37 protein-coding genes, 1 tRNA gene and 2 pseudogenes (2 of these 40 cut by a window edge) are annotated in these 57,671 nt (G+C 41.4%); 26 read left to right on the top strand and 14 right to left on the bottom strand.

Annotated elements, in window-relative coordinates; genetic code table 11:
* The 5 genes and pseudogenes from sixA to H6G86_RS06055 all read right to left on the bottom strand — a co-directional run.
* Nucleotides 1–487, bottom strand: the 5' portion of a protein-coding gene (gene sixA / locus H6G86_RS06035) for a phosphohistidine phosphatase SixA (RefSeq protein ID WP_190933565.1). Its footprint begins 8 nt before the window's first position; 487 of the gene's 495 nt are visible here — the first part of the coding sequence; the start codon lies at nt 485–487; its stop codon lies off the left edge, out of view.
* 112 nt (nt 488–599) lie between these two features.
* Nucleotides 600–1,802: an HNH endonuclease gene (locus H6G86_RS06040; protein ID WP_190933566.1), complete on the bottom strand. Its 1,203-nt coding sequence runs from the start codon at nt 1,800–1,802 to the stop codon at nt 600–602.
* Nucleotides 1,803–1,921: 119 nt separating this feature from the next.
* A pseudogene (locus H6G86_RS06045) lies at nt 1,922–2,380 on the bottom strand (DUF29 family protein).
* Nucleotides 2,381–2,555: 175 nt separating this feature from the next.
* Nucleotides 2,556–3,842 carry a DHH family phosphoesterase gene (locus H6G86_RS06050; RefSeq protein WP_190933567.1) on the bottom strand — a complete coding sequence of 429 codons (1,287 nt, stop codon included), beginning with the start codon at nt 3,840–3,842 and terminating at the stop codon, nt 2,556–2,558.
* Between the two features lie 665 nt (nt 3,843–4,507).
* On the bottom strand, nt 4,508–5,005 hold the full coding sequence (locus H6G86_RS06055; protein WP_114083489.1) for an HNH endonuclease: 498 nt from the start codon (nt 5,003–5,005) through the stop codon (nt 4,508–4,510).
* 393 nt (nt 5,006–5,398) lie between these two features.
* Here H6G86_RS06055 and alr point away from each other — a divergent pair, with 393 nt between their 5' ends.
* The gene (alr, locus tag H6G86_RS06060; RefSeq protein ID WP_163928300.1) at nt 5,399–6,586 is read left to right on the top strand and encodes an alanine racemase; all 1,188 of its coding nucleotides are present in this window, start codon (nt 5,399–5,401) and stop codon (nt 6,584–6,586) included.
* A 108-nt stretch (nt 6,587–6,694) separates the two neighbouring features.
* Nucleotides 6,695–6,776, top strand: a tRNA-Leu gene (locus tag H6G86_RS06065).
* 86 nt (nt 6,777–6,862) lie between these two features.
* Here H6G86_RS06065 and H6G86_RS39440 read toward each other — a convergent pair.
* Nucleotides 6,863–6,988, bottom strand: a complete 126-nt coding sequence (locus H6G86_RS39440) for a hypothetical protein (protein WP_277883547.1) — start codon at nt 6,986–6,988, stop codon at nt 6,863–6,865.
* A gap of 698 nt (nt 6,989–7,686) precedes the next feature.
* Here H6G86_RS39440 and H6G86_RS06070 point away from each other — a divergent pair.
* The 10 genes and pseudogenes from H6G86_RS06070 to H6G86_RS38550 all read left to right on the top strand — a co-directional run bounded on the left by H6G86_RS06070 (nt 7,687) and on the right by H6G86_RS38550 (nt 20,979).
* Nucleotides 7,687–8,754 carry a response regulator gene (locus H6G86_RS06070; protein WP_190933568.1) on the top strand — a complete coding sequence of 356 codons (1,068 nt, stop codon included), beginning with the start codon at nt 7,687–7,689 and terminating at the stop codon, nt 8,752–8,754.
* Between the two features lie 68 nt (nt 8,755–8,822).
* Complete coding sequence (locus tag H6G86_RS06075) at nt 8,823–9,200, top strand: response regulator transcription factor (protein WP_012411883.1); 378 nt, start codon at nt 8,823–8,825, stop codon at nt 9,198–9,200.
* Between the two features lie 4 nt (nt 9,201–9,204).
* A complete protein-coding gene (locus tag H6G86_RS06080) occupies nt 9,205–9,702 on the top strand; it encodes a chemotaxis protein CheW (protein ID WP_190933569.1) in 498 nt (165 codons plus the stop codon).
* Between the two features lie 60 nt (nt 9,703–9,762).
* Nucleotides 9,763–12,585 carry a methyl-accepting chemotaxis protein gene (locus tag H6G86_RS06085; RefSeq protein ID WP_190933570.1) on the top strand — a complete coding sequence of 941 codons (2,823 nt, stop codon included), beginning with the start codon at nt 9,763–9,765 and terminating at the stop codon, nt 12,583–12,585.
* A gap of 161 nt (nt 12,586–12,746) precedes the next feature.
* Nucleotides 12,747–15,791, top strand: coding sequence for a hybrid sensor histidine kinase/response regulator (locus H6G86_RS06090; protein ID WP_190933571.1), 3,045 nt, complete (start codon nt 12,747–12,749; stop codon nt 15,789–15,791).
* A 407-nt stretch (nt 15,792–16,198) separates the two neighbouring features.
* On the top strand, nt 16,199–16,639 hold the full coding sequence (locus H6G86_RS06095; protein ID WP_190933572.1) for a hypothetical protein: 441 nt from the start codon (nt 16,199–16,201) through the stop codon (nt 16,637–16,639).
* A gap of 69 nt (nt 16,640–16,708) precedes the next feature.
* Nucleotides 16,709–19,777 carry a HEAT repeat domain-containing protein gene (locus tag H6G86_RS06100; protein WP_190933573.1) on the top strand — a complete coding sequence of 1,023 codons (3,069 nt, stop codon included), beginning with the start codon at nt 16,709–16,711 and terminating at the stop codon, nt 19,775–19,777.
* Nucleotides 19,778–19,891: 114 nt separating this feature from the next.
* Nucleotides 19,892–20,167 (top strand): hypothetical protein, encoded by a 276-nt coding sequence (locus H6G86_RS06105; protein WP_190933574.1) that lies wholly within the window; start codon nt 19,892–19,894, stop codon nt 20,165–20,167.
* Nucleotides 20,168–20,390: 223 nt separating this feature from the next.
* Nucleotides 20,391–20,630, top strand: a complete 240-nt coding sequence (locus tag H6G86_RS06110; protein ID WP_190933575.1) for a type II toxin-antitoxin system RelN family antitoxin — start codon at nt 20,391–20,393, stop codon at nt 20,628–20,630.
* A pseudogene (locus H6G86_RS38550) lies at nt 20,620–20,979 on the top strand (type II toxin-antitoxin system RelE/ParE family toxin). The gene H6G86_RS06110 and the pseudogene H6G86_RS38550 overlap by 11 nt, the downstream one beginning before the upstream one ends.
* 362 nt (nt 20,980–21,341) lie before the next feature.
* Here H6G86_RS38550 and H6G86_RS06115 read toward each other — a convergent pair.
* The gene (locus H6G86_RS06115; protein ID WP_190933576.1) at nt 21,342–21,626 is read right to left on the bottom strand and encodes a DUF427 domain-containing protein; all 285 of its coding nucleotides are present in this window, start codon (nt 21,624–21,626) and stop codon (nt 21,342–21,344) included.
* A gap of 579 nt (nt 21,627–22,205) precedes the next feature.
* On the opposite strand from H6G86_RS06115, the gene H6G86_RS06120 reads away from it, so the two are divergent.
* Entirely contained in the window at nt 22,206–22,490 is a 285-nt protein-coding gene (locus H6G86_RS06120; RefSeq protein ID WP_190933577.1) for a hypothetical protein, read from the top strand.
* A 229-nt stretch (nt 22,491–22,719) separates the two neighbouring features.
* Nucleotides 22,720–23,091, top strand: a complete 372-nt coding sequence (locus H6G86_RS06125) for a hypothetical protein (protein ID WP_190933578.1) — start codon at nt 22,720–22,722, stop codon at nt 23,089–23,091.
* Nucleotides 23,092–23,390: 299 nt separating this feature from the next.
* Here H6G86_RS06125 and H6G86_RS06130 read toward each other — a convergent pair whose 3' ends face one another.
* Complete coding sequence (locus H6G86_RS06130; protein ID WP_190933579.1) at nt 23,391–25,586, bottom strand: lytic transglycosylase domain-containing protein; 2,196 nt, start codon at nt 25,584–25,586, stop codon at nt 23,391–23,393.
* A gap of 511 nt (nt 25,587–26,097) precedes the next feature.
* Here H6G86_RS06130 and H6G86_RS06135 point away from each other — a divergent pair.
* Nucleotides 26,098–31,527 (top strand): LamG-like jellyroll fold domain-containing protein, encoded by a 5,430-nt coding sequence (locus H6G86_RS06135; RefSeq protein WP_190933580.1) that lies wholly within the window; start codon nt 26,098–26,100, stop codon nt 31,525–31,527.
* A gap of 130 nt (nt 31,528–31,657) precedes the next feature.
* Entirely contained in the window at nt 31,658–32,278 is a 621-nt protein-coding gene (locus H6G86_RS06140) for a Uma2 family endonuclease (protein WP_190933581.1), read from the top strand.
* 3 nt (nt 32,279–32,281) lie between these two features.
* Here the strand turns inward: H6G86_RS06140 and H6G86_RS06145 are convergent, their stop codons facing one another.
* The 3 genes from H6G86_RS06145 to H6G86_RS06155 all read right to left on the bottom strand — a co-directional run bounded on the left by H6G86_RS06145 (nt 32,282) and on the right by H6G86_RS06155 (nt 35,018).
* Complete coding sequence (locus H6G86_RS06145; protein WP_190933582.1) at nt 32,282–33,541, bottom strand: FAD-dependent hydroxylase; 1,260 nt, start codon at nt 33,539–33,541, stop codon at nt 32,282–32,284.
* Between the two features lie 190 nt (nt 33,542–33,731).
* Nucleotides 33,732–33,929, bottom strand: coding sequence for a hypothetical protein (locus H6G86_RS06150; RefSeq protein ID WP_190933583.1), 198 nt, complete (start codon nt 33,927–33,929; stop codon nt 33,732–33,734).
* Between the two features lie 330 nt (nt 33,930–34,259).
* Complete coding sequence (locus H6G86_RS06155) at nt 34,260–35,018, bottom strand: YebC/PmpR family DNA-binding transcriptional regulator (RefSeq protein WP_163934134.1); 759 nt, start codon at nt 35,016–35,018, stop codon at nt 34,260–34,262.
* A gap of 148 nt (nt 35,019–35,166) precedes the next feature.
* On the opposite strand from H6G86_RS06155, the gene H6G86_RS06160 reads away from it, so the two are divergent.
* Nucleotides 35,167–36,513, top strand: a complete 1,347-nt coding sequence (locus H6G86_RS06160; RefSeq protein ID WP_242064708.1) for an ABC transporter substrate-binding protein — start codon at nt 35,167–35,169, stop codon at nt 36,511–36,513.
* 281 nt (nt 36,514–36,794) lie between these two features.
* Here the strand turns inward: H6G86_RS06160 and H6G86_RS06165 are convergent, their stop codons facing one another.
* The 3 genes from H6G86_RS06165 to H6G86_RS06175 form a co-directional block, all read right to left on the bottom strand.
* Nucleotides 36,795–38,366 (bottom strand): metallophosphoesterase family protein, encoded by a 1,572-nt coding sequence (locus H6G86_RS06165; protein WP_190933584.1) that lies wholly within the window; start codon nt 38,364–38,366, stop codon nt 36,795–36,797.
* Nucleotides 38,367–38,609: 243 nt separating this feature from the next.
* Nucleotides 38,610–39,314, bottom strand: coding sequence for a DevA family ABC transporter ATP-binding protein (locus H6G86_RS06170; RefSeq protein ID WP_190933671.1), 705 nt, complete (start codon nt 39,312–39,314; stop codon nt 38,610–38,612).
* A 311-nt stretch (nt 39,315–39,625) separates the two neighbouring features.
* On the bottom strand, nt 39,626–40,954 hold the full coding sequence (locus tag H6G86_RS06175) for a calcium-binding protein (protein WP_190933585.1): 1,329 nt from the start codon (nt 40,952–40,954) through the stop codon (nt 39,626–39,628).
* Between the two features lie 1,024 nt (nt 40,955–41,978).
* On the opposite strand from H6G86_RS06175, the gene H6G86_RS06180 reads away from it, so the two are divergent.
* From H6G86_RS06180 to H6G86_RS06220, 9 genes are all read left to right on the top strand, one after another.
* Nucleotides 41,979–43,754 carry an AprA-related methyltransferase gene (locus H6G86_RS06180; RefSeq protein WP_190933586.1) on the top strand — a complete coding sequence of 592 codons (1,776 nt, stop codon included), beginning with the start codon at nt 41,979–41,981 and terminating at the stop codon, nt 43,752–43,754.
* Nucleotides 43,755–43,831: 77 nt separating this feature from the next.
* Entirely contained in the window at nt 43,832–48,535 is a 4,704-nt protein-coding gene (locus H6G86_RS06185; protein WP_190933587.1) for a type I polyketide synthase, read from the top strand.
* A 21-nt stretch (nt 48,536–48,556) separates the two neighbouring features.
* Nucleotides 48,557–48,808 (top strand): hypothetical protein, encoded by a 252-nt coding sequence (locus H6G86_RS06190; RefSeq protein ID WP_190933588.1) that lies wholly within the window; start codon nt 48,557–48,559, stop codon nt 48,806–48,808.
* 177 nt (nt 48,809–48,985) lie between these two features.
* Nucleotides 48,986–49,753 (top strand): thioesterase II family protein, encoded by a 768-nt coding sequence (locus tag H6G86_RS06195; RefSeq protein WP_190933589.1) that lies wholly within the window; start codon nt 48,986–48,988, stop codon nt 49,751–49,753.
* A 15-nt stretch (nt 49,754–49,768) separates the two neighbouring features.
* Complete coding sequence (locus tag H6G86_RS06200) at nt 49,769–49,999, top strand: acyl carrier protein (RefSeq protein WP_073644287.1); 231 nt, start codon at nt 49,769–49,771, stop codon at nt 49,997–49,999.
* Nucleotides 50,000–50,049: 50 nt separating this feature from the next.
* Nucleotides 50,050–50,985 carry a thiamine pyrophosphate-dependent dehydrogenase E1 component subunit alpha gene (locus tag H6G86_RS06205; RefSeq protein WP_190933590.1) on the top strand — a complete coding sequence of 312 codons (936 nt, stop codon included), beginning with the start codon at nt 50,050–50,052 and terminating at the stop codon, nt 50,983–50,985.
* Nucleotides 50,970–52,001, top strand: coding sequence for an alpha-ketoacid dehydrogenase subunit beta (locus H6G86_RS06210; protein WP_190933591.1), 1,032 nt, complete (start codon nt 50,970–50,972; stop codon nt 51,999–52,001). The genes H6G86_RS06205 and H6G86_RS06210 overlap by 16 nt, the downstream gene beginning before the upstream one ends.
* Nucleotides 51,994–53,097, top strand: coding sequence for a 2-oxo acid dehydrogenase subunit E2 (locus tag H6G86_RS06215; protein WP_190933592.1), 1,104 nt, complete (start codon nt 51,994–51,996; stop codon nt 53,095–53,097). The genes H6G86_RS06210 and H6G86_RS06215 overlap by 8 nt, the downstream gene beginning before the upstream one ends.
* A 73-nt stretch (nt 53,098–53,170) precedes the next feature.
* Nucleotides 53,171–57,671 carry the 5' portion of a type I polyketide synthase gene (locus H6G86_RS06220; RefSeq protein WP_190933593.1) on the top strand. 1,142 nt of this gene lie beyond the right edge of the window, so 4,501 of the gene's 5,643 nt are visible here — the first part of the coding sequence; its start codon is at nt 53,171–53,173; its stop codon lies off the right edge, out of view.

The raw sequence follows: 57,671 nt of genomic DNA on the forward strand, positions 1-57,671 counted from the left end.
GGTATTTGGGTGGTGTCAACCAAAACATCTGACTCCGACCCACAGGAGAACCTGTTTCTGGTAGTTTTATCCCAATCATACCTGCTTTTTTCAATACTAAGTTTTCTTTGACTTCTCCCCACAGGAGAATTTCTGCCCAACTGGTCAAATCAGGTTCGTGTCCAACCAGCGCCAGTTGGGTATTTTGGGAATAATTTCTCGGTTTTAACCAGTCTTTTAGCCAATTAGAAATTTGACCATCGTGGGCGAGGTGGCTAGATTCCTCTAACTGGGAGCTTAATTTTTCTTCTATAAGGATTTCAGCCGTTTGGCGGGCCCGCGCTAAGGGGCTGGTGAGAATCAAATCAAAGCTTAAACCCAATTTAACAAGTTTCTGGGCAACTTTCTCAGTTTTTTGCCTTCCTTCTTTGGTAAGGCTGCGTTCCTCATCCTTAATGCCTAATCCCTTGTCTTCGGCGATGCCATGACGAATTAAGTATAGTTCCATACTTTGAATTTTTTTAGCGTAGCCCTTGCTTAGTTAGGATTTACGTCTAGTGTGACTTAACCTATCCTAGTCTTAATTATTATTACGTATTCGTTGATCTGATTTTAAATTATTAAACAGTAGGACACCATTTACACTGATCAAACCTCTGTTTCAAATACTCCTGGTTGGGATGGCAAATTTTATCTTCTGGAACGCGTAACTTTATCCCCTCAATTGTTCGATATTCAGTGGCTTTGAGAATAGGGGAAATATGCACTATCATTGTTTTTGGATTAATGACAATGAGGTTTAGGTCAAATAAGGTATGTAAATCAGCACGTAACAACAAACCATTTGATGGGTGATTATTTTCGGTTTCAATATAAGGAATAATGTGGGCAGCTTCAAGTGCAGCATCAGCATCAAAATTTGTGATAGCACACTTACTAGAATAAGCATCTAGCAAAGACTTACGAAACTGTTGTTGCCCCTGTCTCCTAACTATTGATACAGTTATTTTTTGACGAGCCTCGGCATCACTTTTAAAATTGAAAAACTTTTGTTTGTCAAGTTCTTCTCTAGCAAGTAATAGTTCATTAGTATCTAGCGATGGCTTCGGCTCCACCGACGGTATTTTAGGCTCCCTGTTCAAAATTGATTCACAAGTCTTTATCCTCTGAATTGCTTTGACATATTTGGAATCAACTTCTAAGGCTAATTTATAATTATCGATTGCAGCTTGACACTCCTTATTTTGCTTAAATGCCTCTCCCTTATCAAAGAAGATGTCAACAAGTCTAACTCCTCGTCTTTGCCTTTGTTGTATTAAGGAATGCTTCTCCCATTCTGAATTTAAAAAGTCAGATGCTTTGCTATTGAATCTACGTCCGCTTGCTCCAAAATGAAAATTTATTCCCTGAAATTGAGGTAATCTTCTTAAATCCTTTTGTTCCAGAGGAAAATCAAAGTCAACAACTGAATCTATTTGGATATTAACGGCAAAACATCTCCCATCGTAGGATATATATGCTGCACTTAAATCTGAATATTGTTTTCTATCTAAAAGCTTTAATTGCTCATCTTCTGGTGCTGCAATAACATGACCAGCAGCAATAAAGCCACTAGGTTCATTGCCAATATTTCCGCTTCTCTGAAAGTAAGCTCTATCTCCAACCTGTATAAATCTAGAATTCCAGCAACTCCAAGATGTTTCGTAGTATTGTCCTGACGAAATTTCTGATTTTATCAAGCCAGGAAGTTCACTATTTTTAATGATTCCTTTCCCACTGTAATATTCTGCTTCACCGTTGCAAAGAAAAATTATAGTTTCCATCAAATATAAAAATGACTAATCATGATTGTCATGATGTTAGCCATTTAGGATACTAAAGATAAGCCGTATATTTACCCAATTGAGAGTATGGCGTAGCAGTTCTTATAGGGTAAATAACCTTACGATTTTTGGTCAGCGTTAGGATAAAAGTCTAAGTCTAAAATCTCATTAACAGAAAACGGACAGGCGATCGCAAATTTATCTTCTGATAAACTTGTTTCCACCATTGCCTCTCGCCGCGCTCTTTGATAGGTAATATTTATCCACTCGGTATCAAGCTGGGACTTTCTTGCAGCAATTCGTCTATATTCAGTCGCTCACGGGTAATGCACTTGCCAACTGTGATTACGACGTTCTGGCTGATACTTCCATGTCAACAAATGCGATAAGACTAACCGCAACGCACTTTGCAACGCCCGTTGTTGACTCTTACCCAAGTCCACCACTTCCTCAATTAAGTGTTCTAAATCCAGCGTGTCCCAGTGGTTCAATCGCAAAAGCTCTGCTGTCTGCTCTACCCAAGCATAAAAATCTTGCTCATACAGAGTTTGTAAGATTTGGAGTTTTATAGACTTCATGGCGCTCCTTCTTCACAAATAAATAAGTAGGCGCAAGTTAACTTTGATTTAGTTCAGCCTTCGTCATAAAACCCAAATTCCCGACTTTTACCAAAAATCGGGAAGGGATGCTATCTGAACAAACACTTTGACTGCTGCATTAGTTAGGAGTTCTCTCCATCTCCTTTATCTTTCTCTATTCTGATTGAATTGGGTTATCTCTAGGATTAACCAACCTCAGCAATTTTTGCTTAATTTGAGCGTCAAATACTTCCCACTTCATTTTCGCATAAGCGGAATTTTCGTTGCTGCCAGATAAGAAGCCCATCGGAATTTCAAAGCCGCCTGCGCTTGTCCTTCCACCGCCAAAAAACCGCCCGGCGCTATCTTGTCCAAAGGCTTCTTTGATGAATTCATCAGGGTCAAGGGTCAGTTTGCTAGTTCTCAGGGAACCGATAACTATTTCCAGTTCATCGTCTTCATCATGAACAATGCCGTAAACTACCGCAGTGTGAACGTTTTCTTCGGTAACGAGAAAATCAGCCGCTTGGGGGATGGCATCGCGGTCATCGTAGCGTAAGTAACCAACACCAGCAATGGAAAAGTTATTTTGAACGATGCGATTTTTTAGCGATCGCTCGATCACATCCATTACCCGCTTGGAACGGTTCGCCTGTAAAATGGCGTTTAGCAATTGGGCATCATAAAATCGGCTTAAATACGCAGCTGCCATAAAGTCTTCTTCTTGCGCTTGCATTAACCGATTTGTATCCGATCGCAAGCCGTGCATCAAGGCAGTTGCACATTTAACGTGTTGATTTATGCTGCTATCTAATGCTAGTAATCCCGTTTGGAGATACTGCGTAAAAATTGTTGCTGTCGCTCTTACATAAGGGCGGATATCTTCAAACTCTGATTGCAGATCGCCTTGGATACTATGATGGTCAACGAGTACCACTAAGGGAATCTTAGCCTGCTGCACTGCTGATAGTAGCTGTGAAGTAGTTCCCTGGTTATCAATTAATACAAAACCTTGATAAGATGACAAATCTTTAGTTTTCAAGGTTTGCGGTGTCCAGCGTTGGATAGGTAAGTTAGTCAGCCTTACCAAGGCAATATTTTCTTGATGGCTCAATGCGCCAGCATAAATGATTTCGCATTTGATATCATATTGCTGGGCGATTAACTGATAAGCCCATGCACAAGAAAGGGCATCAGGGTCAGGAAAATCTTGCAAAATTACCAGTTGGCGATCGTGTCGATGTGCCAAAAGGGTTTTTTGCAATTCTTCGGACTTTTGTTGTGCCAGAGAATTACCACGGTGACTAAGAAATATAGCTCCGTCACCTACCGATGGCGGTAATGATGGACTTTTAAATGAAACTTCCACTGGCGCTTTCTCGATTTCAGGTTCCTCTGGGTTTGGCTCTGCTGTGGTCAATGACAAACTCTCAAACTGAGTAACGGGAGAATTCAAGTACATAGGGAACTTTTTTAAAGTGTGAGGCTCCTTTAATTCAGAAATACTAAGATCAGCAATTCACTGAATTTAGCCACATTATTTTGATCTTCGCAAAAATATCAAGACATTGCACTATACATCTAAGTATATTTTTTGTCAGTAACATCGCTTGATATCAATTAAATTCCACTAGAGGGTATATGAGTGCTGAAAACAAGCAATTTTTGTATATTGGGCTGTATCTGGCAGCATAAATCTGTTTGAGGAGCTTTTTTCTCTTCCTTAAATTGAATCAGCAGGATTTTTATCTGAATTTTTTATCTGACTTAGGGTATACTTTCTATCTTATACTTTAGGGTTAGTCCTTGATCTTTCAAATATTCTTATGCTCAATAATCTCATTATTATGACTATTGAGCAATTAACAATTACTTTTAATTAACAACGCCTGTTTGTATCCCCTTTGGAAAGTCTCAGAATTCAGAGAGGATGCCTAAGAAAAGTTTAACCATATACACAAGTGTATAGGCTTGAGCATTGACCATTGCGTCGGTCTACGAGACGCGATCGCCTTTTTTCCAGCCATATAGCCGCCAACTTTTCAACACTCCATTAATAAAGCTGTTAGATTGAACCTAAAGCAATAAGGTGTTTCTTTTTTATCCTCTACTCCTCTGCGTTTTTGCTCAAAGACCTATAACATACTTTTGCCACTCTGTATGCAGTCCACTCTTAAGATGTTTGCTGACCTCGAAATAGAGGCTGCTATAAGGTTGGCGGGGAGGATGGCGTAAAGGCATGTGAGCTTCATGGGGAGTCCGACTGCCTTTTTTCACATTGCAACGGACACAAGCTGTCACAATGTTCTCCCAGGCATCGCCCCCGCCGCGCGATCGCGGTATTACATGGTCTAGAGTCAACTCATCTCCTGTGTAACCACAGTATTGACAGGCATGACCATCACGGTGCAATATATTTCGGCGAGTTAGAGGAATTTCTTTATAAGGAACACGCACGTAATGACGTAACCGGATTACGGTCGGCAACGGAAAATCCGAGTACAAAAATTTACCGTTGTGTTCTACGCGTTCTGCTTTGCCCTTGATTAACAGAACCACAGCACGCCGCCAACTCGTTATATTGAGAGGTTCGTAAGATGCGTTTAAGACTAAAACCTTCCCCATTTATCTGCGCTCAGGGTATTAGCTTTACATAAATGTTAACACAAATACACCCTGCTAGGGAGATGAGAATAAATTATACTTTCGGCATAATTCGGCAATTAATTTATGACTTAAGAGTTATGAGTGAAGAGTTAGGAGTTTGGAAGTAAAACTTCTAACATCACACCAATAATTTTACGTAGGTTAATGCAAATAACACAGCAAAAAGCCGAGCTATAAGATTTACCTCTAACTCCCTGCTCATAAATCTTAACTTTTAGTTTACTACTGCAACATCTTGTATCACTTCCAAAATGAAGGTTAAACTTCCTATTTAATCTGATCTCGCTTTTAGGAGCGTGTATAGATAGATAACTTGAAAGTTTAGCCGTGGTGGGATAGGAGTCAGTACAAATGTTAAGTCGCAAACAAATCCCTGGTGTAGTTCCTAATCAGCAGTGCGACACCTACGCGTGGTTTTCGCAACGAGCTTGGGTAGAAATTGATTTGGGGGCGTTGTCGTACAACGTACAGCAATTGGTGCAGTTTTTATCGCCGCGTACCCAGTTGATGGCAGTAGTAAAAGCTGATGCTTATGGACATGGTGCGGTGACAGTTGCCCAAACTGTAATTCAATCGGGAGCTAGTTGGCTGGGAGTCGCTACAGTTCCAGAAGCTATTCAATTGCGAGAAGGCGGGATTGAAGCGCCCATTTTGATTTTAGGAGCAACTCATACACCAGAGCAGATTCATGCGATCGCACAATGGAAACTTCAGCCCACACTCTGTAGCCCTAAACAAGCTTTGGTCTTTTCCAATATCCTGGAATCCATGAATCATGGTTCCCCAGTGCCCGTACACATTAAATTAGACACGGGTATGTCTAGGTTAGGAACTAATTGGCAGCAAGCCGGTGAATTTGTGCAATTAGTGCAGCGCCTACCACATCTATCGATTGCCAGTATTTATTCTCATTTGGCAACAGCAGACGATCCTGATACAACGGCAATGGAAGAACAGCATAGACGATTTGAGGAAGCGATCGCTCAAATCAAAGCAATGGGAATTGAACCACCTTGCTTGCACTTGGCAAACTCAGCCGCCGCACTTACAAATCCGGCATTGCATTACGACATTGTGCGAGTAGGTTTAGCTGTTTACGGACTCTACCCAGCACCGCATTTACAAAATGCGATCGACCTCAAGCCCGTTTTGCAACTTAAAGCACGAGTCACCCAAGTTAAAACAATTGCCGCAGGAACTGCTGTTAGCTACGGGCATAAATTTATTGCCCCGCGTGAACTTCGCCTTGCTGTTGTGGGAATTGGCTATGCTGACGGTGTTCCTCGCAGTCTTTCTAACAAAATGCAGGTGTTAATTCGCGGTCAGAGAGTGTCGCAAATCGGCACAATTACGATGGATCAGTTGATGTTGGATGTAAGTGCCATACCCAATATCCAAGAAGGCGAAGTAGTCACTTTGCTAGGGGAACAGGGAAAAGAACAAATTTCCGCAGACGATTGGGCAGAACAACTAAACACTATTTCTTGGGAAATTCTCTGCGGATTCAAGCATCGTCTGCCTCGTGTTGCGGTTATGTAATTGGGTATGGGGTATGGGGCATGGAAGAGACTTGTTCAATAATTTCCCCTTGTCCCCCTTATTCCCTATTCACAAAAATAATTTCTTATGGTAAGATAGTAAACTGATGCGGATATGGCGGAATTGGCAGACGCGCTAGATTTAGGTTCTAGTTCCGAAAGGAGTGAAGGTTCAAGTCCTTTTATCCGCATTTTTAATAAATTGAATTGCCTTATCTAGGCTGGTAGTTATACTGCGCAGTGACTAATTTTTTTGTCGGTGACTTATTGTTGTCATTCAGACAAACACCTTAATCACGCGATAAATGAAATATAAATCATCATTTTTAATTGGTATCTGCCTAGCTTTGCTTTTCAACTTAGTATTTTCTAATATTTCCTCAGCACAAATTACAGATCCCATTCCTGATTTTCTTGTGAAAAAAAATTATTGATAGCGCAGGCAATATCATCGAAAGTTCTTACGATGACGCAGTTATAGAATGGAAAACTATTAATCCTGCTGCTAATACTTTTTCTGGAACTTTCCGGTAAATTCTGCTGATAAGGCTTTTGCAGCATCCACCGAGGTATGAACACTGAAATAAGACATACTATTATCTCTGTTCATGAAACTAAAACATATAAAAAATCAATTTATTATTATCAATAAACCAGTATTATTACTGTGGTCAAGTTGAAGTAACTCGATACAAAGTGGCTTCATCTAGCGTTTAGCTCCTTCAAAAATAGAGCTTACTTCAGTGTAAATACATAAATTCAAATATATCACTATCTACAAAATCAGTATTATTCCTGTGGTCAGATGGGGGTTACTCAATGGAAAGTGGCTTCATCTAGTCTTGACATTTTTATGTCTTATTCTCGCAAGATGTTTATTAATCTCAGTAACAGTAAGTAAATTAATAACGATTTATGAATTTACTAAGATTTACTCATCTGAAAATAACGCTACTGTCGTTGAGTTGTACCACAAACCTAGATATAAACTGATGTACTTTAAAATACAAAAGTTTGATGCTTTTTAGCTGATTTCAATTGTGGAATAACTCTATACGAATTTAGCCAACACGTATCGAATTTAGCTGAAGTAAAAGCAAAATGAGCACAACTCCTATAGGTAGCTACAGGTTGTTCCAGAAACTACATCCACTATCTCTGTTGGCACAATTAACCAGCCGCCGTGCTACAGGGTGCTTAAGCATATTTACTGGAATAGTTTCTTGGTCAATTTATCTAGAGGACGGTAAACTTACTTATGCCTCCTATTCAGATAAACTGTTTGAGCGGCTTGACAGTCACTTGCGACGCTTAAGCCAGCAGATTCCTGCTCTCAACAGCGCCACTCGCGTACAAATGCGGCTGATGTTTGAGACGAAGAATGAACATCAATCAATACCCAATGCGGATTACCAAGCTATTTGTTGGTTAGTCAATCAGGATTATATTACTGCTGTGCAAGCAGCAAGCCTGATAGACGAATTGGCAAAAGAAGTACTGGAATCATTTCTGTGTTTAAAAGAAGGTAGCTATGAATTCAGCCCGGAAAGCTCTTTGGATGAACTACCAAAGTTCTGTCGCCTGGATTTGCGATTACTTGTTGAACACTGTCAAAGACAGTTAAGAAATCGGCAAAATATCCAGTCATCAATTCCGGCTGGTGCGGGTTCCCAAGTTTTGTCTAAAATACAACCGTCTCAAGTTCAGCCACAACTACAAATAAAACTTGGGCAAAAGTTGCCGATACCAATCACTTTTGATATTCCTGAAAATAATAAAACTAATCAACTACCTGCTGCCAAAAAACTATATACAATTGCCTGCATTGATGATAGCCAAACAGTTTTAAATTCTATTAAACACTTTTTGGATGAAAATACATTTTCTGTTGTCATGATCAACGATCCGGTGAAGGCTTTAATGCAAATTTTGCGGAGTAAGCCCGATCTGATTTTACTAGATGTTGAGATGCCGAGCTTAGACGGTTATGAGCTATGTTCTTTATTACGAAAACATTCAGCTTTTAAACACACACCTATCATTATGGTGACTGGTAGAACAGGATTTATCGACAGGGCAAAAGCGAAAATGGTTAGGTCTTCAGGATATTTGACTAAGCCTTTTACACAATCAGAATTGCTAAAAATGGTTTTTAAACATCTTGGTTAATTTTACTAGTAACCAATAACTATAAGCAAATTTAATCGCCTTAAGTTATTTTTTAGGAGATTTATATAGTGAGTCTGACTTTACTTGGCACAATTCTGATTGTAGAAGATTCTCCCAGTGAATTGGAATTAATGAGCCATTATCTTAAAGAGAGTGGTTACAACGTAATTAAAGCAAGTGGTGCAAAAGAGGGTTTAGAAAAAGCTGTGTTAGAAAAACCAGATGCGATCGTTACTGATGTAGTAATGCCAGAGATGAGCGGATTTGAATTGTGTCGCTCTCTGAGAAGAAATCCGATTACTGCAAAAGTGCCGATTGTGATTTGTAGTTCTAAAAACCAAGAAATTGACCGTTTATGGGCAATGAGACAAGGTGCAGATGCCTACATAACTAAACCTTACACCCGCGAACATCTCCTACGTACTATTAAATCAGTGGTAATTTGAATCAATGACTAGTACAAACATTACACTTCCTTTAAAACCAAATCAAAATAATTTAGCAGACAGTTATCTAAAGTTTCAGCTAAATCAGCAGACTGCTGCTGTTTTATCAATGAAGCATACGCAAGAAGCAATTCTTGTACCTATTGAATCTGTAACCTCAATGCCTAATATGCCCACCTGCATATTAGGGTTAATGAATTGGCGGAGTCGGATAATTTGGGTAGTTGATTTACCAAGAATGCTCAATTTAGAATCTCTAGATTATCGACTGCGGCAATACAGTACGATCGTTATCCAAGTAGAATCATTGGTGCTAGGTTTAGTTGTGCAAGAAATAAAAGGTACAACTAAGTTCATTGCTGATGAAATTCATTCTCCTATAGGACAAGTGGCATCCAGTTTAGTTCCTTATTTATGTGGCTGCGTTGTCCAACAAGAAGAAATCTTGCTGGTATTAGATGCACAGGCAATTGGGCAGTCTTCTATTCTCCGTGGTGATTAAAATGTACTACTAAAAAGGATTTTTAGTGTTTTTATTCACATAGTTAGGAAAAGTATTTTTATGTTTAATAAAACCAACACAAATCAAGGTAGCAGCGCTCAAAATAGAGCGTCGCTGATTTCATCCCAAAAAATAACTAGTGGTGTCATAAAGCTACCAACTAAGAATACTAGCAAAACTGCTAATAATTCTTCGCTAAATCAGGCTTTTGCCTTTTTTACAAAACTCGGATTGGCTAAGAAGGCGACTATTTTAGCGATCGCAATCGGTACAATACCAGTATTAGGCATTGGTGCGATCGCTTTTACGTTTGCGAACAAGTCTATTACTAAGCAAATTACCCAGTCTCAACAAGCTGAAGCAACTGGTTTAAGTGATAAAATTAACCGCTTCATGTTGGGACGATACGGGGATATTCAGGTAATATCAAGTTTGCCTTTTTTGACAAGTCCCCAAGGTAGTACCAGCAATTCACAGAAACAAGCAGTTTTAGATCGAATTGTCGAAGCTTACAAAGCTTATGACAGCGTGGCTGTTTTTGATCGTCAAGGTAATTTAATTGTCCAATCCACAGGCGAACCTCTGGATAATCAAAAAGACCTTACCTACTTTCAAGACGCTTTACAAAAAGATACTCCTGTCATCAGTAAACCGGAAGCAGTAAAAAATACTGGTGTAGTGAGTATTTATATAGCTGCACCTGTGAAAGAGAAAAGGACAGGCCAAACCATTGGCGTAGTAAGAGCGCGGCTGCCTGTAACATCCTTAGAAGAAGTCATCAAAAACTACGTAGCCAATGGACAACAATACCAGTTGCTTGATGCTTCAGGAAGAGTTTTCTTGAGTCCCCAAAAGGGATTATTGGGGAAAGAGGCAAAGGGAGAGTATGCTAATTTACCTAAACTGCTGACAGCAAAGAAGGTAGATAGTTTTATAGATGTTCCTAAAACTGACAAAAAACAAAAATTAGTCAGCTACGTACCAGCTATCAAGCTAGATGGCTTACCTGATTTAAACTGGCAAGTGCTTTTGTCCACAGACACTGCAACTGTATTTGAGCCGCAAAGACAATTGTTGTGGACTATAGCTGTTGGTACAGCACTGACAGCATTGATTGTAGGTGCGATCGCATCTTGGTTAGCTAAACTTACTACACTGCCAATTCTCACTGCAACTGCGGCATTAGCAAAGCTTGGTCAAGGTAAATTCAATACCCGTGTGGAAATTGAAAGAGAAGACGAATTAGGGGTATTGAGTGCAAATATCAACCTGATGGCCGAACAATTGCAGGTCTTAGTTAAAGAACAGGAAGTAGACGTTGAAGGGGCAAAATTACTAGCAGATATTACTCTACGAATTCGGAAAAGTCTGAAAACTGAAGATATTTATCACGCAGCAGTGAAAGAAGTTCAGCAAGTTCTAAAAACAGACCGGGTAATAATTTATAGTCTGAATCCAGATAATCGGGATGGCGTTGTTGTTGCCGAATCGGTAACTGGTAATTGGCCGGAAATGCTTGGAGTGAAAATCGACGATCCTTATTTTCGGGAACGTTATATAGAAACCGAGCGTGATGGACAGGTGCAAGCAGTTGCAGATATTCATCAAGACCAAAGTCTGAAAAATGCCAACAGTTACATTCGACTATTAGAAAAATTTGCCGTCAAAGGTAATTTGGTTGTACCAATTCTTGCTCAAGAAAAACTTTTAGGCTTATTAATTGCTCATCATTGTGAAACTGTCCGTGTTTGGCAACAGCCGGAAATTGACTTATTTCAACAGATAGCAACTCAAGTCGGCTATGCCTTAGAACAAGCCAAGTTATTAGAGGAGATAGAACAAGTTAGGAATATTGGAGTCACCGATTCTGACGATGAACGGCATCAAAAAGAAACACTGCAACAACAACTTTTAGAACTACTCAATGACGTAGAAGGTGCAGCCAGAGGCGACTTGACAGTACGTGCAGACGTGACGGCTGGAGAAATCGGCACTGTTGCCGACTTTTTCAACTCAATTGTCGAAAGTCTCCGCGATATTGTTACCCAAGTTCAAAAAGCTGCCACCCACGTTAATACTGCCATTGGTTCTAACGAAGGAGCAATGCGCCATTTAGCAGAAGAAGCACTTACGCAAGCTGCCGAAATCAACCGCACCTTAGATGCTGTTGACCAAATGACCCAATCCATGAAAGCTGTAGCCGAAAGCGCCGAAAAAGCTGCTTTCGTTGCCAATCATGCCGCTAACACTGCTACCAAGAGTGGACACGCGATGGATTTGACAGTACAAAATATCCTGTCTTTAAGGGAAACTGTGGGTGAAACTGCTAAGAAAGTGAAACGTTTGGGAGAATCTTCGCAACAAATTTCCCGTGTAGTTTCCTTGATTAACCAAATCGCCATTCAAACTAACTTATTAGCCATTAACGCCGGCATTGAAGCAGCGCGTGCAGGTGAAGAAGGTCAAGGCTTTGCCGTAGTTGCTGAAGAAGTTGGCGAATTAGCAGTCAGGAGTGCCGCAGCAACCCAAGAAATTGAACAAATTGTTGAAAATATCCAACGAGAAACCAGTGAAGTGGTTCAGGCGATGGAAATAGGCACTACCCAAGTGGTGGAAGGGACTCTAATTGTGGAGGAGGCTAAACAAAGCCTGAGTGAAATTTTGGATGTATCGCGTCAAATTGACTCCTTAGTACAGTCGATTTCCACTGCAACTGCATCTCAAGTTGAAACATCACAAAGTGTTAGCCAATTGATGAAAGATATTGCTGCTATATCACAACGCACCAGTGATTCTTCTCGTCAAGTTTCCGAATCTCTACAACAAACGGTGGAGATTTCTCAACAGTTACAAGAGACTGTTGAGGCTTTCAAAGTTAGTTAAGTTTGTCATTTGTCCGTTGTCTGTTGTCATTTGTCCGTTGTCCGTTGTCATTTGTCCGTTGTCATTTTACTAATGATCAATGACCAATGACCAATGACCAATGACCAATGACCAATGACTAATGACCAATGACTAATGACCAATAACTAAGGACAAAAACCATGTTACAAGACAAAGAATTAGAAATCCAGATGCAGTTTCTGGAAGAAGCAACTGATTACTTAAATACCTTAGAAGGAGTATTGCTAGAAATTGATACTACTAACCGGATTGATTTAGAGAAAATTAATGCTGCACTCCGAGCCGCTCATTCCATTAAAGGTGGCGCGGGGATGATGGGATTTAAATCGCTAAGTCATTTATCCCATCGTTTGGAAGATTCCTTTAAAGTTTTAAAAACGAAAAAAAATTCTCTAGAAATTGACACCCAGTTGCAAAGTTTATTGCTATCTGGAGTTGATTGGCTGCGTCAGATTGTCGAATTGCTTGCAGAAGGAAATGTTGTTGAAGATGCGTGGTTAGCAACCTTTTGTTACCCAGTTTTTGATGAGTTGCACGATCGCTTGGGCGACCCCACCCCAGAGGATGCCTCATCTATGCTATCCCCAGAGGATGGGCAAGACGTTATCCCCTTGCTATTTGCCACAGAAGTAGAAGAGTGTTTGCAGCGTTTAGAATCTATCTTGGCAGATAGCGAACAGCCTGGTTTGCATGAAGAAGTTGTGATTATGGCAGCTGAATTGGGCGGTTTGGGTGAAATGCTCCAGTTGGCATCTTTTACCAAGCTTTGTGAGTCAGTAACGCAGCAATTGGAAACGGTTAGCAGTTCGCGCATTCCCGAAATTGCCCAATTAGCATTGCAAGCATGGCGGCGATCGCAAGCTTTGGTGCTGATAAATCAACTAGATAACTTACCTACAGAACTTGATTTTGCTAGTTATACGCAATCACCGCTACTATTACCAGCAGCAGAAGTAATACTACAGCTTCCCCCCGCACACATAGATATTGTCGAGCCAGAAGCAGTGCCAACACCTGTTTGGCAGCCAGAAAACACTAGAGAAAATTGGACTAATGATGAAGCGTTGGCGCAGCCTAGCGCAGGTATCGCTGCTAATTTTACATTTGTAGATGCAGAATTTGCAGATGATGTTAACTCTATCAATGTTACAGAACAAAATCCCATATTTGCTAGAGAAAATAATCCTGCCGATGCTAAATCTAGCGAAGGAAAAGGAGAGTCAAATGGCGTTGTTAAAGATCGGGAAATTCATGAAAACAGCGTTCGAGTTCCCAGTAAACAACTAGAGCAAATTAATGATTTATTTGGTGAACTGATTGTTCAGCGAAATGGCTTAAACTCGCAACTAGAAAGATTACGCAAACTCGTTCGTAATCTGAATCAGCGAGTACAAGTTCTCGACCGAGAAAACCAGGATTTGCGTATAGCTTATGACAAAATTTCTACTCAAGCTGCTGGGCTACGGGTACAAGCTGAAGATGGCTACCAAGTACAAGGCACAGACAGAGAATTTGATGCTTTAGAAATGGATCGCTATAACGATTTAAACCTGCGATCGCAGGAAGTTATGGAAACCATTGTTCAGGTACAGGAAGTTACAACTGATGTGCAACTCAGTGTAGATGATACAGACCAAATCGCTCGTAAAATTAACAAAACATCCAAACAGTTACAGACAAAGTTAAATCACATCCGAATGCGGCCACTGTCCGATTTGACCGAACGTTTTCCTAGAGCCTTGCGCGATTTAAATGTAGAGTATGGGAAAAATGTTCAGTTAAAAATTGAAGGTGGCAATACTTTAATTGAACGCAGCATTTTAGAAACATTAAACGAACCTTTAATGCATCTCTTAAGGAATGCTTTCGATCATGGCATCGAAGACTCTGGCACTCGTCGCCTTTTAGGTAAACCAGAACAAGGATTGATTGAAATTACAGCTAGTCACCGCAGTAATCGCACCCTGATTACCATCCGAGATGATGGTTGGGGCATTTCTCTAGAGAAAATTCGCACCCGCGCTTTAGCTATGGGATTGGATGCTTCTCTACTCGCTAATGCTAGTGATGAAGAACTCTTATCACTGATTTTTGAACCAGGTTTTACCACCTCCGAGCAAGTTACGGCATTATCTGGTCGAGGTGTCGGCATGGATGTAGTTCGTAACAATCTTAAACTGATTCGAGGAGATGTGAAAGTTGATACCGAACCAGGAGTTGGTACTACCTTTACTCTATCAGTACCATTTACACTTTCCGTTGCGCGAGTTCTGCTGGTAGAAATCAACAAAATGCTGTTGGCATTTCCTACAGATGTCATTTCAGAAATATTCTTACTCCAACACGAGAGAGTTTTTCAAATGGCAGGTAGCGAAGTTCTAAATTGGCAAGGAACCATGCTGCCACTGATTCGCCTGACTCCCTATTTAGAGTTTAATTGTCTGCGCTACGATACTTCAGAATTAGAGACTCCGGCAGCAATTAATGCTAACAGTGTATTAGTAGTCAAAGGGAATAATCAGCCAGTAGCAATCCAAATAGACCGTTGCTGGGGTGAACAAGAAGTTGCTATTCGCCAAGTTGAGGGAAATATACCTTTACCGGAAGGCTTCAGCAACTGCACAATTCTCGGTGATGGTCGAGTAGTGCCACTCGTTAATGTCAATGAATTGCTCTATTGGATTGCTACAAATCGCCGGACTCCTAAAGGTATTCAATTACCATCAGCAAGGTTAAAAACACCGTTCTTGATATTTGATGAAAACAAAATATCAGCAGCATCTGTTAAGCAGAAAGGCACAATTTTAATCGTAGATGACTCAATTAACGTTCGCCGCTTTTTAGCCCTGACCCTTGAAAAGGGAGGGTATCAAGTAGAGCAAGCTAAAGACGGTCAAGATGCTTTAGAAAAACTCCATAGTGGATTGAGAGTTGAGGCAGTAATTTGTGATATTGAAATGCCTCGTCTTGATGGTTATGGCTTTTTGGGTAAGGTAAATTCAGACGTTGATACAAAAAATATTCCAGTTGCAATGTTGACTTCTCGTAGTAGCAATAAACATCGGCAACTAGCTATGCAATTGGGGGCGCGGGCTTACTTTTCTAAACCTTATAACGAGCAAGAATTATTGCAAACGCTGGAGGAAATAATTCGTAATGTTGGAGAAAAGGCAGCTTCTAATTGATAATTCATAACTTGAAACAAGAATGCGACAAAAAGACCATTTGTAGAGACGCGATTCATCGCGTCTTTACCCAAGGATGTATTGCAATGATTAATTAAATTAGTATCCTAGCGATTAGAAATGGTGGCTGCACAGACAAAACCCGCACTTCTCTACGAGACGCTGCGCGTAGCTTGCTTCCACGAAGTGGTACGACAAGCTCAGTGACCACCTGCGCGGGTTAAAAGACTGAATTTATATCACAATACGCTTGGGGTTTTGAGATGCGATAAATCGCCGTCTCTACAATTGTTTTGGTTTTATCTGAACTGTATTTATTGATATCACTAATAATCGCCTAGCTTTTTCGTGATACTATTTGTGTCAATTGAAATAATCTCTACATCAACTCAGTTTGTAGTGAATTTATGGTTACTGTAACACTGACGGCTGTTGCTACTGCGATCGCAACTACGCTTTGGACTAAAGCACAGGAAAAAATCGGCGAAAACCTTGGTGATGCTACATGGACGCTAGGTAGCAAGTTAATCGGATTACTCCGCCGGAAGAATAAATCGCCATTATTCACCACTGCTGTTGAGGGAAATGAACAGCAGCCTTTAGATTATGGTCAAGCAGTGCTGGAACTAAAAGCAGCAGCAGATGCAGACCCAGAAATTGCTCAAGCAGTTGTTGAAGTGGAAGCAGCAGCAAAAGCAGAACCAAAACTCACTCAAAAAATTCAAGAAATCGAAAATACCCTCAAGTCTCAACAGCCAACCATTCAAAATCTGACGCAGCTAGCAGAAAAAATTGGGGTTGTAAATCAAGGACAGATAAATAACCAAACTAATAACTTCACCTTTTGACTACAGCCGTCTCAAGGGGAAGATGGGACAAAGTTAACTCCCGATTACTGGCGTGAAATCTGCCGTGAAATGCTGGTAGGACGGCAAAAGCTGACTACAAATCCTCTGACATTAACTGAAGGGGTCGCTCTGCAAGTTGATGATGTTTACGTACCACTGGGATTAATTGAGCGTAAAAAACAATCTAAACGTCAGGGTGATGTTTCTCCAGAACAGGGGTCAGAACTGTACAAAGAGACAGAAATTACCAAAACATTTGAGCATGGTGCTTTTCTTGAAGAAGTTCTCAAACAGAAGAACACTCCTAAAAGTAAAGGTAAGCGAATTGCAATTATTGGCGAACCAGGAGCAGGAAAGACAACACTGTTACAACAGATTGCTGATTGGGTATTTCGTAAGATTGACCAGTCGATTGTCATTTGGGTATCCTTAGCAGATTTGCGAGGTCAGGAATTAAAAGCTTATCTGTTTGAAACTTGGTTGACTCAGGTGGCTGAGAAAATAGGTAAAGCTGAAACCACTAAGCAACTAAAGGATAATTTTGTTGCTCAGTTTAATCAAAATAATGTGTGGCTGCTGCTAGATGGGTTAGATGAAATGTCTGCATCTTCAGGTAATCCTCTAACAGAAATTGCCCGACAATTCCGTGAAGGAGGATTAATTTCTCAAGCGCGAATTGTACTGACCTGTCGAGTTAATCTCTGGGATGGCAGCATTAATGCACTTGATGATTTTGATACCTATTGCAGTTTAGGTTTTTTTGATCCAGAAGAAGTAGAGAAATTTATTCACAAATGGTTCACTGCTATTCCCAAAACGGGGAAGCAGTTATGTACTGCCTTGAAAGAATCAGGTAAAGAACGGATTCAAGATTTAGTCAAAAATCCTCTGCGGTTGACACTGCTGTGCTTCAATTGGCAATCAGGAGATGGCAAATTACCAGATACTCAAGCCGGACTTTATCAGCAATTTGTTGATGACTTTTACAAGTGGAAGAAAGACGAATTTGCTACAAACTCTCATCAGCGTCAGAAACTCAACGTGAAATTGGGGAAATTAGCTAAAGCAGCAATACACAGAGAAGCAACCCGGTTTCGCTTGCAGCAAGATTTTGTTAATCAATTTTTAGGGGATGTTGATGATGAAAAATCACTGCTGAAATTGGCACTAAATCGTGGCTGGCTGAACAGTATAGGGATAGATGAACTGAGAAAACCTGTTTACGCTTTCTTTCATGCCTCATTTCAAGAATACTTTGCTGCTAAAGCAATTGATGATTGGCATTTCTTTCTCAACCACGTTCCAAAAAATCCCAGTCAAGGAACTTATCGCATCTTTGAACCGCAATGGAAGCAAACAATATTACTGTGGTTAGGGCGAGAAGAAGAAAATCTCAAACAGCAAAAGCAAGAGTTTATTGATGCTTTAGTCAATTTTAAAGATGAATGTTGGAACATAGACGATTTCTATAAAGGATTTTATGAATATCGCGCCTATTTTTTAGCAGCCGCAGGAATTGCAGAGTTTAGAGATGATTCTAGAGCCGATGAAATAATAGTGCAAATTATCAAGTGGTGCTTTGGTCATTTCTACACCAAAAAACAAGAGTGGATACAATTTCCCTATCCAATTGAAAAGGAAGCTAAGTCAGCACTGCAACAGACAGACCGTAAAAAAGCAATTGCAGCCTTAGTGCGACTACTACAGTCAGATGATGTGCCTGTCCACATCCGTTGGCAAGTAGAAAAAAGTTTAGTGGAAATAGGCACAGGCAACGAAATGGCGATTATTGCCTTGGTGCAACTCCTGCAATCAAATGATGTGGATAAGGACAACCATAGTAATGCAGCTTATAGCTTAGGGGAAATAGGCACAGGCAATCAAATGGCAATCGCTGCCTTGGTAAAATTCCTGCAATCCGAAGATGTACTTGACGAAACTCGCAGTAAGGCAGCAAAAAGCTTAGGTAAAATCGCCACAGGCAATGAAATGGCGATCATAGCCTTGGTACAACTGCTGCAATCGGAAGATGTGCATGACTACACCCGTAGAGCGGCAGCAGAAAGCTTAGGGAAAATCGGCACAGACCATGAAATGGGAATCAGAGCCTTGGTACAACTGCTGCAATCACCTGATGTCGATCACTACACCTGTAAGCAGGCAGCAAAAAGTTTAGGGACTATTGACCCTGGTAATCAAATTGCGATCATAGCCTTGGTAAAACTGCTGCAATCAAAAGATGTGTCTAACTCCATTGGTATACAAGCGGCAGAAAGCTTAGGGATTATCGACCCTGGCAATCAAACTGCGATCGCAGCCTTAGTACAACTGCTGCAATCAAAAGATTTGCATGAGGACACCCGTATTTATGCAGCAAAGAGCTTAGGTAAAATCGACCTTGGCAATGAAATGGCGATTGCAGCCTTAGTACAACTGCTTCAATCAAATCAAGATTTTAGATATAAATATGTGGATTACGACATACGTAGGCGGGCAGCATATAGTTTAAAGACTATCGACCCTGGCAATGAAATGGCAATCACAGCTTTAGTACAACTGCTTGAATCAAATAATATGAATTATGACATAGTTAGACAGGTAGCAGAATGCTTAGGGATTATCAACCCTGGCAATAAAATTGCGATTGCAGCCTTGGTACAACTGCTGCAATTAAAAGATGTGTCTGACTCTATACGTAAGGAGGCAGCATCAAACTTAGGGGAAATGGGCATAAACGATAAACTGGCGATCGCAGCTCTAGTAAAACTGCTGCAATCAAATAATGTAGATCATGACACACATAGGCAGGCTGCAAAAAGCTTAGGGATTATAGACCCTGGTAATACAATTGCGATTAAAGCTTTGGTACAACTGTTGCAATCAAATATTAAGGATTACATCACCCGTATGTTTGTAGCATCTAGCTTGAGCGAAATTCTACATAATAATCAGGATCGCTTTGAGGTAGTCAATGTTTTAATTGCTTATCAGCAATTTGATGGTAATTCCTACAGTGTTTTGTGGAAATGCGCCCAGAATATGCCTTACCCTGATTTTCATCAAGCTTGGCATCAGCATAATGTTGCTACTCGTGCGATGCGAAGCTTAAAAAAAATTCTCTTCACAAGAATAATTTGAGTACTTTTGCGGCAGCGACGTTACAAATAAAGTTCCCGCGATCGCAACAGCTTGTCAATTTGTTACCAAAACAGAAGCGGACGTTAAGAATAAAGTTGTTTTAGTCACCAGAACTTGTGCGATCGTTCACAACACAAGTTGTTTGGTTCAGAATGCTTATCCGTTATTACAGAAAACTTGTCCGTTCGTTCACAACACAAGTTGTTTGGTTCAGAATGCTTATCCGTTATTACAGAAAACTTGTCCGTTCGTTCACAACACAAGTTGTTTCGTCCAGAATGCTTATCCGTTGTTACAGAAAACTTGTCTTTTCGTCCAGAACACAAGTTGTTTCGTCCAGAATGCTTGTGTTTTTGTGACAAAACTTATGTCTTCGTTCACAACGCTTAAACAAAACTTATCAATTAAGTTGTTTTGTTAAGAACGCTTATCTATTTATCGCAAACGCTTATGCAATCGTTAACAACGCTTAAGCAAAGCTTATCAATGAAGTTGTTTTGTTACCAGGGCTTATCTATTTGTGGCAAATGCTTATGCGATCGTTACCACAGCTTAAGCAAAACTTATATATGCAAGTCCTATACTATTAACAGCACAACTCAGATTCACGACAATGAAAGCAATTGAAGTCAAGGGAACCGTGAACGAATGGGGTCAAATTTCTTTAGACAAGCCGTTGACTATAGCAAAACACAGCCGCGTCCGAGTCATTGTCTTAATCACGGAAGAGAATGAAGAGAATGATGAACTTATTGAGTCTGCCGGTGAAAGTTTTCGTCAAGGTTGGTACGATGCCATGACTGAAAATACTGTACCTGTATCTCAACTGTGGGAAGGTATTGATGCAGAGTGAACTACCTTTGATTCAAGTCGAAGCCACTGCTAAATTTAAACGTAATCTGCGTATCTTAGCCAAAAAGTAACGAAATATTAGTAATGATATTCAACCAATAATAGAACAACTGCAATCAGGAGAATTACCAGGAGACAAAATACCCGGAGTTGGATATACAATTTTTAAGCTACGGGTCAAAAATAGTGATGTTCAAAAAGGTAAAAGTGGTGGGTATTGAGTAATTTATTATTTAAAAACAGATACAAATATTATTTTAGTAACCATATACTCAAAATCTGAACAAGAAGACATCTCAGCAGAAGAAATTCAACAAATATTAACTGACTTTAAGCAGCAACATCAATAAGAATAGACTTGCTTCCTAAAATCCAAGGACAGAAAATGCTAAGATTCCAATCAAATATGGCATTTGCACAGCTATGACAACCACGCTGCACAAATCTATCTCCTTAGCAGAGTTCCTTAAACTGCCACAGATTTTTGCATGGCTAAAACCAACAAAAATTAGTCCTTGAAAAAGAATTCAGAACGGGCTAAACGCTCCGCTACCGCTAACAGAATTCAGGAGCTTAACCGGAGACGCTCCGCCTCCGATCGGGTTTAAGACTGTGGAGGTTAACACAAGTCAACCTCCACAAAATTTTGTTTGATGATTGCTGTAAATACTAAATCAATTTTTTGAAACTAAAATACTCCCAGCAACCTTTATTAAGCTTCTACTTTTACACCCTTCCAGAAGGCCACATAACCTTCAATATTCTTAGCCTTCTCTTTGGTGCTGGGATAGTACCAAGCAGCATCTTTGTTGATTTGTCCATCAACCTCAATACTGTAGTAGCTAGCGACACCTTTCCAAGGACAAGTACTGTGGGTATTACTGTCTGTGAAGTACTCCTTGTTAATGGAGTCAGCAGGGAAGTAATGGTTGTTTTCCACAACTACGGTATTATCGCTTTCGGCTAAAACTGTGCCATTCCAAATTGCTTTCGGCATAAGTGAGTTTGCAAATAAACTATACACTTAACATTTTGACACGTTCGGCTTATTTTATCCTCCTGAACGCCTAACTTACACCAGAGTCGATCCAACCTCAAATCAATAATCAATAAGGTTTAGAGAAAATTTTGCAATGCCAGTATTAATTAGCATCACTTTTGTTTATCAAATTAAAAATTAAAACTATTTGCTTCTATCGGAAAGATTTCTTAGCATATTGGTATGGAAACTTTAAGTAGCTAAAAAAAGTTGGATTTCAGTTTATAGCCAAAAGTAAAAAATCTCTAGAAGGGAAAATCCTTATTACATATATATGAGCGATCGCACCTTTGAGAACGGCTAGCAAACAAGATATTTAATTTGGCGCACTTTTACATTTTCTAATTTTTTACTTACTAAATCTTTTACAAATTTTCAACTCCTGAGAGTGGGGTTAATTTGACTCGGCTATTTGGTGTAATTAACAAATCAAGCTATCAAATAACCTGAGTGAAAAATGTTGAGATTTATAAAAAAGCCGACTTTGCAACTCAATAATACTGACTGGTGTACTTCGTTTTAATTAAGGATAACTGTATGAAAATTCCAAACTTGATAAATTCTGCACATCTTGTTGCTTGGATTAATTCTATGCCTAAAATCACTAGTGTTCATACAGCCAATAATAAAAAAAGTGGTGCATCAATGAGCATAGCCGTCAACCCTGACGTTTTATCTACCTATTCCAAGAATGTAAATTCTCTCAAATCATTTGATAGTGCTTTTATTGCATATCAAATGATGGGACTGAGTAATTTTGATGAAAGAAGATTTTATAAGATAGGAACTGAATATCAAGAGCTTAAGATTGCTAAAAAATAGGATTTTGTTAATAGGATGTTTTAAAAGTGGTTGGCTGTGATTTTAATAGAATGATTACCCCCCTTAATCCCCCCTTATAAAGGGTGGAAACCGGAAAATAATCTAGTTCCCTCCCCTTTATAAGGGGAGGGTTAGGGTGGGGTAAAAATATTTGATACATCAATCATGAATTTTAAAACATCCTCTAATAGATGAAACTAATAAATCTAATTCAATTGAGGAAAAAATTATGAAGCTGACAAACTTGATAAATTCTGCAATTGTCGTTGCCTGTATTGCTTTTGTACCTGAAATTGTTGACGCTCAAACAGTCAATAATAGTGGCAGACAAATCAACACAGATTCACAAAACGCCAGCTATCTTCAACCTTTCAATGTTGCCTTTCTAGCTTATCAAGGTGCTTTCAGAGAACAGGGTATTCCCAGTGCGGGTACTTTGCTATCTGAATTCCAAATAGGAAACCTGACAGCGCAAGATGTGGTTCAGGCTGCTATCAAGGCTAATAAGTTACCAACGCAAGTTTTGAGCGATCGAGGTTATATTAATGCGGTCGAGTCGCAGTTGACATCAATGATCAATGGTAATGATATAGGTAGCTAAAGATGAGCAGGGGAGCAGGGGCAATACTTGTCGGTTAAGGGGAAAAGGGGAAGGGGAAAAGGGAAAGAAAAAACCTTTAACCTTTACTCTTTAATCTTTTCCCCAAATCCAATTCCGAGTTAAAAATGCACAAAGCGAGCAGTATTGGGAGCAGGGGGACAAGGGGGAATTATTGAACAAGCTTTTCTCTCCGTTGTCTCCCCTCTCTTTCTCGTCTATCTTGTCTCTTCTTCATGGCCCCCTGCCTCTTGTGAAATCAAACTCACCTGTCCCTAGTTGCTCATCCGATTGGGCATGAATCACTGCGCTGGCAATTTTGGGTGTGTAGTTGAGTACTTTCCTACGATTCCAGAAATCTCAGGGTTGTAAAGTCTCAAATAATTCCAGTAGTTGCCAAATACTTGACGCACATAATTTTTGGTTTCATCAAAGGGAATTTGTTCAACAAACTCATCTGGGTCTTGTGTAGTTAGAGTTTGCAGCCATTTGGAGACATTACCAGGCCCGGCATTGTAACTGGCGATCGCTAACAGCGAGTTATTGTTATATTGCTGATGGGTATGATCCAAATACCATGTACCCAGCATGATGTTATCGTTGGGATTTTCGAGGTTTATTGTTTTGAAATCCACTTTGATTTGTGGGGCAATCCATTTAGCTGTACTCGGCAACAACTGCATTAAGCCAGTAGCATCAGCGACGGATTTGATTTTTGGCTCAAATCTTGACTCTTGACGCATCAAAGCAGTTACTAGCAGGGGATTGAGTTTACGCTCAATAGACCATTTTTCAGTCTCTCGGAGATAGGGAAATGGATAACGCGCTTGCCAGTAGGCGATCTGTTTACTTAGTGTTTGATATTGGGCAAGTTCTGCTGGTGTTTCCCGGTCTTCCAACTTAGAGATTTTGTCAATTCCAATGAGATTTTCTCCCCTTGCCTGCCGCATCAACCCTTCAGTAAATTGCTCTGCTACCGTTGGCTGAATTTTATTCTGAAATTCCGTTTCCCATTGCAACCAGGCATCGCGGTCTTGACCCAGCAGATACAATTCTTTGAAAGTCTCAGAACCAGCCGGTGGTAATGAACGCTGGGGTGCGACTACTTCGGGGTTCATGACGCGCACATTGTCGAAGTTGCCGACATTAAGCCCCCGCATATTCGCTGCTCGCCAAGCATAGTAAGAGTAGGGAAACTGACTAATTACATAGTCATAAGCAGTTTGAGATTCCTGCTGTTTTCCTAGCGAAGCTGCCCATTTACCTACCCAAAAGCCTGCTCTCGGAGCCAAAATACTGTTGGGATTGTTGGTGACAATTGGCTCTGCCCATTGCCAAGCACCGACGTAATCTTTGGCTTTGGCTTTATCTTGGGCGATTTTCCAGCGATATTCTGCGGCTTCATCAGAATTGCCATATTTGGCTATGAGTAATTGCCACGCCGCGCTAGCTGACTTTTGATCCTTGAGGGTTTCGAGAGTTTTGGCTTTTTGTACTAATGCAGTACCAGCTTGTTTAGGAAATTTACTAATTACCTGGTCAAGATAGGGTAAGCCGTCTTTACCTGTTTTTGCTGTTTCTGCTAACCGTAGTAGTGCAGTCCCAGCTTCATCGGTATTGGGAAATTGCTGTACCAATTGTTTATAAGTGGCGATCGCTATTTCTTTGTCTTTGCCTCCCACCTGTAACCCTCGTGCAGTCCGGTAGAGGTTGCGCGATGTTTTGGGTGCTTTGGCATAAGCATTCGCCGCTTTCAGAAATTGACTATTTTCCCAGTAGCTTGTACCAATGACTTCCCAATCTTCGGGTTTGAGGGTCGTCTGTTTGACTAACTGATCTAAAACTCCCACTATGCCTGGTTGATCGTAAGCATAAGTAGCCAAAATTAATTGTAATTTTGGCTGATTGGGGTTTTCTTGCAGGCGTTTACGAATAATTTCCCAAGTTAGAGGATTGGAAGGAAATTGAGCGATCGCTATTTCTTGTTGCTTCGGTTGGGCAATCAGATATAGTGCTTTCACCGAAGCCGCTTCTTTGGGATACTGTTTCAGCACACTTTGCCTAAGATCCGAGGCTTTGCCATCTTCGCCCAGCATATCCTCTGCCTGGGCTTGTTTCAGCAAAATGTAGGGTGCGAGGATGGGATAGTCTTTATCTAATCCTTGGAGTAAAGCCAGGGCTTTTTGGGCTTGGGTTCTTTCAATGTAATCACTCGCCAAAAGATAACGAGCGCGATTTCGGTCTGGCGATCGCGACTGCCCTGCGATTTCTGCTAGTTTTGCCGCCCGTTCTGGCAGAGATTGTGATATCAGCGGCAAGACGGCTGATTGGGCAATGCTCGCATCAGATGTTTGCTCTGCCTGATTCTTACCCAGTTTGAGCCATTGCCCAACGGTTTTACCAATCTCAGGTGCTGATACCATTGCCCCAGCTAAAAAGGCAAACAGTGCCGCACCCGCAATTATGGAAATTTGCTTTTTCTGTAGTTTCTTCAGCATGAATACCCGCTGAAAAGTTCCGATGAATTTCCTGAAACTTTAACACTCCTAACCATTAGTATTACCAATTTTTAATTTTAGATTTTTAATTTTATGTACAAAAATACTAATTTTCAATCCTATGGTTGATAGTACTGGGTATTTAGCATAGGTTAAATAATATTACATCTATCTTTAGTATGATAACTTTGGCTCAAAGCATTTCATTGTATGACAAGTCTTGCACAATGCAGGGTCTGCTTCATTTAACTCTCTAGCAGACCCCCAGCTGCTATTAGCAATTAGTGGTGGCGGCTAAGATCCCCCCGTCGGCGGCAACCACCTTTTTAAGGGCGTAAAAGAGGGTTAAAACGTTAACCGAACCGTATTGGGCGATGGGTAGTTTACGAACTTAACTTGATACTTAACTAGATCCTTAACTTTCCTCAATTTACCGTTATCGCGCTGCCTGAGCAACTCCTATAGATTGAAAGTGTTCTAAACAACACAGGAAATCGAAGGACAAAACATCATGAGTTCAACAATCACCGAAATCATCTCAATTGTAAAAGACTCGATCGCAAAAACTGGACAATTTACCCTGAAGGATTCCACAATCGATGCGCTTCCCCTCGGCAAATTGATGAATCTTTTAGAGATTCCACAACTGGACTTCAACCTTATTGTTAGTGATTCTGAGAATACGATTACGATCGCAGGACAATCCTCGCTTCTGGGTGCTGGGAAGATTGCGATCGAAGCCACCTTTGGAGAAGTCGATGGTACGGTATCTTTTAGTGTAAGTGCTAAAGATGTTGGGTCGTGTCACATTCCCGGAATCAGTTCCTTGGTATTAGAGCAGGGACAATTTGCATTACATGTTACCGGAAAAGCTGATGACGTGACTGGGACATTTAGCGGCAGTATTCACGTGGGTGATACGACCATTTCGAATGCAGTATTTGAAGTTACTAAAAAAGATGCTGATATTGTGTTGCATTGGATGATTGCGGAACTAGACCTACCTGCAATCTCAGATGTATTTCTGAATCATGTTTCCTTACCGGCTGAACTGCCTACTTTTCACTTTAAAGATATTGCGATCGCCATCTCACCTCAAACAGGTGCATTTTCCTTTGAAATTATCGCCAAGGATCTTTGGGAATTTCCAGCCAATGGAGGCGATCTGAGCATTAGTGAAGTCAGCCTGACAATTGAGCGAGATCGGCGAGATAGCCCGACTCATTGTGCGATCGCAATTCAAAGTAACGTTGAAAGAGAGATTGTCAACGGCTTGAAAATTAAAGACTTTCAACTCACTTTTGACTTGAAAGGAGAGGATTGGTCAGTTGACGGCAAAGTAAACGCCGATGTGTTTGATGATTCTGTCACCCTGGAGGCTAGCTATAACCAATCTCAGGCAGGCAAAACCCTGAAGCTGGCAGCTGAGGTTGATATGCATCCGGTGAATTTAGGAGAAATCAGCTTGAGTCTTTCTGGTTTGGAACTGGAGTTTACCAAACCTGCGGCTCAAGAAGGCGAGATAGTTTCCCTCGAATGGAGCGTTGCGGCGGCAGGAAGACTGTCGATTCCGGGTGCGATCGAGAGTGATGGCAAACTGACGATTTTTAGAGAAGAGAAAGTCAGGGGACTGCAATTTGAAGCGATTCAGGCAGCCGTATCAATTCCGCTTCCGTCTACACAAGGCTTGATAGAACTGAACTTTGAGCGTCTGTCAATTTCTGGCAGTTCCAGTGATTGGACATTTGCTGCTGCTGTTGATCTGGCATTTCATGGCTTGAATGCCACCGTTCAAGCACATTTGCCGAAAGACCCGATCGCTATGACCTTTACGGCAAATAAACAGGGGGTCATCCTGAGCATTGCTAGTAAGAGTGACATTGAGTCGATTTACTTCACTGTCCCACCAATCGAACTAGAGAGCGATCGCATCGAGTTAGGCACTGCCAAAATTGGGTTTTCTAGCCTCAGTATCCAATTAGGTAAAATTGTCGATCTGGAAGCAGAGTTGAATATCGGTCTACCCTCACAACTGAATAATCTATTTGGTCGCAAGAAAGACGAGAACGGACACATAGAAAAGGATGCCGATGGCAACCCACTTCCAGCAGTGGAATTCTTCCGCACCCTCGATTTACATGACGAAGCTGATACAACGGTGCAAGTGAAGCTCGTGATTAGTAGAGCAGGAATTACGCTTCTTCCTGAAACGTCATTTATTAAGGCCATCGAGTCGCAGACTGACGCGAATGGAAAATCTTTTTGGCATTGTGACTTCGGTGAATACGGTGAGATTAACGTTGATGTGCCCAACTTTAGCTACACCGGATCAAGCTTTGCTGCCAGTGGTGGATTTGAAGTAGTCAAACCCCTAGCTCTACCACTAACCCCAATTCAGCATTTATTAGCAGCTTGTAAACTTCCTGGTGCTGCCGCCATGCTGCCAGATCGTTTGCCTCTCGATCAAGAAATCAATGCTGAGAACTTTGTGGACAAGCTCACCGAACGTCTAGAAGCCTTACTTGCCAAGCTCGGTAGCGGCAAACTGTCTAATGCAGCCAAAGAAGTTCTAGAGACTATCTCCCAAAGCTTCCACAAGCTGCCCACAAGCTTCATGGAATACCTCAACTTTCAAATGCCGCAAAGCTTCCAGTTTGAAGTTGCCGCCTCGCCTGCTGGAGCCTTACAGTTTAGTGCTAGCGTCAAAAAAGACGATCCACCGATTAAACTGCTGTTTCCTAGCTTGATGCTAGGGATGCCTGTTCTCAATGGTGTGACACTTCGCAGCATTTCCTTTGGTGAAACCGCAGGTGGACAGTTGTTCTTGCTGGAAATGGACGCTGATATTGATCAGTTTGATTTAGCCACCTTAGTTGCTGCGATCGCATTGCCTGAAAATCGCGATCCGCTACCTAGTACTCAAGCAATACAACGTCGCTTGCGGTTAAACAATACGGTGATGGTGCTGCCGCTTGAATTTCCGGTGCCGATTCCCATGTTCTACGACAATATTGGTATCGAGTATCTGGGCTTAGAAGGTTTAACGCTCCAAGCACACGCCCAATTTCCTAAGCCGAAAGTTGAACTCCAAAAAATTAGTAACTTGCTGTCTGATATCAAGGAGTTCTTCACTAACTCTGACCACCCAATTCCAAATCAGCTTCCTGTAGAATTCAAATTCTCGCTCAATCAAAACTATCTCCAACTCCCCAAATATCTTGGCGGTCAAGCGTTAGGTACTCAAGGAGATGGGCCCACCCTAGATGACAAAGATATAGTGCATCTACTCCAGGGGATAAGAACCTTGTCGGTGAATGAGTTGATTCAGGCATTACCACTGAAACAGCGAGTGGGCAGTACCCAGGTTTCCTTTGGGCCACTGTCTAGCAGTCTAGGCTGGTTGGTGACAACCCCTGATGAATTTAGTCAAATTATTACCCAACCGACATCGAAAGCGATCGCTTATTCTGCTTTGGGATTGACCACGGATTTGCAAGCAACCCAAATTTTATCGGTGCTGCCTTCCACCTCAACCGCCAATGAGCAGGGTATTGTCGCCTTCCTGCGAGGTAACTTTAATGTCGGGAACGCCAAACTAGACACTGTTTTTGGCCTAGCTGCTTCTTCTAAGGGATTCAAGACCGGATTCGAGATCAAAGGTGCGATCGCAAAAGTTGTCACCCTAAATTTAGCAGGAGCGATCGCCATCGCATCTCCAAAAATCGCGCCTCCCACATCCTATGCGCTGGCATTTAACGGGCAGAGCGATTACGTTAAACTCAATAATCCTGCCGCCTTGAATTTTACCGGAGCAATCACCATCTCTGCGTGGATTAAACCCGATGCGATCGATGGATTACAAAACATCGTTGCTCACGGCTATACCTCATCCCCAACCGGAGAGGTCTACCTCAGAATTCTCAATGGACAATACCAATTTGGTTATTGGGGATTAAATAGTCTTCCTTTTGAACAACTGGTTGCTGCATCGATTCCGGCTGAAGATGTAGGCAACTGGGTCTATCTAACCGGCGTGTTTGATGGTGGAATGTGGCGGTTATACCGGAATGGTCTACTCATGAATGCAGTGACTGGTTCTCAAGGAGCGATACAAGTTAGCGAGAACTGGGCGATTGGAGCCAGAGGAACGGGAACAGAGCGATTCTTCAAAGGGGAAATTGCCGATGTCCAAATTTGGAATAAGGCGCATTCTCTCGAAGAAATTGGCACAGCAATGATGCGATCGCCCAAGGGCAATGAACCCGGATTAATTGGCTACTGGCAACTTAATGAAGGTTCGGGCACAGTGGCCCACGATGCCACCGCAAACGCCAATCATGGGCAGCTTCAGGGAACTCAATGGCAGCTAATCACTCCTAACAATACTGCTTTCCGCTTAGATGGAAGCAGCAGTTTGTCGATCCCGCTGCTGAATTCAGAACGACCAGTTTCTAAGGGTCAGGTGCAATTAATCGACGATCAAAACAATCATCAGTTCCACTATGAAGGCGATTTACAGCTATTTTCTAGCAATTCTCTCTTGAAAGTTAACGGCAACCTGAAAGGCGACATTAACGATAAAACTTATCGCTTCTCTGGGGATGTCACAACCTCACTAGCGGGTTTAACACTGCTAGGTGCAAAAGCCTTAATTGAAAATGATCTCATTTGGTTAGAAGGAACCTGGCTTGGAAACCAAACTAAGCTCACTCTCCAAACTGCCGATAAAGCTTGGCAGATAAAGGGTATAGCAGCGTTTAATCTGCCGAACCTTAGCGTTGATTTAGGAGTCGTCAAGAAAGTGGTTGGCAGCAATCTCATCAAGGTTGCAGATAACCTTTCCATTAACGTTGCGGCAAATCTCTCTTTAGATATCACTCTGAGTAACAACGGATTTTCCGCCACTGTTTCGCCTAACTGTACATTGAATGGTCAAAAGCTCCCCCTATCATCCTTTACGATTACTGTTGCTCCATCTACTTTGGAGGCTTTAGCCGAACAGATCAAACAGAAGATCAAAGAACAAGCTAGTCAAATCTTTGACACGCTGTTCCCAAATGCCCAAGCTTGGCTCAATGGCATTAGCTCCAAAGCGATCGCCTGGACAACGAATGCCTACGCTGATATGGGTAAGGTTCTGGGAAGCATCTACGGTCAGAGTGCTAGCCAAGCCGTTAGTTTACTCAAGGGTGCAAAATATGATGTGGATGCTGTAGGACATGTTCTCAAGGAAGGGTTTGGCAAGACATCTGACGAAGTTACCCAAATTCTTCATGATGCTCAATACTCAGCCATTGAAGTAGGGCTCACCCTAAATCGTGTCTTTGGTAAAGGGGCAAATGAGGTCACTTCCGCTCTGAAAGCTGTAGGTTACAAGGCAACTGATGTTGGGCAAATGCTCGTGAGTGTCTTTAATGCTACCGATAATCAGGTCGCCTCGCTTCTCAAAACCGCAGGTTATACCGCTTCTCAAGTGGGACAGGTACTTTCTGATGTTTTCCACGAAAGCGGCCAAGCAACTGCTCAAATTCTCAAGAATGTCGGCTACACCGCATCTGAGGTGGGACAGGCACTCGCTGATGTCTTCCAGCAAGGCAGCCAAGCAACCGCTCAAATTCTCAAGAATCTTGGCTACAGTGCATCTGAGGTGGGACAGGTACTCTCTAATGTCTTCCGCCAAGGCGACCAAGCAACCGCTCAAATTCTCAAGAATCTTGGCTACAGTGCATCTGAGGTCGGACAGGTACTCAAAAACGTTTTTGGTAAGAGTGCGGATGATGCAGCTTCAATCCTCAGTAAGGTTGGCTACTCAATCATAGATGTTGCTCGCGTATTTAAGGATATATACCAGCAGGGCAAAGATTCAGTCTTGAAATTTCTCAAACGAATAGGAGTTTCTATTTTTGATATTCCCAAAATTATCAAAGCTTTGTTTGGTTAAGTCAGGTTAAGTCTAATCGACAATCATGGGGTGGGCACTGCTCACCCTTTTTTCTTAACCGTGGTAGAAAAGCTATCCACAGTCCTCTAGATTAGAGATAATATTTCCAAAACAATAACTCTCAAAAGTAATGACTCAAGCCATACCGAAGCTAGTAACCTTTGAGGAATTCGTCGATTGGCTACCCGAAAATTCAGGTTTACGCTATGAACTGCATAATAGAGACATTGTTGAGATCGCACAACCAGTAGGGGAACACGAAGAAGTTAAAGGATTTCTAGGTATCAAAATTTCTGTTGAAATCAAACGTCTGGGATTGCCCTACTTCATGCCCAACCAAGCTATAGTTAGACCCCCTGAAAAAGATTCTGGTTACTTACCAGATGTGTTAGTGCTAAATCGTGCAAATTTGGCAAATGAAAATTTATGGAAAAAACAATCTACCGTTAGTTTGGGTGCATCAATACCTTTGGCAATTGAGGTTGTATCAACCAACTGGCGGGACGATTACTACTTAAAATACGCTGATTATGAAGAGATGGGTATCCCAGAATACTGGATTGTCGATTATGCTGCCTTGGGTGGACGCAATTTTATCGGCAATCCTAAACAACCGACAATCACCATCTGTAACTTGGTTGATGGAGAATATCAAATAAGTAAGTTTCAAGATAATGCGATCATTATCTCCCAAATCTTTCCCGAATTGAATCTCACCCCAAACCAGATTTTTCAAGCTGCTGTAATCTAGCGTTTATCGTTTTGCCAATTCTGGAGTCCGTCCTTTCAAGCCAATCATCAACTTCAGCATAAACACCTTTAAGAAAGGAACTCGTTGCAAAAACCATAAACCCAAGCGACGAACCACCACTATAGGTAAAAAGTTATTAGAAAACATCCGATCTAATAAATCGGTGAAACCTAAAATAGTCAGGTTTTCCAACTTGCGCCAGCGTTCATAACCTTTAAGAATTTGAATATCGCCAATATCTTTACCCGCTTGGTGCGCTGTTTGGATTACTTGCGCCAAAGCTGCTGCATCCCGAATTCCCAGATTTAAACCTTGTCCACCCACAGGATGGCAATTGTGCGCCGCATCACCAATTAATGCCAGTCGGGGGAGAACATAGCGATCGCTTTGCATGAGTTGTACCTGGAATACAAAGCGATCGCCTAGTAATTCCAATTTCCCCATCTGATCGCCATAGCGACGGGTGAGTTCTGCTAAAAATTGCTCATCATCTAAGGCACACAAAGCTTTTGCTTCTTCGTGAGGGGCTGTCCACACAATGCGGCAACGGTTCTCTGGTAAAGGTAAAATCGCAAAGGGCCCGCTAGACCAAAATCTTTCGTAAGCGGTGTTATTGTGCGGTTTTTCTGGTTTGACAAATGCTACGATGCAAGACTGCCAATATTTCCAGCCGGAGGTTTTGATACCAGCAGCTTGACGAATTGGCGATCGCGCCCCATCTGCTGCTATCAGTAATTTGCTGCGAACTGTGCATAACTGATCGGCAATTTTAATGTCTATCGCCACTATATCCTGCTGGTAATTCGTATTTACCACTTCAGCCGGACACAGATATGTCACATTTGGACAATCTTGGACAAACTCCTGTAAAGGCTGCAACAGCGCTTGGTGTTCTGCCACATAACCCAACTCTGCTGTATGTATATCATCGGTGGTAAATTCCACCACGTTGGGATAATCGGCATCAGAAAGACGAACTCGGCAATATTTAGCGATTTGAGGCAATATTTTGTCCCAAACTCCAATTCCTTGGTAAATTAGCGCCGAAAGCTGATGAACTGCATAAGCTTGTCCCTTCGCTACCGCCGCTGATGCGACTTTCGCCTCAATCAGCAAGATACTCAAGCCAGAATCTTTTAAAGCAGAGGCTAGAGTTAACCCAATAATCCCACCGCCGACAATTACCAAATCATATTCATATCCCCGCAAGTCTGGCGGTGTTGGTTGAGGGGAGAGAGGTTGCTCAAGCTGCGTTAGGGCCATTGTTAAGTTAGGTTACAGCGTCTTTTACTCTTATTTTGACGCGATCGCGCCTCCTTGAGCAAGTTAATGAAAAAACCCGTTGATTGGTAGGGATTTCAACGGGGTTAAATAATGCAGTTATTTTTTCAGAGAAACCAATACTAAACTTTATTACAGAGCTACTAGAAACTGCTGCACATAATAGTAACTATTAATGAGTTTTAGGAGCTATATTTTTAACATGTTGCTTGTGATGTTTGTGATGTTTGTGGTGTTTAACGTGTTTAATTTTACTAGATTTTGTGGCAGCAACATGGTGGATAGATTCAGCTTGAGCTTGAGATGCAAAAGCGGTTACAGGCGCAGCAAAAATTAAAGCCAAAAGTAAAGCTTTAGCGAACTTATTCACTTGAAATTCCTCATCAATTAATCAACGATCTAACTATCCAATAGGTATATGTCATGAGTTTGTAATTGATATGAATCTTTCATGTCTATTTTTACAACCGTAAAATATCGGAATTATAGAGAATACTTGGCTAAAAAATATTCATAGCCATCATAATACTGCTCGCTTTGTGTATTTTTAACTCGGAATTGGATTTGGGGTAAAGGTTAAAGGGTAAAGGTTAAAGGTTTTTTCTTTCCCTTTATCCCCTTAACCGACAAGTATTGATAGCCATCAGAGTTGGTGGTATTTCAAAGTTAGATGTAACATTTTGCTATGTGTGAATTTTGATTAAGAAATGCTGAGAGCCATCAATTCTTCTGTTATGTCGAAGTTAGCTGTGACATTTTGCACGTCATCCAAGCCTTCTAGAGTATCAATTAACTTGAAAAGCGATCGCGCCTGATCTGGATCGGTAACTTCTACACTATTACTAGGAATCCAGCGAAATTCGGCATCAGTTACCTTAAAGCCTTGATTTTTGAGCGTCTGACTAAGGGTTTCTAAATTGCCAATATCAGTAAAAACTTCAGCCATCTCATCTTCAGTCATCTCATAAGATTCAGCACCGCCTTCGAGGGATGCTTCTAAAAGCTGTTCTTCGTCAATCACACCCTGTACTACACAAACGCCTTTTTGATCGAACATCCAGCTAACGCAACCTGTTTCACCAAGATTGCCACCATTTTTACTAAAAGCTACACGCAAGTCAGCAGCAGTGCGATTGCGATTATCTGTGAAGGCTTCGATTAAAATCGCTACACCACCAGGGCCATAGCCTTCGTAGCGAATCGCCTCAAAGATAGCGTTATCACCGCCAAAAGTGCCTGCCCCTTTAGCGATCGCTCGTTCAATATTATCATTGGGGATACTTGCTGCCTTCGCCTTGTCAATTGCCGTGCGAAGTTGAAAATTTAGCGCCGGATCTGGCACGCCGCTTCTAGCCGCCACAATAATCGCCCGCGATAACTGAGTGAAGGTTTTCCCCTTTTTTGCATCTACTACCGCTTTTTGGCGCTTAATATTTGCCCATTTACTGTGTCCTGCCATAATCTGAAATTATCAAAACTCTATTCAAGATTAGGATAAAAACGCTTGCAAAAACCATGACTTAAGATAATTGTGCAACTCTACATCAAGGTGACAAAGTTATGTTGAAGCAGCTACGAGAATTGATCAATCATTATTAATCAACATTATGCACAATTTTTTTTCGCCTCCTCGCTATGCCAAGCGAAAAAGAAAGAAACTGTCAAATTATCTTAGGAAATTACTGCTTGTATTATTTGTAGGCATAATAGCTTTAGTTGGATGTCAAAGTATTCTACCTGTTATTAAGGAAGATAAAGTAATTCATTTAACCCTGTGGCAAGGTGTAAATCCGCCGCCAAATCGGGATGTGCTGCAAAAGCTGGTAGACAAATTCAATCAATCCCACCCAGATATTCAAGTAGAGTCGCTTTATGTTGGGCAACAGGATCAACAAACGCCCAAGATTTTAGCAGCAGTAGTAGGAAATGCACCCCCAGATTTATTGTGGTACAATCCGACGATCGCAGGTCAATTGGTAGAACTCAATGCGCTTTTACCTTTGGATGAACTGCTGGAAAAATCTCCAATCAAAGCCGAAATTGACCCCGCTTTGTATGGATCGATGAAATACAACGGTAAAATTTGGTCTGTGCCCTTTGCTACAAATAATGTTGGTATTTTTTACCGTCCGAGTTTGTTTAAAGCGGCAGGGATTACACAATTACCCCGGACTTGGCAGGAGTTTGCACAAGTTGCCAAGAAATTAACTCGTGATACTAATAGCGATGGACGAACCGATCAATATGGAATGTTTCTACCTTTGGGAAAGGGAGAATTTACAGTGTTCACCTGGTTGCCGTTTATGTGGAGTGGCGGCGGTGAGTTGGTGAGTGGTGATTCACAGAATGCAGCAGCAGTAAATTTGCAAAATAATCAAGGCGCGATCGCAGCTTTGCAATTCTGGCGTGATTTAATTACGGATGGTTCCGCCATTTTATCTGGCCCAGAACGGGGTTATGAGACAGATGACTTGCTCAGTGGTAAAGTTGCAATGCAATTAAATGGCCCTTGGACTCTGAGGCAATTTCAAGAGACTGGTGTCGATTTTGATGTTTTTCCAATTCCTGTTGGGCAAAAACCTGCTACTGTTATTGGTGGTGAAAATCTCTTCTTTTTCAAAACTACACCGAAACGGGAAAGAGCAGCCTTTCAGTTTGTTGAGTATGCTTTGAGTGAAGAATTTCAGACAGAATTAGCATTGGGAACTGGTTATTTGCCGGTGAATTTAAAGTCTCGTGAAAGTCCAAAATATCAGAATTTTATCAAAAAAATACCACAGGTAAAGGTATTTTTAGATCAAGCAAAATATGGGCGATCGCGTCCGATATTTCCTGGTTACAATCGCATTTCTGACAGTGTAGGCCGGGCGATTGAATCTGTATTGTTGGGTAAAAGTTCGCCAGCAGAATCACTCAAAGCAACCCAGCAACGTTTGGATTTGATTTTCAAGTGATTAAGACGCTTAGTTTACCGCCATAGGCATCGCATCACATTTAAATCAATACGCTTGGGTTAATATCATTGCTTTCTGAAGCTGCGCCAAATTTTCTTTCTTTCTTTCTTTGTGTCCTTTGCGCCCTTTGCGGTTCGTTCCTCATATATTCATACAGAATTAGTATAAGTCTTAACTCTTTGTCAAAGTCAATTTTTTTTAACGAACCGCAAAGGACGCGAAGAACGCAAAGGAAGAGAAGGAAGAGAAGGAAGAAATACTTAACTGAACTGTATTGCCGTTTAAATTACAAATGGTTCAAGTTCGCGGTTGTACCACTCATCTTCAATACGTTCAGTAACCAACGGTCTGATGATAAACTTAGGCGGGCTACCATCCAGAACATCAATCCGCACACATGAGTAAGGTAGGCGGTTCTGGAAATTGTCATCATGACGACCTACAAAAAGCGTTGAATCGGCAACTTTCCGAGTAGGTTTACCTACAATATCCGTAAAAGTCTCCATCAATTCAGTCCCCTTTCGTCTTTGATAGCGGGGACGATGACCACTACCACCAGAGATAATGCAGTTAATGTGAGAGTCAGCAAATCCGGTATCAGTTATGCGAAGATGCTCCAAACAGTGAGCGTGACCATTTAAAATCAAATCGACTATGGGACGTTCTTTAATTAGAGAACCAAGATTTTCTGCCACTTGTTCAAACACCCAGCGCAAACGGTGACGAACCGCCAAGGTTTGTGCTTGATTCCACTTAGTAGCTTCTGTAACGAACGGCGGATGGTGGAAAAAGATTACACGTCCGCGCACTTCGGAGGTGTTCCAAGATTCGATTAGTCTGCTTCGCAACCATTCAAGTTGTTCAAAGTCAATCCCAGGCATTTTATGAGATGCCAACTGTTTTTCAATATCGATTTTGATCTCGTTTATTTGGTCTAATTTGGCGGTAAGTTCATCAAGTTGTTCAGCATCGGCAGGTTTATCTGGGTTGAGGCGATCGCATATTCCCAAAATCTGCAATTCTTCTCGATCTATTTCCTGGCGACGCTTTTGCAATTCCCGGCGGTAAATTTCCCCTTCTTCAGTTGCAGGTAAAGGTGATGGTGTATTGAAGGTATTAGAATCCAGTGCGAAAAAGTCAATCCCGCCGTAACGAAAGGTGTAATAACGATTGGGTAAGCGGGTAAACTGTCCGGGTTCGTAACGCAAACACCGCCCTGTATCGGTCTTAGCAGTATAGTGTCGATCTAAATGACGTTCTAATTCTTGCGGGGAAGCGATCGCTTGGGTATAGTCCATAAATGCCCGTGCATAAGCATTCCCTTGATACGATCCATGCCAGCCAATCTCGATATCTTTGTAGCGAAACAGGCGACGCAATGAAGATGTTGTGCCAGTAACTAAACGGTACATCAACGGCACGTCATAGTAATCATGATTACCTGGTACTGGCAAGAATGGCATATTAAACACCATGCGGTCATAAGGAATGCTTTTCGGGTTGTCGCCACCTACAATAAATTCCCGGTAAGGCTCAATAAAGTTTGTTGAATAATATTCTTGGGAACCAACCACATAGATTACATCACCTGTGTGCAACACAAAACTGCAATCATCCCGGTGAGGAAGCATCAATTCGGCAACTTTTCGTTGGGGGTGATGGCGAGAATGGGATTTGGTGCCGGAATCACCAATAACCATAAAGGAAAATTCTGGACTATCTTCCCTGCGATCGTCAATAACCATGCTGGTTTGGTCAATTCCCCGTTGCACAAAACTTGGATGCATCCACCGCACCCGTTCCTTCATCTTTTGAATTTTTACAGGAATCGGTGGATCGGAAATCAATTTCATGGCTGATAACTCTTGAATGCTTAACGCACAAGCCGATTGTAACGAAATAAGCTAGCTACAGCAAAGATTTGATAGTTTTCGGAGATGTCTTCTTTTGTCTCCCCATCAGACTAGTAGTTCGCCAAGTGAACTTGGCGGGGTAAAGGGTAAAGGTGAAGGGGGAAAGGTTTCAAATCCCTTACCCCTTACCCCTTCCCCTTTACCCAGCCATCACGCAGCATTTTTGGGTTGGCAGACTACTAGTCACACATACGTTTGCCCTAGTTGAACTCTCGTTAATAGGCCATCTTCCATTTCTATGATGCGATCAGCTATGTCTAAAATGCGGTTGTCATGTGTGACTAACAAGATAGTAGTTCCCTGATTTTTAGCTAGGCTCTGCATTATTTTTACGACATCGCGTCCTGATTGTTTATCTAATGCAGCCGTTGGTTCGTCTGCTAGCACTAAGGGAGGACAATTTACTAAGGCGCGGGCGATCGCAATTCTTTGTTTTTGACCACCAGAAAGATTGTGTGGATAATAATTAATTCTTTCTTCTAAACCAACAGCTTGCAGCATCATTTCTGATTTAGCTACTGCTTCTGTTTGAGAAATGCAATCGTTTAATTCTAATGCCATTTGTACGTTTTGCTTGGCAGTCAAAAACCCCAACAAATTGTGAGATTGAAAAATATAACCGATGTGACGTCGCATCTGCACCAGTTTGTTCTGACTAACACCAGACAGTTCTTCACCTAAAAATTTTAAACTTCCTTCTTGTACAGACCGTAAACCACCAATCAAGCTCAGTAACGTTGTTTTTCCTGAACCTGATGGCCCAGTCATAATTACAATTTCACCAGAATAAATTTCTAGGTTTATATTAAATAAAATTTGTTTTTTTAGCGCATTTTTCCCATAGTAATGATTGAGATTTTGAATTATAATTACAGCTTCTTGTCTCATCATAAATTTGACAATATTTAGTATAAATGATGTATCAATAGAACATATTAGTTAATGTTCTAGCGATACATCTGAATGATTCTTTGGAGTTTAAGTTAACACCAACAGATAATACAGTACCCAATACTACTCGGGTAAAGCATTTTTAACTCGGAATTGGGTTTGGGGTAAAGGTTAAAGGGTAAAGGTTAAAGGTTTTTTCTTTTCCCTTTCCCCCGCCCCTTATCCCCAGAGGGGGCCCCACCTTCCCCTTTTTCCCTTAACCGACAAGTATTGATACAGTACCTGATTAGTGTAAAAAGAGAGATCAACTATGCAATGAAATCTGTTGCTGTCAGACTACTAGCTTGAATACGATCAACAACTGCTAAAGGTGGTTCACTGCTACCAGCGATCGCGATTAAAACGTTACCACCAGTTTGGATTAAAGACAGTTGTCCGAAGCTAATTTGATCGGGTAACTTAATGTGATCTACTCCTTTCTGGAAGTCAAAGATTTGGTCAAATCTAGCACCTCTACCTAAGACAAAAGTATCGTGTCCAGATCCTCCACTAAGCAGGTTGAAACCTAAACCACCATCTAGTAAATCATTGCCTTCATCGCCGTTGAGAACATCGTTATCTGCACCTGCAAATAGTTGGTCATTGCCAAGACCACCATTGAGTAGATCATCACCGGTATCTCCAACAATAGTATCGTTATCCCAACCACCATTCAGGAAATCACCCCCAACACCACCATTTACATAATCGTTACCGAGATCACCATTAATAAAGTCACCGCCTTCGTCACCAAATAAGCGATCGCTACCTGTTCCACCGTTGATCACATCATTGCTCAGTCCGCCTTGGATAATATCGTTACCAAAACCTCCGTTGAGAAAATCGCTACCATCTGTACCAACGGTTTGCGGGTTTGCAACGCCAACGCTAGGAATGTCTTGTGAAAGTGGTGATTCGTGTTGAGAGTACAGTTCGGCATTACTAACTTGCACAAAATTAGCTGATGTGAACTGATCGGGACTAACAAAAGCTACAAGCGCCAATAACTCACCTGTTGCAGCCACAGAAATCAAGGAGCTAGGGCCAACTGCCTCTATCTTGATCTGATTGAAAGTTAAGCCGCCAGCCAAGCCAATGAAGTCATCGGTGGGGTTAAAGTCAACAAAAGAGTCTACCCCCTCACCTGCTTTAGCTACAAAGCGATCGCGCCCTTCTGCACCAAAAAGTACATCGTTACCAGCACCACCATAGAGCAGATCGTCGTCAGCAGCACCAAATAGACCATCATTACCCGATCCACCCAACAGGGTGTCGTCACCACCACCCCCACCTACAAGGTCGTTACCACTACCCCCAGATACAAAATCGTCTTCATCGTTAGGTAAACGTAAAAAGAAATCATTACCGGCTCCGCCAAAGAGAACATCTTGACCTAAAGAACCAACAATAAAATCATTACCTAGTCCACCGACTATTAGATCATTGCCATTACTACCATTAAGTAGATCATTACTCTCCGTACCTACAAGTACTGAACTTGGGATGTGCAATCCTGTGACTTGATAATAAATATTTAGCAGACTATCTTGACCACCAAGGATGTTGGAATCAAAAAGATGAGGCAATGGTCTTGACATATTTTTGGTTAGGTATTTCTGAGAGTTTTATAAACTATGAAAAAGCAGCAATAGTCCTTATAGCTAAAACTCAACAAGTTATGAAAAACTCAGTTGGTAAGCTTTAGCTGGGCTGTATATGGAAAATATCTGGTCAAATTTTGCAACTGATATAGTTACACGAATCTCAGAAAAGTTTTTGCATGAAGTGCAACGTTTTTAAGATTCTTCTCAGAATCATATAGATAAATGTATTTATAAAAAATTAAAATTTGTTTATCAACAGGTTAATCTTGATTAAATAGTTATTGATTTATTTGCATATATGAAATCTTGGTAAAAAAGGATTAAATTTTGTTTATGTAATCATTAATTTTGAATGCTATTAAAATATAGAGCTTAAAATAAAAACATGATTAAATTTTCTTATATAAAGATAAAATTATAAAAAATATAAAATTCCTCTATCATTATGTGTGTATAATTTTTACGAATGGTGTAACTTGCTTGGATAAAGTGGATAAGTTCCACAGCTAACCATAAAAATTGCATCAAGAATCGACTTGATGTAGTCAGCAACAGCAATTCATTCTCAGTCTAAAAATACCTGCAAGATGTAGGTAAAATAAGTTAGCTTATCTATAAAGGGAATTCATGAAAACCGCTTGGGAAAAGTCATTCAAAACTAAAATGTGCTTTAAGCAAAGGTATTGAACTCAATATATTTAGGATAACTATAGGGTTAGACTCCTTTAATTAACCGAGCATAAGGTCTATATTTCACTAACCTTAAAAATTGAAATTTTTGATTAGCCAAATCATATAGCTTGTGGACTTTGTTCACACATATGTTTTTGTGCATAGTCTGAGTAATAGCGTCGAAAACTGCAAGGAACTTCAACCATTATGTTCTATTGCAGAAATGCTTTTGGATTTAGGTTTTAGCTAATTTAGTTAGCCATTAAATTAGTTAAAATACCTAGAACTATTGTTGGATTTAGGCAAGGTCAGTTACGCATAGTTGCTTTTAGGTGTATAAAGACTTATGCAATTAAGAGACAAGATTTTTGGCTGTGCAGTTTATACCAGAAGCGATATCCTCGACAAATTGTTTAGACCGAAAAATATTCCTGATTTGTCAGATGGAGACAGTGAAGAAAGAAAAGAACGTCTCTCAGTTCGGCGAACAATCTTTCTACATCTGGATGGGATTGCCATAGGCCCAACTACAAATGCTCTACAGGAAAGAGGAGTATTCTTCTTGTTTGAAGAAGGAAAAGTCGTACCCCTGAATCTAGTTCTGAAATATTTTCCTGGAAATATAGGCTATTTGAATGTTGCTTTGCGGTTAATGGTATCGCAAGGATGGATGAAGCATCAAGAAATAGAGGGAGAAATCTTTTACGCCTTGACTCGCAGAGGCAGCATAGCGTTAGGACTGTCATCAATTTATAAAGAGTTTGTTGCTTTTTTACCTACCCTGATTAATATCAATGACTATCTTTTTGGAGATTTAACTTTGTCCTTGCAGTCTAAATTAGCTGACGGCATGAATTTCTCCTCTCTGCTAGCAAGAGCTAAAAGACAGTGGGACTTGGTAGAAAGTACAGATGAAGATTATCAGTATGTGTGTTGTCAGATATTGCACCATCTCAATGGCTTATTGGTAGGCCCAACGATGGTATCTTTAGCAATGGCTAATGTGTTTGAGCAAATCGATCCCAAAACACACACACTTGATATTGAGCAGTTAACAGGTAATCAAAAACATTTACTTGAAGCTTTTGAAATCCTGGCTTTACAAGGCTGGGTTGTAATTCAAGGTCGTCAAGTTCAGTTCATCCGTACAGGCTTATATGCGATTTCTAGAGCCTACGCTTACGGAGTCACAGTTTCTTATTTACCAACATTTGAGAAGATTCCGGAACTGCTATTTGGCAATCCCGCTATTTTATCGGGACGAGATACTGATGGACATGAAACCCATGTGAATCGTCGAGTAAATATTTGGGGTAGCGGACTAGCTCATCAAACATACTTCCAGAAAGTTGACGCGATTATCAGAGATATCTTTAACCGTCCTATTCACGAACAACCCAAAGGAATTGTAGATATGGGTTGTGGGGATGGTACATTCATGGAGCATATCTATCACGTCATTCAAAATCAGACCGTCAGAGGGAAATTTCTCAATGAGAATCCCTTGATTATGGTCTGTGCTGACTATAATCAAGCCTCTCGGGAAGCTACTTACAAAAGACTCAAGGATTTGCAGTCGCCAATAAGCGTCATCTTTGGTGATATTAACGACCCAGACGACTTAGCAAAAACAATACTCGCCAAATATGGAATACTATCTGACGAGTTTCTCCATGTCAGATCGTTTTTAGATCACAACCGTCCTTTTATCACTCCCAGACTGGGAAATATGGGCTGTGAATTGAGTTCTACAGGAGCTTTTGTTTGTAAGGGTCGAATGATTACAGCAAATGAACTCTTACAAAATTTATTAGAGCATTTACAGCGTTGGAAACCACATATCGGGCGATTTGGTTTGTTAGTCCTAGACTTACATACGATTCCGCCAGCCCTAGCAGCAGCGAATATTGGGTATACCTTAGCCACAGCTTATGATGCGACTCATGGTTATACCGATCAATATCCGATTGAACTGAATCAATTCATCGCTGCGGCAAAATTAGCTGGATTAACTCCCGATCTCCGCTACCAAGCCAAGTTTCCACCCAATGATTTGGCTACAGTTAGTCTCAATTTATTTGTCCCTATGGAAGTGGGGAGTGGTGAGTTACGTTCTGACTAGATTGTTGGAAATACGAACTCCAGAGGATACGAAGAGTTCATCAGGTCATACTGCAAAATCAAGTAGGTGGATTAGAGTTGTCTAATAACTTTAACGAAAAAGCGATCGCCATTATCGGGATGTCGGGACGTTTCCCCAAAGCAAACAACCTGGATGAATACTGGCAAAATCTCAAAAATGGGGTTGAATGTATTTCATTTTTTAGCGATGAGGAACTAACGGCGGAAGGTGTAGATGCTTCTACCCTCAACGATCCCAAGTATGTCAAAGCCAGTCCGATGATTGACAATGTGGAATACTTCGATGCCGGATTCTTTGGCTATTCACCCAGAGAAGCCAAACTCATTGATCCTCAACATCGTGTATTTCTAGAGTGTGCTTGGGAAGCTCTAGAAGATGCTGGGTGCGACCCTGAGAACTATGAAAGCCCCATCGGTTTTTATGCAGGAGCAAGTATTAATACTTATATCCTGGATTGCATTTTAAGCGATCGCTTGCGTCCTAAACTTGATTTTGAAAGCTTCCTAGAAACCTTCGTTGGCAGTGACAAAGACTTTCTCACCAGTCGCGTATCTTACAGATTAAATTTGAGAGGGCCTAGCGTCACAGTCCAAACGGCTTGTTCCACTTCCTTAGTTGCAGTACATTTAGCTTGTCAAGGCTTGTTGAATGGCGACTGCGATATGGCTTTGGCTGGAGCAATTTCCGTCAGAGTACCTCATCGTGCTGGTTATTACTATCGTGGTGGTGGTATTGTTTCCCCTGATGGACATTGCCGCGCTTTTGATGCCGAGGCTGGGGGGACTGTTTTTGGTAGCGGTGGTGGAATTGTCGTTTTGAAGAAGTTAGCGAATGCTTTAGAAGATGGCGATCGCATTCACGCTATCATTCGGGCAACAGCAATTAACAATGATGGTGCCCTCAAAACTAGTTACACTGCACCAGGGGTAATCGGACAAAAAAACGCCATCATTGATGCTCTATCCAAAGCTGGGATTAGTCCTGAAACCATCTCATATATCGAAGCTCATGGCACTGGTACACCCATTGGCGACCCCATCGAAATCGATGCCTTAACCCAGGCATTTCACACACAAACTCAAAAACAGGGATTTTGTGCGATGCCTGCGGCGGGCGTAGCCATCGGTTCGGTCAAGCCAAATATCGGTCATTTGGATGTAGCATCGGGTATGGCTGGACTAATCAAGCTGATTCTGGCTTTGAAACACCAGCAGATACCACCCAGTATTAACTTTAACCAACCAAATCCCCGCATTGATTTTGCCAGTAGTCCCTTTTACGTCAATAAAAAACTCTCGCCTTGGCAAACCAATCAAATCCCCCGCCGCGCTGGAGTGACAGCTCTAGGGCTGGGAGGGACTAATGCCCATGCGATTCTTGAGGAAGCGCCAACTGGGGATAGGGTCAAACATGAGGATGATGGGTATTATTTACTACCTATTTCAGCCAGGAGTTCAGAAGCTTTAAAGTGTTTAGCAAAGTCCTATCAAGACTTTCTTAGCAATCAAGGAGAAACTCTACGAGACATTTGCTACACTGCCAGCGTCCGCCGCTGTCATCATACTCACCGCCTGAGCTTGTTAGCTCGTTCGCGCGATGAACTATCGCAGTTACTAGAAACATATCTCCACGGAGAACTACATTCCCAGATTACAACGGGTATCCAAACTCCAGATCGTCAGCATCTACCGATTTTTATCTTCCCTGGACAAGGTTCTCAGTGGTTGGGTATGGGGCGCAAGTTATTGCAGCAAGAACCTGTATTTAAGGCTGCTATAGTTCAGTGTGACGAAGCTATCGGTCAGTATACAAATTGGTCATTGCTGGAACAATTGATACTTGACGAGGCGGACTCGCGTTTAACAGAAATTGATGTTATCCAACCAACCTTATTTGCCGTTGAGATAGCCTTGGCAATGCTTTGGCAATCATGGGGGATTAAACCTGCGGCTGTCGTCGGTCACAGCATGGGTGAAGTAGCAGCAGCTTATATCGCAGGTGCTTTAAACTTAGACGATGCCGCCAAGATTATCTGTAAGCGCAGCCAAGTAATTAAACGCGTTAGCGGTCAGGGTGCAATGGCTGTGGTTGGTCTGTCGTTGGAACAAGCCCAAAAGGTGATAGTTGGCTATGAAGACTGCGTATCTGTAGCCGTGAGCAATGGCCCGACATCCACTGTTTTATCAGGCGATCCCAAGGCGATAGAAACTATTCTGGCGAATTTACAAGCCAAAAATATTTTTTGCCGCTTAGTGAAAGTAGATGTCGCTTCCCACAGTCCGCAAATGGAACCTTTACAAGAGGAACTGCGGCAACTTTTACAAGAAATTCAACCCCAAGCAGCAACTATCCCCATCTATTCCACAGTCACAGGTAAATTAATTGATGGCTTGGATTTAGATACAACCTATTGGGTAAAGAATTTACGAGAGCCTGTATTGTTCTCGACGGCTATTCAAAGCTTGATAGGTGAAGGACATGAGGTTTTTCTCGAAATTAGCCCCCATCCAATTTTAACCACAGCCATTGAGCAAGGACTACAGTATAGCGATCGCCAAGGTGTTGTACTTCCTTCCCTCAAACGCAACGAAGATGAATTAGCTGTGATGCTCAATTCCCTTGGTGCGATGTATACTGCGGGATATCCTGTAAATTGGCGCAAACTCTATCCCGACGGTGGCAACCACATTCAACTACCCACTTATCCCTGGCAACGTCAGCGATACTGGTTAGATAGAAAAATTGCCCGCAAAACGCCACCTCCAGAAGAAACGAATAAATCTGCACTATCAGAAGAATGCACCGATTTATTCTATGATCTAACTTGGCGGTCAAAACCACAACAAAATTCCACTAGTAAAAATAGCCAAGATAGTTTGTGGTTGATTTTTGGCGATACTCAAGGCTTAGGTATTGCCTTAGCATCCCAATTACAGGCGCAAGGTGCAACTTGTCACTTTGTGATACCTGGCAATAGTTACAGCCAATCTTCACAAGGATATTTCACAATCAATCCTAGCGATCCCGAAGATTTGCAGCAACTAATCAAAGATGCAAAGGCAAACAGTCAGCTACCTCTGCGGGGAATCGTGCATTTGTGGAGCCTGGATATTGCTTCAGCACAAGTCACCGAAACATCCTTGCAAGATGCCGAAAAGTTACTCTGCGGTAGCGTGCTGCACTTGGTTCAAGCCTTGGTGAAAAATCCCGCGTCAGACTGGCCGCATTTATGGTTAGTCACGCAAAACACCCAACCAGTGAAATCTTCTCTCAATTCTCAGGCGCTACCCCAATCACTTTTATGGGGAATGGGAAGGGTGATAGCACTGGAACACCCAGAACTGTGGGGTGGTTTAATTGACCTTGATAAAACCACCGCAGACCAAGCAGCCATGCTGTTGGCAGAAATCCAAACAGCCGACGGAGAGGATCAAATTTCTTGGCGTGATGGTCAAAGATATGTTGCACGTCTCGTCACCAGTACCGTGCCAAAGGCATTGAAGCCGTTAACAGAATTTAATGCCGATGGCACTTACTTAATCACAGGTGGTTTAGGAGGACTAGGTTTAAAGCTAGCAGCTTGGTTAGTCGCCAAAGGTGCAAGACACCTAGTTCTCACCGGCAGACAAGGATTGCCAGAGCGTTCTTTATGGGATACCTTACCGCCAGATGACAAGCACAAAAAGGCAATTACAGCCATTCAAACATTAGAAGCTCAAGGTGCAACAGTTAAAGTTGTGCAAGCGGATGTCAGCAACTTTAGGCAGATGCAAGCTGTATTTGCTAGCAATACTCACTGGCGCGGCATCATCCATGCGGCTGGGATTTCTATCCCTCAAAACTTGGCAGAGATGAGTTTAAGCACATATCAAAATGTATTAGCAGCCAAAGTTAGCGGTACTTGGATATTGCATCAGTTGACTCAAAATCTCCAACTAGACTTTTTGATTTTATTTTCCTCAGCCGCCGCCATCTGGGGTTCTAGCGGACTTGCGCCTTATGCGTCAGCAAACCACTTTTTGGATATTTTGGCTCATTATCGCCAAGGAAACAACTTACCAGCATTGAGTGTTAACTGGGGTAGTTGGGATGAGATAAACGTTGTTGCAGCTGAAATCCAAAGCCTGTGGTCGCGTGTCGGGTTAAAACCGATGGCTGTCACACAAACCCTAGAAGCGTTGAAGTTATGTTTGCAATCAGGTGTAGTACAAAAAACAGTCGCAGATGTTGACTGGAGTATCTTTAAACCCACTTATGAAGTCAGACGACACAGACCGCTACTAGAAGAGTTGGGACAACCGCAGAAAAAACAAGAAAATAACGCTGTAATCAAGTCAGAGCTATTGTTGCAGCTAGAGAAGAGTTTAGCAGGCGATCGCCACAACTTACTCATCACTCATCTGCAAATGATAGTGAGTGAGATTTTGGATCTCGACCCAGAAAATCCTCCCGAAAACCAGCAAGGATTTTTCCAAATGGGTATGGATTCTCTTATGTCTATCCAACTAAAAAATCGGCTAGAAGCAAGTTTAAACCATCCCCTACCTTCAACCCTAGCTTTTGATTATCCCAACATCGAAATGCTAGCTAACTATCTAACACAAGAAGTACTAGCTCCAATTTTCCATCAACATCTTGAAACAACCCAAGATATATCTACACAGCCAACATCACAAAATCAAAGCAATAGCTTAGATGAGCTTTTCTTGCAAATAGAATCGCTTTCCGAAGACGCAGTAACACAGTTATTTTTGAACTAGTTTTTTTTAGGAGAAAAAGCAATGTCTATTATCTACACCGTTTTAGATAACATCTCTCAAATGTCAGGAATCAAAAAAATATTAGCGATTCTCAGCACATTTTTTATTGTGTCAATTTTGATTACAAGTTTATACTTGCTCTTTAGAACGTATAATGAAGTAGGCTTAACTTCCATCATGTCAATTTACTTTATTTTGATGCCTCGCGATTCTTTTCTTGAGCGAAAAGAAATGAGAAAAATGGAAAAGCGAATGAATGCAGTCAAAGTCTAAATAATTTTGGATTTTGGATTTTAGATTTAACCGATACCTGTTCGCGGAGTGTTTTTCCAGGATAGATTGGGGCTTGTTTCAGACTTTTGAGATTTTAAGTTTGGAATTTTCAAGCCAAAATCTAAAATCTAAAATTCACTAAGAATCAAACACTCTTCCAAAAATTTTATTTCAGCGATGACTGCTACCAAAGAACTTAACACCTGGATTTTTTCACCAAAACCAAATACAAAAGCTAAACTTCGCTTCTTTTGCTTTCCTTATGCTGGGGGTGGTACTTCATTATTTCGAGATTGGGTTAATGGCTTACCTTCAGATGTAGAAGTATGCCAAGTTCTGCTTCCAGGACACGATACTCGCATCAAAGAAAAGCCATTTTCCCATCTCATTACCTTAATAGAAGCAATGGTTCCAGGGTTATTACCCTACCTGGATATGCCATTTGTTTTTTATGGTCATAGCATGGGAGCATTGCTGTGTTTTGAAGCGGCTCGTCGCTTTAGCAGACAACATAATTTAGAACCCAGACATTTATTTGTTTCTGGTAGCCGCGCTCCACAAACTCCATGTTTTCTAAAACCCACACATCATTTACCAGATAACTTATTTATCGATGAAATCAACAAGCGCTACAAAGCCATCCCCAAGGAGATTTTAAATAACCAAGAAATCATGCAGTTATTTTTGCCAGTTCTTAAAGCAGACTTTTCAATTATTGAAACTTATGAATATACTCCTGACTTACCATTAAATTGTTCCATTTCCGCCTTTGGTGGACTGCAAGACGAAATGGTAAATATAGAAGATATTGCTTCATGGCAAGACCAAACATCTGGAAAATTTACCTTGCAGATGATTGAGGGAGAGCATTTTTTCATTAATCATAAAAAACCAGAAATATTGAAAGCTATATCTGAGCAACTACTAGAAACCTTAACAATTTAATTCCCGGAGGTAGCTTTGGAAACCCTAACAGAAATTTTCTCAGATGTATTAAACATCTCCCCTTTAGAAATCACAGATCAACTCAGCCCCAATACTCTCAAAAATTGGAACAGTATGGCGCACATGAAGCTAGTAATGGCTATAGAAGAAGCATACGATATAGTCTTCACCGTTGACGATGTGAAATCTGTAAAATCCTTCGCAGACGCTCGCCAAATTCTACTTCAAAAAGGAGTCGAATCTTAACCTCTAAAATTACCTTCTGCGTGAGCTTTTTCTACACCCCAGCATCAGCCATGAAACTTGATACCCTCCCCCCAATCCGAGAAACTCAAAAACTGACTCCAATTTCAGATAATGACTTAGCAATCATACTGATGATTCGTCACTTTGAATTATCACTTTTAGAGCTATTTTCTAGTGGTAAATTAAACGGTACAACCCATACTTGCCTTGGTCAAGAATACATCCCTGTAGCACTCAAAACAGTTTTAACTGATAGTGACTTCATCCTCAGCAATCATCGCGGACACGGCCATTACCTCGCAAGATTTGAAGATCCTGAAGGCTTGTTAGCAGAAATTATGGGCAAAGAAGGTGCAGTTTGTCATGGTGTAGGTGGAAGTCAGCACATTTACAGAAAAAATTATTTATCTACAGGAATTCAAGGCGAAAGTTTGCCTGTAGCTGCTGGAATAGCCTTGCATTTACGTCGCCAAGTTAACTTCGGGATGGCTGTAGTTCACATTGGTGATGGTACTTGGGGCGAAGGAGGAGTTTACGAAGCTCTGAATATTTCCCAATTATGGAGTTTACCTGTTTTAGTAATTGTAGAAAATAACAAAATAGCTCAGTCTACTCCTACTCAACTGCAAATGGCAGGCACAATCGCAGGTCGTGTTCAAGGTTTTGGAATTAATTATTTAAAAGTAGACTCAATAGATATTAACGAGATTAGGACGCTGATTAGCCCTCACATTCAAGCCGCTAGAACTAAATCTTTGCCCTTAGTAATTGAATTTGATACTAATCGAGTCGGCCCCCATAGTAAAGGTGACGATACACGAGATATTCAAGAACTAGAAAGAATTCAAAAATGGGATTGGTATTCAGTTTATCAGCAGCAATATTCCGACCAATTTGAGCGGATAGAGCTAAAAGTTAAAACTGAAATAAGTAGCTTGATTAGAGATGTTGAATCTAGAGAATTAGTACAATGGAAACTACTCTAAAGAGAACTGAGCGAGTTGTTGAGAATTTAAATCGTGCCCTACATCATATATTTGCTGTAGATCCTCAAGTTTTTTTAATTGGTGAAGATATCCTCGACCCTTATGGAGGAGCATTCAAAGTTGCAAAGGGATTATCTTCTAATTACCCAGATAGAGTTTTAACTACACCAATTAGCGAAGAAGCAATTGTGGGAATAGGTGGTGGTTTAGCTTTGTGTGGCAATAAACCTATTATCGAAATCATGTTTGGTGATTTCATTGCCTTGGGATTCGATCAGATTTTAAACTTTGCTTCTAAATCTGTATCAATGTATGGCACAAAATTAGACTTAAATATGATTGTTCGCTGTGCAGTGGGTGGTAACAGAGGATATGGCCCGACTCATAGCCAAAGTTTGCAAAAGCATTTTGTTGGTATTCCCAATTTATATTTATTTGAATTATCGCCATTGCATGATAATATTGCAGTGTTTGAAAAGTTGGTTAATTTAACTTACCCCTGCATCTTTTTTGAAGATAAGGTACTCTATACTCAAAGAATTTATACTGATGGATTGATTGACGATCTGTTTAGTTATGAATTTTTAGATTCTGCCAAGAATTTCGCTAGAATTTATGCCGATAGTTTTGAAGAAAATAACTGCTTGCTAATTTCACCAGGGGGATTAGTACCAAGATGTTTAGCTGCGGCGCGAGAATTATTTATTGATTGGGAAATTGAAACTCAGATTATTGTTCCTAGTCAACTATATCCTTTTGAATTAGAAACCATCATCGATTTATTAGCAGATAGCACTCATATCTTTATTGTGGAAGATAGTGTAGCTGGCGGTACGTGGGGGAGTGAAGTTGCTCATCAAATCTACAGTAGGCTTTGGGGTAAGTTAAAAAATCCTGTCAAATTAGTTCACTCAAAAAATAGTATTATTCCTTCTTCGGCTCATTTAGAGAAGCAGGTGATTGTGCAGAAGGAAGATATTTGCAATTCTGTCAAGGAAGCCGTATTATATGTATGAGATAATTCTGCCAAAATTTAATAATAATGATGAAAGCTATACATTGTTATACTGGTTGTCTGATATAGGTAAGCCAGTAAATAAAGAAGAAGCGATCGCAGTATTTGAAACGTCCAAAGCAGCTTTTGATTTAGAGAGTGAAGCAGAGGGTATTTTGCATACTTTACCTGAAGCTGGTGATGAATGCAAACCTGGAGATATCATTGGATATTTATTTGAAACTGAAGTAGAAAGACAAGATTTTCTCAAAAACTCAGGAAAGAAAGCAAAGACAACGGATGATAAATCTTTAACTATTACCAAGGTTGCTCAAGAATTAATTGATAAACATGGTATTTCTGAAGAAAATATCAGAAAATTAGGTAAGAATATTATTAAAAGGCCAGATATTGAAAAGTTAGTTAACGAACAGAGTCGAGATGAAGTTAAAGGTTTAGAAATATCTCGCCAACAAATGGCGATCGCCCGCGTAGTCACCCAATCGCATACACAAATTCCCAAAGCATTTTTGTTGATGAAAATCTACGGCGATGCTGCAACTAAAATGTTAAGTGACTATGGGAAAAAACATGATATTATTATCGGCTTACCAGAACTATTAATTAAAATCACAGCTACTTTACTATCAGAATTTCCGTTTTTCTTTGGTAGTTTAATTGATGACAATAGATTCATGCCTGGAGAAGTAGCTAATATCGGAGTTACCCTTGATCTAGGCAAAGGATTATTTATTCCTGTAATTAAAAATGTCGGTGAAATATCTCTAACAGATATCGCCAATAAATTGATGGACTTCAGATTGAAAGCGATGCGTGGTCAGTTTAATGAAGAAGAATTGAATCAGGGAAATATTTCTCTTTCTATTAATATGGATAAAGATTCTCTGGTAACAATTCCGATCATTTTGCCTTCTCAAAGTTGTATGTTATCTCTTGGAGGAATCCAAGAAGAAGTTTATTTAGATTCTGAACAAAATGTCAATAATCGTAGCTATATTAATTTAGGACTAGCTTACGATCACAGAGTTATTAATGGTCGAGAAGCTGCTAATTTTTTAACTAAAATTAAGACTAAAATTGAACAACAAAGTATATAAGTATCATCTGCGTCCATAGGTCGTTAATTTAATTCTTCATCCCAGCATCAGGGTAAAACTAGGGGAAACAATTATGGGTAAACTTCCGGAGCGCATCAAGAATCTTTCAGCTACTAAACTAGCGCTCTTGGTACAACAAATGCGTACCAAAACTGATGGAATCGAACTGTTAAACATCGAACCTATTGCGATTATTGGTATGGGTTGCCGATTTCCTGGTGGAAGTGATAACCCTGAAGCATTTTGGCAGAATCTTCGTAACGGTGTTGACGCTATTAGCGAAATTCCGCCAGACCGCTGGGATGCAGACGCATATTATGACCCTAATCCTGATGCACCAGGCAAAATGTATTCCCGATATGGTGGTTTTATTGGTCAAATCGACAAATTCGATCCAGAATTTTTCGGTATCTCGCCACGGGAAGCACAGAGTCTCGACCCCCAGCAACGGTTAATGTTGGAAGTCAGCTGGGAAGCGCTAGAAAATGCTGGGATTCTCCTGAATCAATTGCACAGAAGTAAAACAGGCGTTTTTGTTGGTATTACCACAACAGATTACCTGCAATTGCAGACTGGTCTTGCAGATGATGAACTGATAAATGCTTATACAAATTCTGGCGGAGCAATTAATTTTGCGGCTGGTAGATTATCTTATTTTTTAGGATTACAGGGGCCGAGTTTAGCTGTAGAAACCGCCTGTTCATCATCTTTAGTAGCAGTTCATTTAGCTTGTCAAAGTCTGCGTAATCAAGAAAGTGATTTGGCGATCGCAGCTGGTGTTAACCTAATTGTCATACCAGAGATGAACGTCAGGCTGTGTAAAGCCAAGATGATTGCTACTGACGGACGTTGCAAAACCTTTGATAGCAGTGCGGATGGTTTTGGACGTTCCGAAGGTTGCGGTGTTTTGGTACTGAAACGCCTTTCCCAAGCATTAGCCGACGGTAACAACATCGTAGCTTTGATTCGCGGTTCGGCAGTCAATCAAGATGGTTCTAGTAGTGGTCTCACCGTACCCAACGGATTAGCACAACAAGCAGTAGTACGGCAAGCATTAGCCAACGCCGGACTGGAACCCCATCAAGTTAGCTACATCGAAACCCACGGTACTGGCACATCTTTGGGAGATCCCATTGAGGTAAATGCCTTGGGTGCAGTGTTTGGTAAAGAAAAAACAGCTAATCAACCCCTAATGTTAGGGTCTGTCAAAACCAATATTGGTCATACAGAAGCAGCAGCAGGTGTAGCTGGCATCATTAAAGTAGCTTTAGCGCTACAGCATCAAGAAATTCCCCCACATCTGCATTTCCAAACACCCAACCCTCACATTGCTTGGCAGGATTTACCAGTTGCAGTTCCGACTGAGCTGACATCTTGGCTACCACACGAACAACGCCGCATTGCTGGGGTAAGTTCCTTTGGTGCAAGCGGGACAAATGCTCATGTAGTACTAGAAGAAGCACCTGTGAAGAAAGTAGAGGGAGCAGGGGAGGCAGGGGAAGCAGGGGGGGAATTTTGGAAGTATTCAAAATTAATTGAGCGTCCTTTACATCTATTAACACTGTCAGCCAAACATCCCGAAGCTTTGAGTGAAATTGCACAACGCTACATCAAATACTTTTCATCTCACCCAGATATACTTCTTGGCAACATCACCCACGCCTCACAAGTTGGCAGAACCCATTTCTCACATCGCCTTGCAATCATCGCCGCAGACAACGCACAAATGCAACAACAGTTGCAAGCCTACCTGGATACCACCGAAGTCATCGGTATCCATCACGGACAGGCTAGCCAGCAAACCAAAAAAATTGCTTTTCTCTTTACTGGACAAGGGTCACAGTATTGCCACATGGGTCGGCAACTTTACCAAACTCAGCCCAGTTTCCGCCAAACACTCGACCAGTGCGATACCTTACTGCAACCTTTGTTAGGCGAATCAATTTTACAGGTGATATTCTCTGACAATTTAGAAGATACTCGCCTTGACCAAACCGCCTACACCCAAGTTGCATTATTCGCTATAGAATACGCTCTTGCTCAACTTTGGTTGTCTTGGGGTATCCGTCCTCATGCTGTACTTGGTCACAGTGTTGGTGAGTATGTCGCTGCTTGCATTGCTGGTATTTTTTCCCTAGAAGACGCGCTCAAACTGATTGTGCAACGTGCTGCTTTAATGCAAAGACTACCTCAAGGTGGAGGAATGGCAGCAGTATTCACCACATTAGAGCAAGTTACACCGTTAATTGCTGACTATCCACAACAGTTGAGTATTGCCGCCATCAATGGCGAATACAGCATTGTTTTATCTGGGGAATTAGAGATACTCACAACAGTGCTGCAAAAATTAGAAAGTCAGGGTATTGAAACCAGAAGATTGCAAGTATCCCATGCTTTCCACTCGCCCTTAATGCAGGCAATGCTGATAGAGTTTGCCAAAGTAGCAGCATCAGTAAAATATCAACAGCCGCAATTAGATATTATTTCCAATGTCACAGGTAAGATTGTCAGACGTGAGGAAATGTCAAATGCAACTTATTGGGTAGAGCATATCCTCGCAAGTGTGCAATTTGCAGCCAGTATGCAGACATTGTATCAAGCACGATATGAGGTATTTATAGAAGTCGGTTCCCATCCGACACTGTTGGGAATGGCACGGCGCGAGTGTCCCGAACAGTTGGATATGGAAGGATTATGGCTGGCTTCGCTGCGTAAAGGTAGAGAGGATTGGCAGCAGTTGTTAGATTCGGTAGCACAGTTGTATGTGGCGGGGGTAGAGGTTGATTGGCGGCGGTTTGAGGCTGATTATCCGCGTTCTCAGGTGATTTTGCCGAATTATCCTTGGCAAAGACAGCGTTATTGGGTAAGTGATGGGCAGAAAAAGCGATCGCCCCTGCAAAAACTATTACATCCCTTACTCGGTCAACGATTGCGATCGCCCTTAGCTGACACAATTATCTTTGAGAGACAACTCAGCACAGTTGATGTACCCTTTATTGACGATCACCGTATCTACGGTATGGTAGTAGTGCCCACAGTTGCCTACTTAGAGATGGCTTGGGCAGCAGCTACCGAAGTTCTTGGTCAAGGTGTTTGTGTTTTAGAACAAGTTGCTATCCGCGAGGCATTCGTACTGGCAGAGGGTGAAACCCGCACTACACAATTACTTCTCACACCAGACGATAAAGGATATACTTTCCAAATCTTCAGCTTGGCATCCCCGGAAAAAGAAGACGGAACCGCTTGGAATCTCCACGCATCTGGTAAGCTGCGAGTTGAGTCTCTACCAGAACACCAAATCATTGCAGATTTCTCACCCACAGCACTACAAGAACGCAGTCTGCAAGAACTATCCGGTGAAGTGTTCTATCCTTGCTTACACAAACGCGGACTAGAATTTGGCTCTAGCTTTTTGGGTATAGAAACACTCTGGAAACTCCAGGACGAAGTATTAGCAAAAATTCAAATGCCAGTATCCATCATGGCAGAGGCGGGTGATTATAATATGCACCCAGCCCAATTTGATGCTTGCTTGCAGTTGTTTTTGGCTGACTTACCCAGTGAAGATGATGTGTTCATCCCCATTGGTTTAGATAAGTTGTGCTTTTACGGGCAACCCACGACTGAGTTGTGGTCATATATGCGTCTGCACATTGGTAATACACCCCACCCAGAAACCTTTGACGTGGATGCCTGCATTGTAAATCCGGCTGGTGAGGTGGTAGCCCAAGTTGAGAAAATGCACCTCAAACGTGCGCCCAGAAAAGCTTTACAGCGCATTGCCCAGAAGAGTTTACATGATTGGCTGTATGAAATTAAATGGCAATCAAAAGTCCTACAGCCGTCTATCCAAGCTACTGCAATGGGGCATTGGCTGATCCTAGCTGACCACAGTGCGATCGCAGTAGAATTAGCCGAGTTAATAGAACAATCTGGGCAAACTTGCAAGTTAGTCTTTGCCAGTCAGGAATATCATCGCCAAGACTTGGAACAACTGTTCAAGAATTGTGCAAAAGAGCAAGAATGGCGTGGTGTAATCTATCTGTGGGGAATAGATTCGACTTTAACAGATAAAACTTCTGCCAGTTTCCCCGCTCTGCTTCAAGCTTTAGTCGCCGCAGAGTTATCTCAGCAACCCAAATTATGGTTAGTCACACGGGGTTGTGTACCCGTGGAGTTAAAACCAGGAGAATTGAGTATTGCCCAAACTCCTCTCTGGGGATTGGGAAGAACCCTAGCTGTAGAACACCCAGATTTGTGGGGAGGATTAATCGATTTAGATCCAGGAACTAGCTTAGTCGAGCAAGCATCTAGTTTGTGGACTGAAATTAACCATCCAACTGAAGAACAAGTGGCTTTCCGGGCTGGACAACGCTATGTACCTCGGTTGTTGCGCTATCAACCGTCATTCTCAGTAGAACCTATAAAAATTAAATCTAATGCTACGTATTTAATTACGGGTTGTTTTGATGATATTCACGTGAATCTTGCCAGTTGGCTAATTGAAAAAGGCGCTGAACATCTGGTGTTGATGGGTGAAGGAGAACCTGCATCAGAAATTTGCGATCGCCTCA

Source organism: Nostoc sp. FACHB-133 (assembly GCF_014698055.1).
In the GTDB taxonomy this organism is placed as follows: domain Bacteria; phylum Cyanobacteriota; class Cyanobacteriia; order Cyanobacteriales; family Nostocaceae; genus Nostoc.

Bases quoted from the DNA above. Each gene is read 5' to 3' on its own strand.
- H6G86_RS06040 (WP_190933566.1), bottom strand. From the start codon at position 1,802: ATGGAAACTATAATTTTTCTTTGCAACGGTGAAGCAGAATATTACAGT.
- H6G86_RS06050 (WP_190933567.1), bottom strand. From the start codon at position 3,842: ATGTACTTGAATTCTCCCGTTACTCAGTTTGAGAGTTTGTCATTGACC.
- H6G86_RS06055 (WP_114083489.1), bottom strand. From the start codon at position 5,005: ATGGGGAAGGTTTTAGTCTTAAACGCATCTTACGAACCTCTCAATATA.
- alr (WP_163928300.1), top strand. From the start codon at position 5,399: ATGTTAAGTCGCAAACAAATCCCTGGTGTAGTTCCTAATCAGCAGTGC.
- H6G86_RS39440 (WP_277883547.1), bottom strand. From the start codon at position 6,988: ATGGGATCTGTAATTTGTGCTGAGGAAATATTAGAAAATACTAAGTTG.
- H6G86_RS06070 (WP_190933568.1), top strand. From the start codon at position 7,687: ATGAGCACAACTCCTATAGGTAGCTACAGGTTGTTCCAGAAACTACAT.
- H6G86_RS06080 (WP_190933569.1), top strand. From the start codon at position 9,205: ATGACTAGTACAAACATTACACTTCCTTTAAAACCAAATCAAAATAAT.
- H6G86_RS06085 (WP_190933570.1), top strand. From the start codon at position 9,763: ATGTTTAATAAAACCAACACAAATCAAGGTAGCAGCGCTCAAAATAGA.
- H6G86_RS06090 (WP_190933571.1), top strand. From the start codon at position 12,747: ATGTTACAAGACAAAGAATTAGAAATCCAGATGCAGTTTCTGGAAGAA.
- H6G86_RS06095 (WP_190933572.1), top strand. From the start codon at position 16,199: ATGGTTACTGTAACACTGACGGCTGTTGCTACTGCGATCGCAACTACG.
- H6G86_RS06100 (WP_190933573.1), top strand. From the start codon at position 16,709: ATGCTGGTAGGACGGCAAAAGCTGACTACAAATCCTCTGACATTAACT.
- H6G86_RS06110 (WP_190933575.1), top strand. From the start codon at position 20,391: ATGAAAGCAATTGAAGTCAAGGGAACCGTGAACGAATGGGGTCAAATT.
- H6G86_RS06115 (WP_190933576.1), bottom strand. From the start codon at position 21,626: ATGCCGAAAGCAATTTGGAATGGCACAGTTTTAGCCGAAAGCGATAAT.
- H6G86_RS06120 (WP_190933577.1), top strand. From the start codon at position 22,206: ATGAAAATTCCAAACTTGATAAATTCTGCACATCTTGTTGCTTGGATT.
- H6G86_RS06125 (WP_190933578.1), top strand. From the start codon at position 22,720: ATGAAGCTGACAAACTTGATAAATTCTGCAATTGTCGTTGCCTGTATT.
- H6G86_RS06130 (WP_190933579.1), bottom strand. From the start codon at position 25,586: ATGCTGAAGAAACTACAGAAAAAGCAAATTTCCATAATTGCGGGTGCG.
- H6G86_RS06135 (WP_190933580.1), top strand. From the start codon at position 26,098: ATGAGTTCAACAATCACCGAAATCATCTCAATTGTAAAAGACTCGATC.
- H6G86_RS06140 (WP_190933581.1), top strand. From the start codon at position 31,658: ATGACTCAAGCCATACCGAAGCTAGTAACCTTTGAGGAATTCGTCGAT.
- H6G86_RS06145 (WP_190933582.1), bottom strand. From the start codon at position 33,541: ATGGCCCTAACGCAGCTTGAGCAACCTCTCTCCCCTCAACCAACACCG.
- H6G86_RS06155 (WP_163934134.1), bottom strand. From the start codon at position 35,018: ATGGCAGGACACAGTAAATGGGCAAATATTAAGCGCCAAAAAGCGGTA.
- H6G86_RS06160 (WP_242064708.1), top strand. From the start codon at position 35,167: ATGCACAATTTTTTTTCGCCTCCTCGCTATGCCAAGCGAAAAAGAAAG.
- H6G86_RS06165 (WP_190933584.1), bottom strand. From the start codon at position 38,366: ATGAAATTGATTTCCGATCCACCGATTCCTGTAAAAATTCAAAAGATG.
- H6G86_RS06170 (WP_190933671.1), bottom strand. From the start codon at position 39,314: ATGAGACAAGAAGCTGTAATTATAATTCAAAATCTCAATCATTACTAT.
- H6G86_RS06175 (WP_190933585.1), bottom strand. From the start codon at position 40,954: ATGTCAAGACCATTGCCTCATCTTTTTGATTCCAACATCCTTGGTGGT.
- H6G86_RS06180 (WP_190933586.1), top strand. From the start codon at position 41,979: ATGCAATTAAGAGACAAGATTTTTGGCTGTGCAGTTTATACCAGAAGC.
- H6G86_RS06190 (WP_190933588.1), top strand. From the start codon at position 48,557: ATGTCTATTATCTACACCGTTTTAGATAACATCTCTCAAATGTCAGGA.
- H6G86_RS06195 (WP_190933589.1), top strand. From the start codon at position 48,986: ATGACTGCTACCAAAGAACTTAACACCTGGATTTTTTCACCAAAACCA.
- H6G86_RS06205 (WP_190933590.1), top strand. From the start codon at position 50,050: ATGAAACTTGATACCCTCCCCCCAATCCGAGAAACTCAAAAACTGACT.
- H6G86_RS06210 (WP_190933591.1), top strand. From the start codon at position 50,970: ATGGAAACTACTCTAAAGAGAACTGAGCGAGTTGTTGAGAATTTAAAT.
- H6G86_RS06215 (WP_190933592.1), top strand. From the start codon at position 51,994: ATGTATGAGATAATTCTGCCAAAATTTAATAATAATGATGAAAGCTAT.